This window comes from Sulfitobacter sp. EhC04 (assembly GCF_001650875.1).
Classification (GTDB): Bacteria; Pseudomonadota; Alphaproteobacteria; order Rhodobacterales; family Rhodobacteraceae; genus Sulfitobacter.
Genome location: NZ_LXYI01000019.1, coordinates 1 through 56,613 on the forward strand (window position 1 = coordinate 1; position 56,613 = coordinate 56,613).

Below are 56,613 nucleotides of genomic sequence, written 5' to 3' on the forward strand. Positions count from 1 at the left end.
GATGCGGCCCCCCCCTGCCCCTTGCCCCGCTGCGCCAGATCGGCGATAGCACGGTCAGCCTGCAGGGAGTGAGATGATGAAAATTGCCACCTTCAACATCAACGGCATCAAGGCCCGTGCCGAGGCCCTGCCCGCCTGGCTGGACGAGGCGCAGCCCGATGTGGTGCTTTTGCAAGAGATCAAGTCGGTTGATGAGACCTTTCCCCGCGAATTGTTCGAGGATCGCGGCTATAATGTCGAAACCCATGGCCAAAAGTCATTCAACGGGGTCGCGATCCTGTCAAAACACCCGCTGGAGGACGTGACCCGCGGGTTGCCCGGCGATACGGCGGACGAACAGGCCCGCTATATCGAGGCAACGGTTGTCGGTGATCACGCGGCACTGCGCCTCTGCGGGCTGTATCTGCCGAACGGGAACCCGGTGGAACTGGACGCAGGCGGCGCGCCGGTCGCGGGGGGCAAATTCGCCTATAAACTGGGCTGGATGGACCGGCTGCGCGCCCGCGCCGAATGCCTGCTGGCCGAGGAAACGCCCTTTCTGATGGCAGGCGATTACAACATCATCCCCCAGGCCGAGGATGCGGCCAAACCGGAAAGCTGGCGCGACGATGCGCTGTTCCGCCCCGAGTCGCGCGAAAAGTGGCGCAGGCTGGTGAACCTGGGCCTCACGGAAGCCTTCCGCGCCCGCACCCATGGCCCCGGCCACTACAGTTTCTGGGATTACCAGGCCGGCGCCTGGAACCGCAACAACGGCATCCGAATCGACCATTTCCTGCTGTCCCCTGCCTGCGCCGACATGTTGCGTGACTGCCAGATCGACCGCGACGTGCGCGGTCGGGACAAACCTTCGGACCACGTGCCGGTCTGGGTCAATCTGAACCTTTGAAGGGGTGTGGGGGGAAAGTTCCCTATCATCTTGATCTGACGGTGAAGGATGGTGGGTCGTGAGAGGCTCAAACGCCAGACATCTTCGGTTTTAACGAAGTGTCTATCCCAATCTGCATAGGTCGACCGGCAACTGGGAAGAACGTGCCCGCAGTTGGGACGACAACCCGGACGACTAGGTCTATTCAGCAAGGCCTTTGGTCCCTGGTTGCCCAGACTGATTTGTGCGGCGCAGGCCGGACATGAAGGTGAGTTCCGGATTCCGGATGCGGGACCAGTTCTGTGTCGATCTTACGCGCTGTCGCGGCGAAGGTCCGGATTGAGACCATAACACAATATACTGCGGCTTGAACCATTGTCAGCTTATAGACATAGTCGTGCCCATTTGGATCGGAGCGGATATTGGAACTTGCAGGCAGAATGACCCTTATCGGCATCCAGCTGCTGGGTTTGGTGATCTCCGTCCTGCTTGTCGCTGTTACCTTCTCAAACCCTGATCAAGTTGAAGAGCGCCTTCGACAGTTTGCTATTGAGGAAGTTGAACGCGCGGCGCAGGAGGTTTGGTCGAACCGAACAGTCGGACAGAGCGAAGGCAGTATGTCCGAGAAGCTCATGGCGCTTTCGGATCGCCTTGGGACGGATGCACAGGTTCTTGACGCACAGCGTAAAGAGGTTGTCCCCGCTATCCTCGCATTGGCAAAGTCAGAAACCTGCAACGAAAATTGCGAATTCTGGGTCCTGGCCTCTCAGCTCACAAACCTTGCCATGGTAGAGCGCGTTGCTCAAATCAGAGTTGGGCAAAGCACGTTCGGCGACCTCCTGGTAGAGCGCTACGAAACGTCCGTGCAAGGACTGTTGACCGATTTGCGCAGGTTTGGGCTCGTAAACGTTGTGGTCCTCTCTTTGATGCTCGGCCTGGTGGTGTTTCGAAACCACTTGAATTGGCGCTTCACGGCGTTTTCGGTCGCACTGACGGGTTACACCGCCTGGGCAGCCTATGGATATATTTACAATCAGAACTGGGCTCTTGCGATCCTCTTTCAGGATTGGGCATCGCCCGGATACCAAGCCGCGATGATTTTCTTTGCCCTCCTTTTCTTCGATTGGCTGTTCTTGCGCGGAAATGTCACCCAAGCGATCAGCAACTTTATCGCAAGCGCTTTATCGGGCTAGCCTCTGGACCCATTAATCTTACATGCTCAGTTTGACAGATTTTTTTGTAGACCAGGAGCATCTGCGCAAGAATTCCCTCTCGTGCATTGCTTCGCAATACCCTGCCGGGCAGTGGTGGTTCTATTTCAAGCAGATGTGACGCCTCTTCTCGGGACATTGCTGCGCAATGCCCTGCCGGGCGATGGGACTGCGGGAAAATCCGTCAAACCCGTCACGCCGAAGGCGTGCCAGCATAACACGGCGCTCCTTCGGAGCGACGGGCGGCGATTTCACTTCATTTCAACGTCTTGGGTCGTTTGCAAATAGAACCTACCACTGCCCGGCAGTGCATTTGCTTGGCAAATGTCACGAGAGGGGATTGGCTGCTCGCCCCAAACCCTTGAAATTGTGCGAAATCGCCGCTGAGCATATAAGATTAATGGGTCCAGAGCCTAGATCCGCACGGGCAAGATGCTCGGCGTGAAGTGATCTAAAGCCACAAGTTACATCAGTTTGGAAGCGGTCGTTGCCACATCCAAAGCGGTGCGCGTCGGTCGGGCCTGCAAGGGAAAGCGTCCCTATCATCTTGATCTGACGGTGAAGGATGGTGGGTCGTGAGAGGCTTGTACTCCCGACCCAGAGTGCCGCACAGCGGCGCGCGTCGGTTGGGCCTGCAAGGGAAAGCGTCCCTATCATCTTGATCTGACGGTGAAGGATGGTGGGTCGTGAGAGGCTCGAACTCCCGACATCTTCGGTGTAAACGAAGCGCTCTACCAACTGAGCTAACGACCCGGTCCGGCTCTCTTAGCGCAAGGCGGGGGGCGGCTTCAAGCCCCTAAAGTCAGTCGGGATTGCACCCCTTCTTCGACGAAAAATACAACGCCCTGCCCGCCGTCGATGGCGCGCAGATCGCGCTGGGGGCGGCCCGTCAGGATCAGGCGCAGCATCCGCGATGTAATACCGTGGGTCACCAGCACCGAAGGCCGTGTGACCTGCGCCAGAAAGGCGCTGCAACGGCTGTGCAGCGCTGCCAGCCCCTCGCCGCCCGGTGCCAGATCATAGAGGTCGAAACCATCCCGCGCGCCGGTCTGCGCGATCAGATTGGCGCGGGATTCCCCGGCCCAATCGCCCAGCCCGACTTCGGCCAGCGCAACTTCGGTCCGCAAGGGGCCCTGCATGGCTTGCATCACGATCCGGGCGGTCTGCACCGCGCGGCCCTGCGGGCTGCTGAGGATCTGGAAACCCGTCAGATCACGCGCGGCGAGGATCTGGCGCTGGGTCTCGGCCTGGGCCCTGCCCCGGTCGGTCAGATCAGCATGGAAATGGCCCTGCAACCGGCCCGCAACATTCCAGGTCGTCTCGCCATGGCGCAGGATATAGAGCGGCGGCATCATACCCGCTCCGGCATGTCCATCCGGGTTTCCACCCCGTTTTCAATCGCATAAACGCAACCCTGAAGGTTCGACAGACCGCCTGCTGCTGCCAGCGGCATCCCACGGGCCTCGGCCCGCAGCACCTGCCCCAGCAACCCATGCGCGACGATCACGCTGGGGCCATCGAGGCCGCGCATGAAGTCGCGGATGCGGGCGTGAAATGCTGTCAGCCCCTCGCCCCCCTCGGCGGCCTCGTAGATCTCCAGTGGCGTGGGGGACGTGGCGGCCCAATCGGGATGGCGGGCCATGATCTCGTCCCGCAGCATGCCTTGCCAGTCACCTGCGTGGATTTCCATCAGACGTGGATCGGTCTGGTATGGCGTCTGGCACAGCGCGATGTCTGCCGTCTGCCGCGCCCGCCCCAGCGGGGAGGCATAAAGAGCCGGTTTCAGCGCGAGGATCGGGGGCATCAGTTCCGCCTGCCGCCGGGCCTCTGCCAGCCCCTGATCGGTCAGCGGGGAATCGAGCTGACCTTGCAGCCTGTATTCTTTATTCCATTCCGTCTGGCCGTGCCGCAGGAACCAGATTTTCGGATAAGTCGTCACGTTATTGCCGCCTGCGTCGTTCCGTCGGGTGCCGACAGCCATATCCGGGGCGATGCCGGATGGAAATGCCAAATTCCAACGCAGGTGTGTCCGGCAACTGAGGTGGACCGGTCAGGCGCACACTGTCGGCGACGCCAGGTTGATCAATCACGTGCGGGCAAGCTGACCATGCGGAGATTGGAGCAGAGAGTGGCGGACGTCAGTTCTGAACCGGGTTTACCTATGGCTCAAGCCGGGTATCGCCCGACCTGGAGGGCGTTCCGATCCTGTGGGTGGTTGGAAACATCTCAACCGGCGGGCCGATCGTGAGGTGACAGAGGAAGCAAAATCGCCCTCCTGGGGGAGGCCGGGCGGGTGCTTTTGCACCGGCGTATCGAAAACTCTGCCCGCCACCCGGTCAGATCATACGAAACGCAGGAAAAATGGTGGGTGATAAGAGATTTGAACTCCTGACCCAGAGTGCCCGCAGGGCGCGCGTCGGTCAGGTTCTCAGGATAAACGCGGCCTATCCGCCTGAACTAAGGTAGAAAAATGGTGGGTGATAAGAGATTTGAACTCCTGACATCTTCGATGTGAACGAAGCGCTCTACCACTGAGCTAATCACCCTTGCCGCGCGAATTAGACAATCGCGCGGGTCGTTGCAAGAGGGGATGCGAAAAAGCTGTTATTCGGCAGCGTCGGGCATCGTGTCAGACGGGCCGGCCTGCGGCGGTGTGGGCTGGCGCACCTTGACCACCATCACGCGGCCATTCGGCAACTGCTTTTCACGGCGCACCTTGACCTTGCCAAAGGGCGGCAGGACCAGTTCGCGGTTGTCGGCCAGCGCTTCACCCAGCACGGAGAGCATGGTTTCGACAACGGGCTTGGCGTCTTTCTTCTTGATACCGGAGCGTTTCACGACCTGGTCGATCAGCTCTTTCTTGCGCATGACGGGGCCCAGGATCACCGACTGCGGTGCGTCCACGACGGTGGGCGTCGCTGCTGCGGCAGCGGCGGGTGCCTTGCCATCAATTGCGGTTACGGGGGCGGGAGTTGAGGATTTTGTTGCCACGGGGGTCTTTCTGGTCCGAGAGGACCGTGTTGATTTGGTTGCCATTATACTGCCTCGTAGGTTTTTTGTGTTTTCCGTTTTCTACCATACCCCATGTTGTGTGAATATCAAAATCAGGCCCATGCCCCCAGAATCCCGGCAACTGTGCCGATTTTGCGCGCATTTGGCTGAAAGCAGGCAAAAATGCCGATGCATCAGGTGGTTACGCCCCGTTTCCGCCGCGCGGATCACAGTGTTTCCTTGCCACGCAAGACGCAGGTCAGGCCATGGTTCACAGGCATGCGTCAGCCTGCGAATCCTGCGCGCAGGCAAAGAAAAAGCGCCCCGATGATGATCGGGGCGCTTTGGCGTTTCGAAAGGTGCAAACCTTAGGGTCAGGACCCTAATGCGCGGTGGCGCTGTCGCCGGACCCTTTTTGCGCGGCCAGCGTGGCAGCAGCAGCGGCGTCCTCGGCCTCCTGATCCCATTCGATGGGCTCAGGGACAGAGACCAGCGCGTGTTTCAGAACCTCTGACACATGGTTGACCGGGATGATGGTCAACCCTTCCTTGACGTTGTCAGGGATGTCCGGCAGGTCCTTTTCGTTTTCCTGCGGGATCAGGACCGTGGTGATGCCCCCCCGCAGCGCCGCAAGCAGCTTTTCCTTCAGCCCGCCGATGGGCATGGCGTTGCCGCGCAGCGACACTTCGCCGGTCATGGCGATGTCCTTGCGCACCGGGATCTGCGTCAGCACCGACACGATGGAGGTGACCATGGCCAGCCCCGCGCTTGGCCCGTCCTTGGGCGTGGCGCCGTCCGGGACGTGAACGTGGATGTCCAGCGTGTCGAACTTCGGCGGCTTCACCCCGATCCGGGGGCTGATCGACCGCACATAGCTGGAGGCCGCGTCGATGGATTCCTTCATCACATCGCCCAGTTTCCCGGTGGTCTTCATCCGCCCCTTGCCCGGCAGGCGCAGCGCTTCGATCTGCAGCAGTTCGCCCCCGACAGAGGTATAGGCAAGGCCGGTCACAACCCCGATCTGGTCCTCTTTCTCGGCCAGACCGTAGCGGTGTTTGCGCACGCCCAGGAAATCCTCAAGGTTGTCGCCGGTCACGGTGATGTTGTCGGCCTCCTTGCGGATGATCTTGGTCAGCGATTTGCGCGCAACCTTGGCGATCTCACGCTCAAGGTTCCGCACGCCCGCCTCGCGGGTGTAATAGCGGATCATGCCGGTCAGCGCGGAATCCTCGATCGAGAACTCCTTGGCCTTCAAACCGTGGTTCTTGATCTGCTTGGCCACCAGATGCTGCTTGGCAATCTCGCGCTTTTCGTCCTCGGTGTAGCCGGACAGCGGAATGATCTCCATCCGGTCCAGAAGCGGGCCCGGCATATTGTAGCTGTTGGACGTGGTCAGGAACATCACATTCGACAGGTCGTATTCGACCTCCAGATAGTGATCCACAAAGGTGGAGTTCTGTTCCGGGTCCAGCACCTCAAGCATCGCCGACGCCGGGTCACCCCGGAAATCCTGCCCCATCTTGTCGATTTCATCGAGCAGGATCAGCGGGTTGGTGGTTTTCGCCTTTTTCAGCGCCTGAATAATTTTGCCGGGCATGGAGCCGATATAGGTCCGGCGGTGGCCGCGGATCTCGCTCTCGTCCCGCACGCCGCCAAGGCTGATGCGGATGAACTCCCGGCCCGTCGCTTTCGCGACCGATTTGCCCAGGCTGGTCTTGCCCACGCCCGGCGGGCCGACAAGGCACATGATCGGGCCTTTCAGCTTGCTTGAGCGTTGCTGCACGGCCAGATATTCAACGATCCGCTCCTTGACCTTTTCAAGGCCATAGTGGTCGTCATCCAGCACCTTCTGCGCCTTGCCAAGGTCCTTTTTCACGCGGCTTTTCACGCCCCATGGAATCGACAGCATCCAGTCGAGGTAGTTGCGCACAACGGTGGCTTCGGCAGACATCGGGCTCATGTTCTTGAGCTTCTTGATCTCGGCGTCGGCCTTTTCGCGGGCTTCCTTGCTCAGCTTGGTGTCGGCAATCTTGGCTTCAAGCTCGGCCACTTCGTTCTTGCCGTCCTCGCCATCGCCCAGCTCCTGCTGGATCGCCTTCATCTGTTCGTTCAGATAATATTCGCGCTGGGTCCGCTCCATCTGCGATTTCACGCGGGTCTTGATCTTTTTCTCGACCTGCAGAACGGACATTTCGCCCTGCATCAGACCATAGACCTTTTCCAGCCGCTCCGAGACCGAAAGCGTCTCAAGCAGGTCCTGCTTCTGTTCCACTTCGATGCCCAGGTGCCCGGCGACCAGATCGGCCAGCCGCGCTGGTTCTGCCGACTCGCCCACGGCGGTCAGCGCCTCGTCGGGGACGTTTTTCTTGACCTTGGCATAGCGTTCGAATTCATCTGCCACGGTCTTGATCAGCGCCTGCGTGGTCGCGGCATCGCCCGGCATCTCTGTCAGATATTCGGCGCGTGCTTCAAAGAAGTTTTCGTTTTCAAGGTATTCGGTGATGCGCACCCGCGCCTGCCCCTCGACCAGCACCTTGACGGTGCCATCGGGCAATTTCAGCAGTTGCAGCACATTGGCCAGCACGCCCGCCTTGAAAATCCCCTTGCTATCGGGATCGTCCTCACCGGGGTCAATCTGGCTCGACAGCAGAATCTGCTTGTCGTCTGACATCACTTCTTCCAGGGCGCGCACTGACTTTTCGCGGCCGACAAACAGCGGCACAATCATATGCGGGAACACCACGATATCGCGCAGCGGCAACACCGGGTAAGAAGCGTTCAATGGCTCTAACATGCTCTTTTCCTTATATTAGCAAGACGAAAAGGCCCCTAACTAGGCAACCGCCGCCGTCTCCTGACATGGGGAGGATATGGACACCTGCCCCGCCTGTTTCAATCCCTTTGCGGGCTTTAGGTTATCATCGCCTGCCTGTCCGGTCATGGCAACCGGGGTTTTTACAGGAATTTGACGAAAAATTCACCTAAATGCCCCTGCCCGCGCAACAGGTGTCGCGCTGCGCGGGCATCATAGCGCAACCAACCGCGCGTTGCGTCGCGCGGCAAAGCATCGTTATTCAGCCGCCTCCGCGATGTATTCGGGATAATCGGTAAATCCCTCGCGACCGCCACCGTAATAGGTGCTCTGATCGCCCTGCGCGATGGGCAGGTCGCGTTCATACCGCGCCACCAGGTCGGGGTTGGCAATGAACGGGCGGCCGATGGCGATGAAATCCGCGTCACCGTCCTTGACGGCTTGCAGCGCCATCTCCCGGTCATAGCCGTTGTTGGCCATGTAGGGGCCATCAAACAGCTTGCGCAGCTTGTCGATGCTCTGGCCGTCTTGCAGGTCGCGCGACCCGCCCGTGGCCCCTTCGACCATGTGCAGATAGGCTAGGTCAAAGCGGTTCAGTTCCTTGATCACATATTCGAAGGTGTCCTGCGGATTGTCGTCACTGATCCCGTTGGCGGGCGAGAACGGCGACAGGCGCAGGCCGACGCGACCGGCGTCCCAGACCTTTGTGACGGCCTCCATGACCTCCAGCAGCAGCTTGGCGCGGTTCTCCACCGGCCCACCATAGGCATCGGTCCGGTGATTGCTGCCTGTCTTCAGGAACTGGTCCAGCAGATAGCCGTTGGCACCATGCACCTCGACCCCGTCAAAGCCCGCGTCCCTGGCCAGCTTTGCCGCATTGGCATAGTCGGCGACGATCCGGGGAACTTCCGCAAGCTCCAAGGCCCGCGGGTCCGAGGTGTTCTCGAACCCGTTCGCGGTGAAGGTCTTGACCCCGGCATTGATGGCAGAGGGGGCAACCGGCTGCTGGCCGTCTGGCTGCAACGAGGTATGGCTTATCCGGCCGACATGCCACAGCTGCACGACGATCTTGCCGCCCGCCTCGTGGACCGCATCCGTCACCCGGCGCCAGGCAGCGGCCTGTCCGGGGGTGTGGATGCCGGGGGTCTGGAGGTATCCCTTGCCCTCGGGGCTGATCTGGGTCGCCTCGGTGATGATGATCCCGGCCCCGGCGCGCTGGCGGTAGTAATCGACGTGCATGTCGCTGACTTTGCCGGTGTCATTGTCGGCACGGTTCCGGGTCAGCGGCGCCATCACAATCCGGTTGCTGGCCTCGATGGCCCCGGCCTTTGCGGGGGTGAAAAGAGGTTGTGTCATGGTGGGAGTCCTTGATGAAGCTGTGGTGTTGGGAATGACAGCTAATCCGCTGAAACGTCGCTGCAAGACCTTGAAATTGCCTGGGTGCGGTCCCAAGACGCCAGCAACGGCATATAAAAACAAGCGCGCGCAGCCCTTTTTCCAAAGGTGAATTCCCGTTTGTGCCGAAATGCCAAATGATCGGGCAGTTTGGAAACCCTTGGTCATCGCCGCCGCGACGTGGGGTCGGATCAACCTGGGGTCGGGAAAGGCAGGTCGCCGTCAAAGCGGGTCAATATCGCCCTGCGCACGGGTTGCGTGAAAATCGGCCTGCCACGCGGCAAAGCTGCCCGCCGCGATGGCCCCCCGCATACCCGCCATGATGTCCTGAAAATAATGCAGGTTATGCCAGGTCAGCAGCATCGAGGAGATGATCTCCTGGCTGCGGAATACATGGTGCAGATAGGCACGCGAATAGTTGCGGCAGGCCGGACAGGTGCAGTTTTCATCCAGCGGGCGCGGGTCGTCCGCGTGCCGCGCGTTCTTGATGTTCAGAACGCCGAGGCGGGTGAACACCTGCCCGGTGCGCCCCGACCGTGACGGCAGCACGCAATCCATCATGTCGATGCCGCGCGCGACCGCGCCCACGATGTCGTCAGGCTTTCCCACCCCCATCAGATACCGCGGCTTGTCTTCGGGCAACTGGCCGGCGGCATGGTCGAGACAGTCGAACATCGCCGCCTGCCCTTCGCCCACAGCCAGACCGCCCACTGCATATCCGTCAAACCCGATCTCGCGCAGGGCCTCGGCGCTTTGCTGGCGCAGGTCGCGTTCCAGCCCGCCCTGCTGGATGCCGAACAGCGCATGACCGGGCCGGTCGCCAAAGGCCTCCTTCGACCGTTTTGCCCAGCGCATCGACAGTTCCATGCTTTCGGCGATGCGGTCCCGCGACGCAGGCAAGGCCGGGCATTCATCGAAACACATCACGATGTCAGAGCCCAGCAGCGCCTGAATCTCCATCGACCGTTCCGGCGTGATCTCGTGCCGCGACCCGTCGATGTGGCTTTTGAAGGTCACCCCGCGCTCGGTCAGCTTGCGCAGGTCGGCAAGGCTCATCACCTGAAAGCCGCCTGAATCCGTCAGGATCGGCCCCGACCAGTTCATGAACCTGTGTAAACCGCCCAGGCGCGCCACCCGCTCTGCCGTGGGGCGCAGCATCAGATGATAGGTATTGCCCAACAGGATGTCGGCCCCGGTAGCGGCCACGCTTTCGGGCATCATCGCCTTGACGGTGGCTGCGGTGCCCACCGGCATGAAGGCGGGCGTGCGGATGTCGCCCCGCGTGGTGTGGATCACCCCGCTGCGCGCCTTGCCATCGGTGGCGGTCAGATCGAATGCAACTTTGTCTGTCTTGTTCATGGCCGTTCCTTGCCCCAAACTCGGGCCAACGCCAAGCCTGTTCTGAACAGCGCGCTGATTTCACCGCGCCGTCCCGACCCATGGGCGGTGCTGCAAAGAACGGAGCAACCATGGTTTTTCTTTTCTTGCTGGCACTTGGGCTGCCCTACCTGCTGGTCATCGCCGTGGTGCTTGTAGTGCGGTTGGGGGCCTTCGTGCTGCGGTTCGCGCAGGCGTTGCGCCCAAGGCCCGCACGGGTCGAGGAAGACGCCCCGCCCGCACCCGGTGCCATCGTGCTGCTGGTCCACGGCACTTTTGCACGCAGTGCGGCCTGGACCCTGCCGGGTTCGAAACTACGCCAGAGCATCACCGAAAGGGTGCAGACGCCCACCGCCTTTGTCCGGGTCAACTGGTCGGGGCGCAACACGCTGGCCGGGCGCCGCGCCGCCCTGAGCACATTGCGCGATGCCCTGGCCGCGTCGCAGCGCAGGCATCCCGATGTGCCGCATTTCATTGTCGCGCACAGCCATGGTGGCAACATTGCCCTGCAATGCCTGTCTCGCTGGCCGGATTTGCAGCACCGGTGCAGCCTGATCTGCCTGTCCACGCCCTTTCTGATCCCCCGGCCCCGCACCCCCGGTGCAACGATGGTCTGGATCAACTGGCTGTTGCCTTTCTTTGCCGTGATGTTCGCGGGGATCGCACTGACGAATGCCGGATGGCTGCCGGATCGGGATGCGACCGGCGTGGTGACATTCTGGGTCGCGGTTGCTGCGGCCTGGGTCATCGCGCGCCGGGGCCTGGCCATCGCGCGTCAGACGCTTGAGGATTACGTGCCGCCGCATTTGCCCGCCAAACGCCTGCTGGTACTGCGCACGCTGGCGGATGAAGCGTCATCAGGCATCGCGGCGGCCAACCTGCTGGGCAAGGCAACCCATGTCCTGCTGGGCTTTCCGATGTCGATCTTCGAGGCCGCCCATGCGAGGGCCGAGGTCTTCCGCCTGCGGTTCGAGGGCCTGAGCCGCTTTTTCCTCGCAGCGCTGGCGCTCTCGATCGCGGGCGGTTTCCATCTATATGAACAGGCCTCCACACTCGACCCCGGCTTGCTGGAAACCGCAACCTGGGCCTGTCTGGCCCTTGGGATCACCAGCTTTTTCGGTTGGGCCTTCCTGATCGGCGGAGCCGGTTTTGTGCTGGTGATCGCCACCGCACTTCTGGGCATTCTGACCGCGCCTTTCCTGCTGTTCATGTCGCTGTTGTCAATGGCAGCAGGCACCGAACTGGCATTGGCCGGATTCTACATCGAATTCACCGCCGAGAGCAGCCCGGTGGGCCGCTGGCAGGTCATCACCATCGACGACAGCCAGGATGACTGCGGCACGGCACAGGGATTGCAGCACAGCCTGACCTATCAAAGCGCTGCGGCGCTCAGGCACATGACCGGCTGGATGCAGCAGCGCCTGACGGCCGGGAACACGCGCCAAAGCGATTGAAAAGCTGCGTATTCCGCCTGAGCCCGCGACATGCTATCACAGCACAGCATCACCGCTCTGAAAGGACCACTTGTGGACATCGAAAACCTCATCGTGGGACTGCTGGAAAACAACCTGGCATTCCTGTTGCTGGCCGCACTTGTCGTCATCGTCATCTTCAAGGCGGTCAAGATCGTTCCGCAATCCGAACAGCATGTGGTCGAACGCTTTGGCAGATTGCGCAAGGTGATGGGACCGGGCATCAACATGATCGTGCCCTTCATCGACCGGATCGCGCACCGGGTGTCGATCCTGGAACGTCAGCTTCCCACCGCCAGCCAGGACGCGATCACCCGCGACAACGTGCTGACGCAGGTGGATACCTCCGTCTTCTACCGCATCACCGAACCGGAAAAGACCGTCTATCGCATCCGTGACGTGGACAGCGCGATTTCCACCACAGTGGCAGGGATCGTGCGGGCCGAGATCGGCAAGATGGACCTGGACGAGGTGCAGGCAAACCGGTCCTCCCTGATCACCACCATCAAGGCCAATGTCGAGGATGCGGTGGACAACTGGGGGATCGAGGTGACACGGGCCGAGATTCTGGACGTGAACCTCGATACAGCCACCCGCGCCGCGATGATGCAGCAGCTCAACGCCGAGCGTGCCCGCCGCGCCCAGGTGACCGAGGCCGAGGGCAAGAAACGCGCCGTTGAACTGGCCGCCGACGCCGAGCTTTACGCGTCAGAACAAACCGCCAAGGCGCGCCGCGTGCTGGCCGAGGCCGAAGCCTATGCCACGCAGGTTGTGGCAGAGGCGATCAACGAGAACGGGCTGGAAGCGGCGCAATACCAGATTGCCCTGAAACAGGTGGAGGCGCTGAACGGCATGGGGTCCGGTCAGGGCAACCAGACGATCATCGTCCCGGCAGAGGCGCTGGCCGCCTTTGGCGATGCCTTCAAACTGCTGAAAGGGCGCGGCTGATGGCGGCCTATCTGACACTCTGGTGGGTCTGGATCTGCATCGCGCTGGCGCTTGGCGTGCTTGAACTGCTGGCACCGGGATTCATCTTTCTGGGCTTTGCCCTGGGGGCGCTGGCGATGGCGGGCCTTGTGCTGATCCTGCCGGCCATCGGCATTCCTGCCCTGCTCGCGCTCTTTGCGATCCTGTCTTTGCTGGGCTGGATCATCCTGCGCTTTGCCTTTCGCAGCCAGTCCAGCGGTGCGCGGATCGTCACCCGCGACATCAACGAAAACTGAAGCCAGACTTGACCGGGCGGAACGCGGGCTAGTTCCCAAACGATGATTCTGCTCGTTTTCAAACCCTTTCTGCGGCCCCTTGCCGCCGCGCTGGCTGTGATGCTGGTCTGCCTTGCCCCCGCCGCGATGGCGCAGGAGCCGTGGTTTGAACAGGACAGCCTGAACGCGGGCATGTCCTCTGCGCCCGCCACGCTGGACCGCGCCACGCCGATGGCCGCGCTGGAGACCTTCCTATACCTCGCGGACCATGGCCATTTCAGCGCCGCCGCGCATCTGCTGGACCTGTCGGATGTGGCACCGGGCGACCAGCAGTTTGTCGGCACGGAACGGGCGCGGATGCTGTCGGTGATCCTGGAACGCAAGGTGGTGATCCCCTGGTCCTCGCTCGAAGACCGGCCCGACGGCTGGCTGTCCGGCAGTGCAGAGGACAATGACACCGGCAGGGTGCGCCGCTCGATCCTGATCGACCGGATGGAACGGGGCGGCCATCTGGTGCCCTTGCGGCTGAACCGGATCAAAGCCGCCGACAGTGACGAACCTGTCTGGGTGTTCTCACGGCAAAGCGTGGACAACATCCCGGCACTCTACGCGCTTTACGGGCCGACCGATCTGGAACTGGCGCTGCCGGACTGGCTGCGCGCCCCGGCGTTCTGGGGCATGTTCCTGTGGGAGGTCCTGTTCCTGCCGCTTGTGGTTCTGGGGGCGTTGATCCTGGCCACCCTGGCCTACCGGATGCTGCGACGGCTGGGCGACACCGCGCAGCGGCGCGCCGCGCGGTTCCTCGCAAGGTCGCTGAAATGGCCTGCCGCCATCACGATCTTTGCCGCCACCATCGGCACCGCCACCAGCCGGGTGCTGGTGGTGACGGGGATCATCGACGCCGTGGTGTCGCCATTGGTGCTGATCTCATATGTGGTGGCGATCACCCTGGCGGTGGTGCTGGTGATCGACGAGGTTTTCGACCGCATCAGCGTGTCCACCGCGACAGAACTGGCCGACCCGCAGAATGCCCATCTGCGCGCCGTGGCGACAACCATTTCCGCCGCGCGCAAGTTTGTCATCGTCATCGCAACCCTCGCCGCCTCGGGCGTCGTGCTCAGTTCGATCACCGCCTATGGCACGCTTGGCATCTCGCTGCTGGCCTCTGCCGGGGCGCTGACCATCGTGCTGGGCTTTGCCGCGCGCGAGGTGCTCGGCAATATCCTGGCCTCGGTCCAGATCGCGCTGAACCGCTCGGCCCGGATTGGCGATCAGCTGTTGTTCGAGGGGCATTTCTGCACGGTGGAGCGGATTGATTTCACCTATGTCCAGTTGATGATCTGGAACGGCACGCGGTTGATCGTGCCGGTCAGCACCTTTGTGTCTGACCCGTTTGAGAACTGGTCGATCGAAGAGCCCGAGATGGTCCGCCCCATCGAACTGACCCTGGCCCATGGTGTCGATGTGGAGCGGTTGCGGCAGGTGTTCCTTGATCTGCTGAGCTATGAAGACCCCGCTGACGTGTCCCCGATGGACCGCGCCAAAGTCAATGTGACCGGCCAGGATGCCATCGGCATCAAGGTCCGTTTCGAACTTCCCACGGCCAACCCGGCGACATTCTGGGATGTGGAGTGCCGGGTGCGCGAGGCCCTGCTGGCCGAGGCCGCGCGCATCGAGCGCGAGACCGGCGCACGGATTTTTCCGATCCTGCCACATGACGCAACACCAGCTTGAAGCCGCCCGGCCAAGCCGATAGGCAGGTTGTTCAGCAAGAGGGACAGACCAATGAACGAACTGACTTTCGGATGGGAAGAATGGGTCTCCTTGCCCGATCTGGGCCTGCCCGCCATCAAGGCCAAGGTCGACACCGGCGCGCGCACCTCTGCCCTGCATGCCCATGACATCGAGACTTTCGGATCTGCCGCCAAACCCAAGGTCCGCTTTAACGTACATCCGATTCCGGGGCGCGAGGACATCTCCATCACCTGCTCGGCCCCGCTGATCGACCGGCGCGAGGTCACCTCCTCGAACGGCGAAAGCGAACAGCGGCTTGTGATCGCCTCGACGCTGGAGGTCGGCGGCCAAAGCTGGCCCATCGAAATCACCCTGACAAACCGTGCCGGCATGACCAGCCGCATGTTGCTGGGCCGTCAGGCGCTGGGGGATCACATCATCATTTCCGCCACCGAGCGGCGCCTGCAACCGGACCTCAGCTATGATGTCTATCATTCCGCCAGGGTGCGCCATGCCGCCCCGGTTCGGGCCCTGCGCATCGCGGTGCTCAGCCGGGAAGACAATTATTCCACCCGCCGTCTGGTCGAGGCCGGAGAGGCGCGCGGGCATACTGTCGAGGTGATCGACACCACGCGCTGCTATATGGCGATCAATTCGCTGGCCCCCGAGGTGCATTATGACGGCAAACGCCTGCCCCGCTATGACGCGGTGATCCCGCGCATCGGGGCCTCTGTCACGCCCTATGGCTGCGCGGTGATCCGCCAGTTCGAAACCATCGGCACCTATTGCGTGAACGGGTCGGCGGGCATTCTGGCCAGCCGCGACAAACTGCACGCCCATCAGGTGCTTGCGGGCAAGAAGATCGGCATGCCCACCACCGCCTTTGCGGCCTCGCCCAAGGACACCAGCAACCTGATGGCACTGGTCGGCACCGCGCCGCTGATCGTGAAACTGCTGGAATCGACCCAGGGCAAGGGCGTGGTGCTGGCCGAGACAAAGAAAGCCGCCGAATCCGTGATTGATGCCTTCCGGGGCCTCAAGGCCAACTTTCTGGTGCAGGATTTCGTGAAAGAGGCGGCGGGCGAGGATATCCGCTGTCTGGTGGTCGCGGGCAAGGTTGTCGCGGCGATGAAACGCACCGGGGCGGAGGGGGATTTCAGGTCCAACCTGCACCGCGGCGGCTCGGCCAAGGTTGTGCGCATCTCGAAAGAGGAGCGCGACACCGCCGTGCGCGCCGCCCGTGCCTTTGGCCTGGGCAAGGCGGGCGTCGACCTGCTGCGTTCTGAGAGCGGGCCAAAGGTGCTGGAGGTCAATTCCTCCCCCGGATTCGAAGGCATCGAAAAGGCCACCGGCAAGGACATCGTCGGCAAGGTCTATGACGAGATCGAAGCGCGGGTAAAACCGCAACCGGTGCGGCGGCGGAAGGGGTGATTTGGGGGGAACGGCCCGAAGCGGACACGCGCAGCAGGCGCAGCCAATGGCAGCGATGGGGCCAAAGTGACATGAGGCGTCGGCCGGGTATCGCCCGACCTGGAGGGCGTTCCAAACCTATGAGTGGTAGGGAACATCTCAGCCCGCAGGCCGGTCATGGCTTGGAGGAGGCTGCAAAATCGCCCTCCGGGGGGAGGTCGGGCGATGCCCGGCTGACGCCGGGCGGGGGCGCTTGGGGCTATGCACCGCGCCAATGGAACGGCAGCAAAGCCCCCATACCCGACCTCTCTGCAAACCACTGCAAACTTCCGCAACCCCGCCCATCATGTTACCCCCCACTGGACGTCGCGCCCCGCTATCCCTATATAAACAGTCAGGAACCAGAGCAGAGGCCGACATGACCGACAATACCCAACCGCTCGAAGGCACACCGCTGATTGCGCCCTCCAGCACCGATCACCCGCTCTACGATCAGGTGGTCGAGGCCTGTCGCACGGTTTATGACCCTGAAATCCCAGTGAATATCTACGAGTTGGGCCTGATCTACACCATTGACATCGACCCCGAAAACGCCGTGGACATCAAGATGTCGCTGACCGCCCCCGGTTGCCCTGTCGCGGGCGAAATGCCCGGCTGGGTCGCCGATGCGGTGGAACCGCTGCCCGGTGTGAAACAGGTCAATGTGGAACTGGTCTGGGAGCCGCCCTGGGGCATGGACATGATGTCGGACGAGGCGCGGCTCGAACTGGGCTTCATGTAGCCGAAATACAAGAGGCAGGTGTCGTGAAACCGTCACCCACCTGTCATCTGCGCTTCGTCATACCGTTACAGGCTGCCGTCAGAACAGACGCGACGACATCCTGAATTTACGGAGCTTTCATGCGCAGTCTTGCGGCCCTCGCGGCCTTTTCCCTCATCCCCCTCGCCGCTTGGGCCGAGGATCATCTGGGTGCCAATGGTTATGGCTATGGCCCCCGCCCGGCCTTCCTGATCTCCCGACTTGCCGAAGGCGATCTCAAGTCCCGGCTGACCTCCTGCCTGGGCCAGCAGGCCGAACCGACGCTGTTTTCCATCGGCCACCGGGGCGCGCCGATGATGTTCCCCGAACATACCGTGCAATCCAATGTCGCTGCCGCCGGGATGGGCGCGGGCATTCTGGAATGCGACGTGACCTTTACCGCCGATCACGAATTGGTCTGTCGTCACGCGCAGAACGACCTGCACACCACCACCAACATCCTGACCACCGATCTTGCGGCCAAATGCACCACGGGTTTCACCCCCGCCACGGCGGACACGCCCGCCAGCGCCGAATGCCGCACATCCGACCTGACCCTGGCGGAATTCCGCAGCCTTGCCCCCAAGATGGATAGCGCCGACACTTCCGCCACGACTCCCGAAGCCTATCAGGGCGGCGTCGCAGGCTGGCGCACCGACCTTTATACCGCTGGCAGCCAGACCATGACCCACGCCGAGTCGATTGCACTCTTCGCCTCGCTGGGTGCCCGGTTCACCCCCGAACTGAAATCCCCCGCTGTCGAAATGCCGCACGAGGGTTTCACTCAGGCAGATTACGCCCAGAAGATGATCGACGACTACAAGGCCGCAGGTGTTCCCGCGTCCGACGTCTGGGCGCAGTCGTTCAATCTGGATGACGTGATTTACTGGATCGCGAACGAGCCTGCGTTCGGCGCGCAGGCGGTCTATCTTGTCGAATGGTCCGACGGCTTCGACGAACAGAACCCCGACAGCTGGAGTCAGGATTTTGCCGGGTTGAAGGCCGCAGGCGTCAATTACATCGGTGCCTCGCTCAACATGTTGCTGACCAATGCGGATGGCACATTGGCGGCATCGGATTATGCCAGGTCCGCGCGTGAGGCCGGGATCACCCTGATCGCATGGACACTGGAACGCTCCGGGCCGCTGGCATCGGGCGGCGGCTGGTACTTCCGGTCGGTGAACGACATCATCACCGATGACAGCGATTACCTCGTCGCGCTCGACGTGCTTGCTCAGGACGTCAAGGTTGCGGGCGTCTTCTCCGACTGGCCTGCAACCGTCACCTTCTACGCCAACTGCATGGGTCTGTAGTCCCCCCGTCCACACGGGACCCGCGCAGCAGGCCGCCTCCCTTCCCCGGAGGCGGCCATTTTGCTGCAATGCGGAGCGATTTGACGTCAACCGCTTGAGAATACCGCCCAAGGCCCTTATCTTCACCGTAACAGGAGAAAACACCCATGTTCGGCATTCCCGGAAAACAAGCTGTCACCATGACGCCCAGGGCGTCCGCCCAGATTTCCAAGCTGATGGCATCGGCAGGCCACGCGGGCCTGCGCATCGGCATCAAGAAGGGCGGCTGCGCGGGCATGGAATATACCATGGAATACGTCGATTTCGCCGACCCCAATGACGAGGTGGTGGAACAGGACGGCGCGCGCGTGATGATCGCGCCGATGGCGCAGATGTTCCTGTTCGGCACGCAGATCGACTATGAAACCACGCTTCTGGAAAGCGGGTTCAAGTTTTCCAACCCCAATGTGACCGAAGCCTGCGGCTGCGGCGAATCCATCAAGTTCGACGAATCCCTCGGCGCGAAGTGAGCCTGTCACGGGCCGATATCGACTTTGCCAGTGACCTGTTTTCAGACATTCCAGACCTTTCGACCCGCCGCATGTTCGGCGGGCTGGGCATCTATTGCGGCGATACGATTTTTGGGCTGATGCTGTCGGACGGTCGCCTGATGCTCAAGGCACAGGGCGATTTCGCGCAGCGTCTGGCCGGGGATGGGGCCGAACAATGGACCTATACCCGCAAGAACGGTGCCAGCGCCGCCATGCCCTACTGGACCCTGCCAGAGGCCGCGATGGAGGATCCCGAGCAGGCGCTGGCACTTGCCCGCGACGCAATTGACGCGCTGCGTTAGGCTCACCCCTTGGCGAGGTGCAGATAGGTCTCGTTATAGCGTTTCGACAGGTGATCACCTGCGCTGATCATCCGGTCCGACCCCGGCGGGGCCACATTGGTTTCCCGCGCAGGGTTAAAGAACAGCGGCACGGAGATGCGCTCAGACGTGCTGCCGATGACCCGGTGCGGAGTCGCGATGACCTTGCCATCACTCCAGAACTGCAACATCTCGCCAAAGTTGATGACAAAAGCCCCAGGTGCCGCCGTGACCGGTATCCAGCCGCCGCCACGCTTGCGCACCTCCAGCCCCGGCGTGCCGTCGGTGGCCAGCAGCGTCAGGCAGCCATAGTCGGTATGGGTGGCGATGCCGAAATCCTTGGCGCTGGCCGATGCGGGTCTTTGCGGATAGTAATTGCCGCGCAGCAGCGCCATCGGCGCGTCAAAGGCTGCATCAAAGGCGTCACGCCGCTGGCCGATCGCCTCTGCCACGCCGCGCAGCACTTCCAGACCCACGGCGCAGGCGGCAGTGTAATAGCCTTCAATCGTCTGGCGAAAATCATTGGGTGTGTTGGGCCAGACGTTGGGCGCATAAAAGGGATCTTCGAGGCGCGGATCGCCGGGGGGCAGTGTCACGCCGCAGTCAAAGACCTGTTTGTAATCCGGGTTGGCGTCGGGATCGACCCGCTCTGCCCCCGACCGGCCCCAACCCCGGTTTGACCCGGTGGCGGCCATGTCAACGGCGGCTTTCTCCTCCTCCGGCAGTTGAAAGAAGGCGCGGTAGGTTTCGATCACATGGCTGACTTGGGCCCTGGGCAGCGCGGTGTTGTACACGGTGGCAAAACCCACATCCGTGGCCGCCACCTGCATCGCGTCAAGCGCGGCCGGATCGCTGGCGCGCAGCGCCTGAAGGTCGATGCGGGGAATCACCCCCGATGTGTCAGCGTGCTCATTCATCGGGCAAGCCTAGCCCCGGTCGCACCAGCAGCAAAGCCTTTCGTTGCCGCCCCGGTTGTCGGCTGGTAAGTCTGTTCAAAAATCAGGAGAATTTCATGCGCCCCAAGATCGCCGCCGGAAACTGGAAGATGAACGGCACGCAATCCGCCCTCGACGAACTCGATGCTCTGGCCGGGATGCTGCCGGGCGGCAGCACCCAGGTGGTGATCTGCCCGCCCGCGCCTCTGCTGATCCCCGCCGTTGCGCGCGCAGGCGGCATCGCCATCGGCGCACAGGATTGCCATGCGGCGGAAAAAGGCGCGCATACAGGGGATATTTCAGCCGCCATGGTGGCGGATAGCGGCGCGACACACGTGATCCTTGGCCATTCCGAACGCCGGGTGGACCATGGGGAGAGCGACGCAGATGTCAGCGCCAAGGTCGATGCCGCCTGGGCCGCGGGGCTGACCGCGATCCTCTGTCTGGGTGAAAGCGAAGCGGACCGCGTGGCGGGGCGCACGCTGGATGTGATCGGCGCGCAGCTGGCAGGCTCCCTGCCCGACGCCGCCCGCACTGAAAACACCGTTGTCGCCTACGAACCCATTTGGGCCATCGGCACCGGCAAGGTGCCCACGCTGGAACAGATCATCGAGGTGCATGATTTCCTGCGCGCCGCGCTGATCGATCGCTTCGGCGCAGAGATGGGCGATGCGATCCCGCTGCTCTACGGCGGCTCGGTCAAGGCCGACAATGCGGCCACCATCTTTGAGGCGGAGAATGTCGATGGCGCGCTGGTCGGCGGTGCCAGTCTCAAGGCCAGCGACTTCGCCCCAATCGTCGCGGCCCTTGCAGTATCCTGAGCTTCTTTATGCCCAAAATACTCTGAATGAATGGTCGCAAAGGGCGGCGCACCGACGGGGTGCGCCGCCCGATTGTCATTTCGTGATGATCTCCGGCCCCATCATCATTGTCGGCAACCAGGTCGAGATGATCGGGATATAGGTCACCATGATCAGGAAGACGAAGAGCACGGCGGTGAAGGGCAGCGCGGCCCTGACCACCTTCATCATCGGCATGTTCGCCACCCCCGAGGTCACAAAGAGGTTGAGCCCCACAGGTGGCGTGATCATCCCGATCTCCATGTTCACCACCATGATGATGCCAAGGTGAATGGGGTCGATGCCCAGCTCGATGGCAATCGGGAACACCAGCGGTGCCACGATGACCAAGAGGCCCGAGGGCTCCATGAACTGGCCCCCGATCAGCAGGATCACGTTGACAATGATCAGGAACATGATCGGCCCAAAACCCGCATCCAGCATGATCGCGGAAATCCGCTGCGGGATCTGTTCGTCTGTCAGCACATGTTTCAGGATCAGCGCGTTGGCGATGATGAACATCAGCGTCACCGTCAGCTTGCCCGCCTCGAACAGCGTGTGGCGGGTGTCAGGGTGCCAGAACACGCTGAAGATCGCCATCGGCTTGCGCAGTAGCGACAGGTTGCGGCCCTCGCCCTCCATATGCAGTGGCCCCATGTCGCGATAGACAAAACTGGCAATCAGGAAGGCATAGACCGCAGCCACCGCAGCCGCCTCTGTCGGGGTGAAGATCCCGCCATAGATGCCGCCCAGGATGATCACGATCAGGAACAGGCCCCAGCCCGCCTCCCGGCCCGAGGACCAGACTTCGCCCCAGCCGCGCCATTCACCCTGCGGCAGCTTGCGCACCTTGGCCATGATGTAGATCGTCACCATCAGCATGGTGCCGGCCATCAGACCCGGAATCACACCGGCCAGGAACATCCGGCCCACGGAAACATCCGTGGCGCTGGCATAGACCACCATCACGATAGAGGGCGGGATCAGAATGCCCAGGGTGCCCGCGTTGGCGATCACACCTGCGGCGAAATCCTTGGTATAGCCAACCTGCCGCATCCCCGCGATCACGATGGAGCCGATGGCAACCACCGTCGCGGGCGAAGAGCCGCTGAGGGCCGCGAAAAGCATACAGGCAAAGACACCCGCAATCGCCAGACCTCCCGGCAGGTGTCCCACCAGGGCGATGGAGAAACGGATGATCCGCTTGGCCACGCCGCCGGTCGACATGAAGCTTGAGGCAAGAATGAAAAACGGGATCGCCAGCAGGGTATAGTGACCGGCCATCGCCTGAAACAACGTCTGCGCAATCGAGGCGAGCGATGTGTCAGACAGCACCAGCAGGAACAGGATCGACGACATGCCGAGCGAGACCGCAATCGGCACCCCGATCAGCATCAGCCCCACGACCATCGCGAATAGAATTGCTACTTCCATGGGATCAACGCTCCGCGTTCATGTGTTTGACGTCCTCGATGGCGTCTTCGGCCTCGTGGCTGACGATCAGGCTGTCGGCCCTGCCACGCAGCAGGTGGATGAAAGCCTGGATGAACCGGAACAGCAGCAGCGCCATGCCGATGGGCAGGATCGCGTAAGGGATGAAACGGGGCAGCTTGTCATAGCTCTCGCCCTCGTTCATCACCGGCTCGATAAAGCGCAGCCAGTCGGGCATGGGCAGGTCGACAACCTCGTACCAGGCCTGATCGCGGCTGTTGGCAAAACCGGTCGGGAACCAGCGCCCGGTGGTGGCATCGAGGCCCGCGAAAGGGGCCCAGTAATCCCAGGCACCTTTCAGCAGAAACGCGGCATAGACGATACAGACAACGCCCGCGACCAGCGCCAGCACCCGGCGCAGCGGCTTGTCGAACAGGTTGATCACCGCATCCACACCCAGATGCGCCGTGACCTTGACCGCATAGCTGACACCCAGCAGGACCAGCCAGGCAAAGAGGAAGGTCACCGCCTCCAGCCCCCAGATCAGGCCCGTGTTGAACCCGTAGCGCAGGACCACGTTGATGAATGTGATGATTGTCATGAGCCCGAGGATCACGGCAATCGCCGTTTCCTCGAACTCGTGCACGAAACGCCCCAGCCCCGTGCGTGCTTCGTAATGCGATGCCATCGCCCAGCCCCTCCCGAGAAATGCAGGTAATGGGTGGCCGACCCCAAGGTCAGGAACCGGCCACCCGCAAGCTACGAAAAGCTTAGTGCTTTTCGTTGATCGCCTGTGCGGCGTCGATGTTTTCCTGGCCCACGTCCGCGACGAATTCCTCCCAGACGGGCTTCATCGCGTTGACCCAGGCTTCGCGCTGCTCTGCGTCCAGCGTGCGAATCTCGGCACCGGCATCCAGGATCGCCTGGCGCGCTTCTGCGTCCACTTCCGCCACGGCGGCGTTCCGCTCGGCGGTCACTTCGTCCACGATGGTGGCAAGCTGGCTGCGCACGTCCTCGGGCAGGCTGTCCCACCAGTCGGTGGACACAACGACCATGTAATCCAGAACGCCGTGGTTGGTTTCGGTCGAACCGTCCTGCACCTCAAAGAACTTCTGGCCATAGATGTTGGACCAGGTGTTTTCCTGACCGTCGACAACGCCGGTTTGCAGCGCGCCGTAAACTTCGGAGAAGGCCATCGGCTGCGGGCTGACGCCAATCGCTTCCATCTGCGCCTTGATCACTTCTGACGGCTGCACGCGGAACTTGAGGCCCGCAGCATCGCTGGGCAGCAACAGCGGCTTGTTCGCCGACATCTGCTTCATCCCGTTGTGCCAGAACCCCAGCCCCAGCAGGCCACGGCGCGTCATGGATTCCTTCATCGCGGCACCGGCTTCGGAGTTCTGGAACTCGTCCACGGCCTCGATGTTCTTGAAGACGAACGGCAGGTCGAACAGGCGGAAAACCTTGGTGAACTGTTCGAACTTCGACAGCGAAGGCGCGCCCATCTGGACATCGCCCTGAAGCATCGCTTCCAGCAGTTTGTCGTCGTCATAAAGCGTGGAGTTCGGGAACACTTCGACGCAGGCCTTGCCGTCCATCTCGTCATTGACGCGCTGCTCAAGCAGCGAGGCGGCGATGCCCTTGGGATGCTTGTCGGTGTTGGTGACATGGCTGAACTTGATGACGATCTCGCCGTCATCACAGGCAGCGGCGACGGCGCCTGCGCTGACGGACAGTGTCAGGGCGACGGCAGTGGCGGTGAAAAACTTCATAGGTGTCTCCTCCCAGAGATTTGGAATCAAATCGTCGCACCTTTTCGGCGCGCTGAGGCAAGGAGCCATATTTTCGCATGTCATCACAAGTGCGTGTGATCCGCGCTGGGCTCGTTCATCTAAATCGTTATATTACAGATATTTGACAGCCTCTCCTGATCCACGCATTTACCACCGCCACGAGGGATGTGCGATTTCCCGCACAGGCCCAACCCGCATTTGTGCGAAAATCCGCACATGTCTCAGGCGCGAAAATCCTCGGGGCGGATGCCGTAGCGGGTCAACTTGTCGTAAAAGGTCTTGCGCGGCAGCTTGAGCGCCTCTGCGGCGGCAGAGGCCTGCCCCCCCGACCGACGCAGCGCTGCCTCCAGCAGGGATTGTTCGACCCGCGCCATCTGTTCGGCCAGCCCCAGCGAGGCATCCGGGGCAATATCGTCGTTCAGCCCCAGCACAAAACGCATCGCCACCGACATCAGCGCCCGCGCATTGCCCGGCCAGTCGCGGCGCATCAGCGATGCCACCACATCAGGCGTGACTTCGGGTGCGCGCAGCCCGGCCTGCTCTGCCGCCTGATCGACGTAGCGCCGGAACATCACCGGAATGTCCTCCGGCCGTTCCGCCAGGCTTGGGATGCGCACGCTCAACCCTTCCAACCGCCAATAAAGTTCGGCGTTGAAACGGCCCGCCTCGACCTCGGCGGGCAGATCACGGGTATTGCCCGCGATCAACCGCACCGGGTTCTGGGTGTCCGCCGCCTCGCTCAGGATCAATTGCACCTGCCGGGGCAGTTGCGCGATCTCGTCCAGGAACAGGCTGCCGCCATCCGCCTCCTTCAGGGCATCCGGCAGGGTTTCAGGCGTCAGGCCCGAGGCCGCCTGTTTGACAAAGGGTGCCTTGGAGCGTGCGGAACTCAGGTGCAGCACCTCTGCGATCTTGGAAATGCCGGTGCCGGGCGCGCCGCTGATCAGCGCATCCCCTTCCGCCTGTGCCACCAGCCGCACCCGCTTGCGCAGCCCTTCCGAAAGGTCCGAAGTGCCAAAGATCATCCGCGCCGCCGGATCGCCGGTTTCCACCAGATCGCGCAGGCGGCGGTTGTCCAGCACCAGCGCGCGGGTCTTCAGCGCGCGTTCCAGCACCGCCAGCAGATCGGCAGGCGCGCAGGGCTTTTCCAGAAATCCGAAGGCACCCTGCCCCATGGCGGCAACCGCCATCGGAATATCGCCTTCGCCGGTCAGCAGGATCACCGGCAGGTCCGGGTCCTGCGCACGCGCATAATCCAGCAGATGAAAGCCGTCCCGCCCCGGCATCCGGATGTCCGACAGGATCACCCCGTCAAAAGACCGGGTAATCCGGTCCTTGGCGGCCACAAATGACCCCGCCGTCAGCGCGGTGATCTGCGCCAGCTCAAGGGTCTGGGCCAGCGCCTCGCGCACAGCGGCATCGTCATCGACCAGCAGGACCTTGCCCATCATGCCGCCACCGCGTCCTTTGCATGTCGTTCAAGTGTCACGGTAAAAAGCGCCCCGCCCGCATAGTTGCTGCCCCTGATCTGCCCGCCAAAGCTTTGCACGATGCCATAGCTGATCGACAGGCCCAAACCCATCCCCGCTGAGGGCCCCTGCGATTTGGTGGTGTAGAAAGGATCGAACACCTTGTCCGGCATCTCGATCCCCGGTCCGGTGTCGCGAAAGCTGACAGTGACCGCCTCGCCTTCGACCACTTCGATTTCAAGTCTCTTTTCGGGCCGGGTTTCAGACGCCTCCGCCATCGCATCCACCGCGTTGGTGATCAGATTGACAAACACCTGCCCCAGCCGCACCTCGCCGCCCCGCACCCAGGTCGGCGCTTGCAGCGGCTCATATATCAGCCGGACCCCCGCATCCGCCACATGGGCGCGTGTCAGGTCCAGCGCGCTTTCCAGCGCTTTGCGCAGATCGACACCATCGTCGGTCTGCTGGTCCTGCCGGGCAAAGGCGCGCAGGTTCTGGATGATCCGCGCCATCCGCTGCGCCAGTTCGGAGATCCGGGTCAGGTTCTCTGCCGCCCGCTCCGGCGTGCCGCGGCGCATGAACTGCACCCCGTTCTCGGCAAAGGACCGGATCGCCATCAGCGGCTGGTTCAACTCGTGACTGATCCCGGCCGACATCTGCCCCAGCGCGCTCAGCTTGCCCGCCTGCACCAGCTCATCCTGCGCCCGGCGCAGGGCGGCCTGCGCCTCTTCGCGCTCTGCCGCCTCTGCCAGCAGCTTCGCATTGGTGTCGCGCAGGGCATGGGTGCGCGCGGCCACGCGGTCCTCCAGCCGGGCATTGGCGCTGGCCAGCGTGCGCCGCCGCTCCGCCGCCAGAAACAGCAATGACCCGAAGGCCAGACAAAGCGCAGCCACCGCCCCGGCCTGTGCTGCCGCAAGCCTGCGCGCGGGCGCGGTATCCAGCAGCACCTCGCCGGTCAGGCCGATCACCGGCAAACCCTGGGTCAGATGCAGCGCGGACCGGGGCAGATAGGGCCCCCAGTCCAGCCGCCAGATTTCATGCCCGCCCACAAGACGGGCCTCGAAGGGCGGCGCGGGCCCCACCGGCGGCACCAGCCCGGATGACTCCCCTGGCCTGCGCCAGAACAGCAGCTCCGACCGGTTCGCGATCAGGACCTCGCCGGTGCTGTCGGTGAAAAACGCCGCCGGGTTGCTGCCGCGCCAGTTGTAGTCGATCCCGTTCAGGTCGGTCACCACAACAACCGCGCCCAGCACGCGCCCCGGCGTGGCGAAAACCGGTGCCGCATGAAAATAGGCACGCGCCGACAGCGGCATCGCCTCGCCATGCCCCCATCCCAGCGCCCCCCGCAGCGCCCGCCGTACAAAGGGCTGACCGGCCAGCTCCATCGGCGCGTCCAACCCCAGCGCCGAGGCGCGCAGATGCCCCGCCGCGTCGATCACCAGCACATCCAGCGCCGCCGTCTTGTCCGCGACCTCCAGCAGCAGATCGCCCAGATCCTGCCCATCGCCCTCCAACAGCACCGCCCGTACTGCCGGATGATTCCCCATCAGCACCGCCAGATCCCGGTAGCGCTGCAACTGGCCCACCAGCCGGTCCCCGGCAAGGGCAAGGTCCGCGCGCCCACGTTCTGCCAGCAGGTCCAGACCCTGTTCATGGAAATACCGCCAGACACCGCCCGACAGCGCCGCCACAACCGCCAGGAAGGCCAACATCACCGCCGCTCTTTGCCGTATTCCGCTTATCATGGGGCCAGATTGCACAAGCGCCCTTGCCTTGACCAGAGCCGCTCGGGCATCTGATCGGGATGAAGCACCTCTCACAATCCCCGCTTGACCCTGAATTCATCCAGAACCCCTATGCCGTCTACGACGCGGCGCGCGGGCGCGGGCCGGTGCTCTATTGGGAGGACTACGGCATGCTGGCCGCCTTTGACGCGGCCACCGTCACCGCGCTGTTGCGCGACCGCAGGCTGGGTCGGCAGAACCCGGAACCGGCCCCGGTCCCCGATCATCTGATCCAGTGGCACAGGGTCGATGCCCATTCCATGCTGGAACTGGAACCGCCCCGGCACACGCGGCTCAGGGGCCATGTGCTGCGCGCCTTCACATCGCGCCGGATCGCGAACCTGCAACCGGACATCGAACAGATCATGCAGGAATTGCTCGCCGCCCTACCCGCCAAAGGGCCCATCGACCTGATCCCCCAGGTCTGCACGCAACTGCCGGTGCGCATCATCGCGCGGCTGCTGGGGGTGCCCGAAGACAACTGGCCCGACCTGCTGCGCTGGTCCAATACCATGGTGGCAATGTATATGGCCGGCCGCACCCGCGCCGTTGAGGACGCCGCCGAAGCCGCAACAGGCGAATTCGTCAGCTACCTCACAGAATACATCGACCGCCGTCGTGGCGATCCGGGCAATGACCTGATCTCGGAACTGATCGCCGCCGAAAGCGCGGGCGAGAGCCTGAGCACGCAAGAACTGATCGCCACCTGCATCCTGCTGCTGAACGCGGGCCATGAGGCAACGGTGCACGCCATGGGCAACGCGGTGAAATGCCTGCTGGAACACCAGACCGATCCACTGGCCCTGGCCCCGCACAACATCGCCGCCACGGTCGAGGAACTGCTGCGATACGATCCGCCCCTGCATATGTTCACCCGCTACGCCTATGCCGATATCGAGCTGGGCGATGTGACGCTGAAGAAAGGCGATGAAATCGCGCTGATCCTGGGCGCGGCGGGCCACGATCCCGACATCCACGTCGCCCCCGACCTTTTCAACCCGCAACGCCCCGGCAGGCCCCATGCGGCCTTTGGCGGCGGGTTGCATTTCTGCGTCGGCGCGCCGCTGGCCCGGCTGGAATTGCAAATCGCCCTGCCCGCGCTTTTTGCCCATCTGCCCGAGATGACCCTGACCGAAACACCGCGCTATGCCGCCACCTACCATTTCCACAGGCTCGAACGTCTGCTGATCAACCCGTGAGTCGGTCCGGGGTCAAGGAGGCCGCAGGCCCCGCGCAGCGGCTTGTCCTTGAGGCCGGAGCGACTCGCCCAACCCTTGATAAAGGTCGTTCAGGACGCACTGCGCCCTGAACACCGTCTCAGCATCCATAACCACAGATCCGCAAACGCCCCCGCCACCGCGAGGGGCTCAGCCCCGCAACATGCACCTATAGAATCGCGTCGCGGCGCAGCCGCGTCCGGCAGATCACGTCACAGCGGCAGGGCCACGGTCGATTTGATCTCTTCCATCGACAGCAGCGCGGTGACGTTATGCACCCGCACTTCGGAAATCAGCGCCTGATAGAACGCGTCATAGGCCCGCGCGTTTTTCACCCGCACCTTCAGGATATAGTCGATATCCCCCGCCAGCCGGTGCGCCTCCTGCACCTCGGGGCGGTCGCGCAGCGCCTTGAGAAAGGCCGCCTGCCATTCCGCCTCATGCTCGGAGGTGCGGATCAGGACAAAGAAACAGGCCTCGAACCCCAGCGCCTCCGCATCCAGGATCACGGTCTGCTGGCCGATGATCCCGGCCTCGCGCATCTTGCGGATGCGATTCCACACAGGCGTCTTGGAAGAGCCCACCGCCTTGGCAATATCATCCAGCGATTGCGCCGCATCGCGTTGCAACTGGCCAAGAATTTTCCGATCTGTCTCATCTATCCGAACAGACATCCTGCGATCTTCCCTTTCATCAAACCATTGTTCCATCAGGCGCGGAAATCAGAACACTATTCCTTATCTGCGCAGGCATATGGCCCAATACAGGGAATATTTCCTATATAGAGAGGTAAGTCAACGCATCACACCAACCGCAGCAAGGGGCAAACCATGGACCATTTTCCCATCTTCCTCGCCACCGAGGGCCAGCGCATCGCGCTGTCGGGCGGCGGTGATGCGGCGCTGGCCAAGCTGCGGCTGCTGCTCAAGACCCGCGCCCATCTCCATGTCTACGCCGCGACCCCCGCGCCCGAGATTGTAACCTGGGCCGAGGCAGGCAAGCTGACCCTGCACCGCCGCGCGTTTGCGGTTGGCGATGCGCGGGACACAAGGCTGTTCTATGCCGCCGATGAGGACGCAGTCAAAGACGCCCGCACCGCCGCCATCGCCCGCGCCGAGGGGGCGCTGGTCAACATCGTGGACAATCTTGCCGACAGCGCCTTCATCACCCCCGCCATCGTGGACCGTGACCCGGTGACCGTGGCCATCGGCACCGAGGGGGCCGCCCCGGTGCTGGCCCGCGCCATCAAGGCCGATCTGGAAGAACGCCTGCCCGTCACGCTGGGCAATCTGGCGCGGATCGGCAAGGGGTTCCGCAAGATGGCCGATGCCCTGCCCTTTGGCCGCGCACGCCGCGATTTCTGGCGGGATTACTATTTCAACACCGGCCCCCGCGCCATCACCGCAGGCGAGGACCAGGTCGAGGACAGCCTCAACACCCTGCTGGACGATCACCTGACCCGCGCCGCCCGCGCGGGCCATGTCGCCTTTGTCGGCGGCGGACCGGGCGATCCGGAACTGCTGACCCTCAAGGCCCGCCGCGCATTGGACGAGGCAGACGTGGTGGTCTACGACCGGCTGATTTCACCTCAGATCCTCGAACTGGCCCGCCGGGAAGCGGTGATGATCGACGTCGGCAAGGAAGGCTTCGGCCCCTCCACCAGCCAGGACACCATCAACGCCCTGCTGGTCGAACACGCGAAATCGGGCGCTCAGGTCGTGCGGCTGAAATCCGGTGACGCCACCGTCTTTGGCCGCCTGGACGAGGAAATCGACGCCATCGACGCCCATGGCATCACCTGGCACATCGTGCCGGGCATCACCTCGGCCTCTGCCGCCGTGGCCACCATCGGGCAAAGCCTGACACGCCGCGGGCGCAATGCCTCTGTCCGGTTCCTGACCGGCCACGACATGAAGGGATTCGCGGATCACGACTGGGCCGCACTTGCCCGCCCGAACGAGGTCGCCGCGATCTACATGGGCAAGAAGTCCGCCCGTTTCGTGCAGGGCCGCCTGATCATGCATGGCGCAGACCGCGCCACGCCTGTCACCGTCATCGAAAACGCCTCCCGCCCCGAACAGCGGGTGCTGGCAACCACGCTGGACCGGATGGCCACGGACATCACAGAGGCGCAGATGACCGGCCCCGCGCTGACCTTTTACGGACTTGCCCCGCGCGCCGCCGCGCAAGCCGCCACCGACATGCCGATCGAGGAGATGGCCTGATGCCCAAACCCTTCACCCCCAAAGTGGTCACAGCCAACGCCCTGCTTGAAGGCGATGTGATCTATATGACCACCAGCGGCTGGACCCGTGACCTGGCGCAGGCCGAAGTGCTGACCGACGAGGCCGACGCCGACCTGCGCCTGATCGAGGCTCAGTCGCAGCCGGGCAGCATCGTCGGCGCCTATCTGGCCGATGTCACCGTGCAGGACGGCGTGCCGCACCCCACCCACTTCCGCGAGGATTTCCGCGCCACCGGGCCTTCGAACTATGCCCATGGCAAGCAGGAAACCGTGAAACAGGAGCGTTTCTGATGTACCATTATACCGACTTCGACGCCGATTTCCTGACCGAGCGCAACGCCCAGTTCCGCGCCCAGGTCGAGCGCCGCATCGACGGCAGCCTGACCGAGGATGAATTCAAGCCACTGCGCCTGATGAACGGGCTTTACCTGCAATTGCATGCCTACATGCTGCGGGTCGCGATCCCCTATGGCACGCTGAATTCCCGCCAGATGGACCAGCTCGCCATGATCGCCGAGAAGTGGGACAAGGGCTATGGCCATTTCACCACCCGCCAGAACATCCAGTACAACTGGCCTGAACTGCGCGATGTGCCCGATATGCTGGACGCGCTGGCGGCGGTGAACATGCACGCCATCCAGACCAGCGGGAACACCATCCGCAATGTGACCGCCGACCATTTCGCCGGTGCCGCCGCGGATGAGGTCGCAGACCCGCGCCCGGTGGCCGAACTGATCCGCCAGTGGTCCACCGACCACCCGGAATTCCAGTTCCTGCCGCGCAAGTTCAAGGTTGCCGTGACCGGGGCGCAAGCCGACCGCGCGGTGATCAAGGCGCATGACATCGGGTTGCGCATCGTCGAACGCGACGGTGTGATCGGCTATGAGGTCATTGTGGGCGGGGGCCTCGGCCGCACGCCGATGATCGGCAAGGTGCTCTATGACTTTGTGGCAGAAGAAGACCTGCTGCCCACGCTGGAGGCGATTGTCAGCGTCTACAACCTGCTGGGCCGCCGCGACAACAAATACAAGGCCCGCATCAAGATCACCGTGCACGAGAACGGGATCGAGGATATCCGCGCCCGCGTCGATGCGCGTTATGCGCTGATCCGTCCGCAGTTCACCGGGGTGGACCAGCAGATGCTGGCCCGGATCAAGGCCGACTTTGCCGCGCCGCAGTTCCGCCGCGCGGATGATGCGACCTATCGCGCTGCCTACCAGAACGACCCGCTGTTCCGCAGCTGGGCCGATACCAACCTGGCCGCGCACCGCGTCGAAGGCTATGCCATTGTCTCGATCAGCCTTAAAGCGCATGGCAAGACACCCGGCGATGCCTCTGCCCGGCAGATGCGCCTGATGGCGGCACTGGCGAAACGCTATGGCCATGACGAATTGCGCATCAGCCACGAGCAGAACGTGATCCTGCCGCATGTGCATAAATCCGACCTGCCCTCGGTCTTTGCCGCGCTGCGCGCCGAGGGGCTGGGCACCGCCAACATCGGGCTGATCAGTGATATCATCGCCTGCCCCGGCATGGATTACTGCGCGCTGGCCACCGCGCGTTCGATCCCCATCGCGCAGGAGATCGCCACCCGCTTTGACGAGCTGAAGCTGGAGCACGAGGTCGGACCGCTCAAGATCAAGATTTCGGGCTGCATCAACGCCTGCGGTCACCACCATGTCGGCCATATCGGCATCCTGGGGCTGGACCGCGCAGGCGTGGAAAACTACCAGATCACCCTGGGCGGTGACGGCACCGAGGATGCAACCATCGGCACACGGGCAGGCCCCGGTTTCTCCGCCGATGAGATCATCCCGGCTGTCGAACGGCTGGTGCTGGCCTATCTCGACCTGCGCGACGAACCTGCAGAGACCTTCCTGCAAACCTATCGCCGTCTGGGGATGGCCCCGTTCAAGGCGGCCCTCTACCCCGAGGCAGAAAGCAAGGACCGGGCAGATGCCGCTTGATCGACACCAATTGGCCGCTTCGGGCAGCGCGGCGCGGGATCAACTGCCCGTGCAATCGGTGCAGGACCGGGTAACGGCGCTGAATGATGAACTGCGCCACCACAGCGCCACGGATGTGCTGCGCCGCGCGGTAGAAGAGATCCCGCATCTCGCGCTGGTCTCAAGCTTTGGGGCGGAATCGGTGGTGCTGCTGCATCTCGCCTCCATGGTGAACCGCGACCTGCCGGTGGTGTTCATCGACACCGAACTGCTGTTCACTGAAACGCTGGTCTATCAGCAGGAGTTGACCGAACGTCTGGGCCTGCGCAATGTCACGATCCTGCGCTCGGGCAACATCCGCGCGGTGGACCCGGACAACACGCTGCACCAGCGCGATACCGACGCCTGCTGCAACCTGCGCAAGACCGTGCCGCTGCAAACCGCCCTGCGCGGTTTCGATGGCTGGATTTCGGGCCGCAAACGGTTCCAGTCGGGCACCCGCGCCGCGCTGGAGCATTTCGAGCTGGAGCAGCGCGGCAATGGCGTGCCGGACCGGATCAAGGTGAACCCGCTGGCCTATTGGGACCCTGCCGATGTGCAGACCTATATGACCGAGAACCGTTTGCCCCGCCATCCGCTGGTGGCGCAAGGATACCCCTCCATCGGCTGCGCGCCGTGCACATCGCCGGTGAAGCCGGGTGAAGATCCCCGTGCAGGCCGTTGGAGAGACAGCGAAAAAGACGAATGCGGCATTCATTTTGTCGATGGCAAGATGGTGCGAACCGGAGGCAAGACATGACCCAATTGATCAATGACAGCGGCTTTGTGGCCGACGACTGGACTGGCGGCTTTTGCGCCACCTGCGCGGCCAACGACTGTGTGGCGCTTGATCTGCCCTCCGATGCCGACCCCGAAGCGGTCGATCTGGCGGGGCTCAAGGTCATCCGGGTGGATTTCCCCTCCTCCGCAGACGGGCGCGGCTTTACCATCGCGCGCGCCCTGCGCCTGCGCGGCTTCACCGGGCGGCTGCGGGCCAAGGGGCATGTGATCGCTGACCAATACGCAATGGCCCGCCGGGCGGGTTTTGACGAGGTCGAAGTCCATGACGAGATCGCCGCACGGCAACCGCAAGAGCAATGGCAGTTCCGCGCCAATTGGCAGGCACACAACTATCAGTCGCGCCTGCGCGGCTGAACGGTGCCCAAGGCAAAGATTGCCCTGACCCCAATCATCTTCTAAGAAGGGAACGCAAGCAATCGCTTGTGTACATGTGATTATGACCGAGCAAACCCCCGTGAACCAGACCACAGCCCAGCCCGCCCTGCCTGACGCGCAGACCGTGACATCGGTAAAGCACTGGACAGACAAGCTTTTCTCTTTCCGCGTCTCCCGCCCCGCTTCGCTGCGGTTCCGGTCGGGTGAATTTGTGATGATCGGCCTGATGGGCGATCCGCACCCCGAGACCGGCAAGCAGAAGCCGCTGCTGCGGGCCTATTCCATCGCCTCGCCCGCCTGGGATGACGAATTGGAGTTCTATTCGATCAAGGTGCAGGACGGCCCGCTGACCAGCAAACTGCAGCACATCCAGCCCGGCGACCATATCATCCTGCGCCCCAAACCCGTGGGCACTTTGGTGCATGACGCGCTCTTGCCGGGCAAACGCCTGTGGCTTTTCGCCACCGGCACCGGCTTTGCCCCCTTTGCGTCCCTGCTGCGCGAGCCGGAAACCTATGAGAAATTCGACGAAGTGGTGATGATGCACACCTGCCGCGACGTGGCAGAGCTGGAGTACAGCCGCCAGTTGATCGCTGATCTGAAGTCCGACGAGATCATGCAGGAACTGATCGGCACCGACAATCTGGCCAAGATCCGCTATTATCCCACCACAACACGTGAACAAAGCCCCAAGATGGGCCGCATCACGACCCTGTTGCAGGATGGAACCGTCTTTGCCGACCTCGGGATCGACGGGATCAACAAGGAAACCGACCGTGGCATGGTCTGCGGCAGCCTTGATTTCAACAAGGACATGATGAAAACGCTTGAGAGCTTTGGCCTTGAGGAAGGTGCAAATTCGGACCCCAAGCATTTCGTGGTCGAAAAGGCCTTTGTCGGTTAGGCTCAGGCCCCATTAAGCCTGCTTCTGAAATGAAAAAACCGCGCCCTGTTCACCAGGGCGCGGTTTCTTTTGTGCCGTTAGAACCCGGTCAGAGGTTCAGCGCCTCGCGGATTTTTTCCAAAGCCACTTTCAGCAGTTCCGGATTGTCCTGCGCCGCTTTCAGACCTGCGGTGAGGGTGGTCTTTTGCAGGGTGCCCAGATCGGACGCCTCGACCATCTCGCTGACCTTGTCGAGGTCGAAGCCTTCCACTGTCAGCAGTTCATCCACCATTGACGGCTCAACGCCCTCGACGCCAGCGGCAGCCTCTGCTTCCGCGGTTTCGCCGGTTGTGGCATCGGCTGTTGCTTCTGCCGCGTCGGTGGTTGCCTCTGCTGCGGTTTCCGCTGTCTGCTCTGTGCTGTCGGCAGCGGCCTCTGCGGCTTGCTCCGTTGTCTCGGCCGCGCTATCTGCGGCGTCGGCTGTTGCGTCCGCAGCATCTTCGGCTGCTTCGGCTGTGTCTGCGGTGGTATCCGCAACCGCATCGGCAGTGTCGGAAGCCGCTTCAGCGGTTGCCTCGGCAGTGTCAGAAGCCGCGTCTGCGGTTGCATCGGCAGCGTCAGAGGCCGCGTCGGCGGTAGCATCCGCCGCATCGGCAGCGGTGTCGCCCGCCGCATCCGCCGCATCGGTTGCCGCTTCGGTTGTGGCCGTCACGGCGTCCGAGGTCGCCTCGGCGGCATCGCTGGCCGCGTTCTCGACTGCCTCAACAGCCCCTTCGGTCGCATCCGCAATCGCTTCACCGGCGGCACTCGCGGCGTCTGCGGTCGCATCAACGGCATCGCTTACCGCGCCCTGCACCGCGTCAGCGGCCTCACCAGCGGTTTCGGAAGCATTGTCCAGCGCTTCGGGCGCATTGACCGTTTCGGAGGCCTCGCTTGCCGCTTCGGAGGCGTCATTGGCCAGTTCAGATGGTGACTTGCCAGAGTACAGCATGTAGCCGCCGACGGCGACAAGTGCCGCGACAATGATCCAGATCAGGTTTTTCATATTCATTCCCTCTTTGACAGCGCCGGGGCCAATACCAGCCCTGCACACCTTGTCGGCCCAAATGCGGAACAACCCCGATACATTCAAGGGGAAATTGGCGCGAAAGACGTCCATTGCCCCAATTTACCGGCTTGAAGAAGGCGGTTGCCGCGTCTACCTTGCAACTTCGAAAATACAGCAACAACCAAAGGATGACCACCATCGCTCGCAGACCTCATAACGCGCCACCGCAACGTGATACCGGACCGCGCGTCAACGAAAACATACGTTCCCCGGAAATCCGCCTGATCGGCGCAGATGGCGAAAACGTCGGCGTTGTGACGCCCGCCCGCGCCATGGATATGGCCGAAGAGGCCGGGCTGGACCTGGTCGAGATTTCGCCCAATGCCAACCCGCCGGTCTGCAAGATCATGGATTTTGGCAAGTTCAAGTACGAACAGCAAAAGCGCGAATCCGAAGCCCGCAAGAAACAGAAAATCATCGAGATCAAAGAGGTCAAGTTCCGTCCCAACACGGATACCAACGACTATGATGTCAAGATGCGCAATGTCTTCAAGTTTCTTGAGAACGGCGACAAGGTCAAGATCACCCTGCGTTTCCGGGGCCGCGAGATGGCGCACCAGAACCTCGGCCGCGAGTTGCTGGAACGGGTGGCAGAGGACACCAAGGAGCATGGCAAGGTCGAGAACTTCCCCAAGATGGAAGGCCGCCAGATGGTCATGCTGATCGGGCCCCTGCCTAACAAGGCATGAGTTCGGCACAACGTCGCAACAAAGAGCGGCCTTCTGACGCGCCCGGCAAAGCCGGACTCTGAGAAGGCCGCCAGATGGTCATGCTGATCGGGCCCCGGCCCAACAAGGCCTGAGCTCGGCACATCGTCGCAACAAAGAGCGGCCTTCTGACGCGCCCGGCAAAGCCGGACTCTGAGAAGGCCGCCAGATGGTCATGCTGATCGGGCCCCTGCCCAACAAGGCATGAGTTCGGCACATCGTCGCAACAAAGAGCGGCCCCTGCCCGCCAAACAGGCCTTCAGCCCCGACCGAAACGAAAAACCCCCGCAAACGCATTGCGGGGGTTTCTTATTGTCGGTCAGAAATTCTGTGACTGGCTCAGCGCAGCAACCCGGTGATGTTGCGCACCACTGCGCGGCGGTTGGACGGTTCCGCAACAAGCGTCGCGACCTTGAGGTCGGATTCGCCATAGCCCTGGGTCACGAGGTTTTGCGCGGGCACGTTGAAGTACTCCGTCAGCGCCAGGGCCACGGTTTCGGCCCGACGGTCTGACAGGGCCAGGTTATAGGTGGCACTGCCGACAGCATCGGTATGCCCTTCAACGAGGATCACGGTACGGGGGTCCTGTGCAATCTGTTCGCGCAGGGCTGTCCCGATCCGTGCCAGGCTTTGGGCCTGTTCCGGCCGGATCGCGGCTGAACCTGTTTCGAACCGCACGGCATCAAGCTCCAGTTGCGGCGCCAATGCGCGCACCTGCCGGATGTCACGGACCTGACGCAGAGAGAACGTGCGGTTGGTGTCTGCCGCCAACTCGCGTTGCAGCGCCGCACGCAGGGCCTCTTCGTTCTGGTTGCTCACCACTTCAACCTGCTGCTGCCGGTTCACTTGCGGCAGTTCGTTCACCACGACCTGCTGTTCTTCCACAAGGTCATCGAACAACACCACCTGATTGCCATTCTTATCCACGGACACCCGGCGCAATACAGCGCCGTCGCGGGCACGAATGGTGATGATCTGCGAACCGTCCGGCTTGGTCACGATGCTGCGGCTGGACCCGTCGTCGAATGTCTGGGTCCGCACTTCGTCACCGGCCTGGCGGATCAGCGCATCTTCGTCCTTCAACACGCGCAGGTCACCATTGGGGTTTTCGACCACAACCCGGTCCCCCGACCGGCTGACCACCTTGTCACCGTTCTTGAGCACGGAGCCCACGACAACGGCGCCAAGACCCAAAAGCAGCGCTTTCTCGAATTTGCTCAATCCGCTGTCGTTGCTGGCGGCGGCAGCCGGTTGATCTCCGGTCACGGCGGTCTGGAATTCCTCGTCGGAGGACCGCACGTTTTCCTCGGTGATCTCTTCGGTCACGACCTCGGCATTGCTGCTTTCCGTCTCCGCCGCAGCAGCGGCGGCGGCAATGGCCTGACGTTCGGCTTCGCGGTCGGCGGCGCGTTGGGCTTCAAGCTCGGCGGCCTGACGATCCGCTTCTGCCTGCGCTTCGGCGGAAAGCGCGGCCTCTGCTTCGGAAGTCGCCTGTGCATCAGCAGCAGCCTGTGCATCAGCAGCAGCCTGTGCATCAGCGGCAGCCTGGGCGTCGGCGGCAGCTTGTGCGTCTGCGGCAGCCTGATCTTGCTCGGCCTGAGTTTGTGCAGCAGCTGCGCTTTCCGCGGCCTGCGCCTCGGCTGCGGCCTCATCCTGCGCGGCCTGCGCCTCGGCAGCAGCCTGGCTTTCCTCTTCCTGCGCGGCAGCCGCCGCAGCAGCCTGCTCATCGGCAGCAGCTTGTGCATCCGCCGCCGCTTGTGCATCAGCCGCAGCCTGGGCATCCGCAGCAGCTTGTGCATCAGCAGCGGCCTGATCCTGCGCGGCTTGGGCATCGGCAGCAGCCTGGCTTTCCGCTTCCTGCGCCGCAGCGGCCGCAGCAGCCTGCTCTTCAGCAGCAGCTTGAGCATCAGCGGCGGCTTGAGCATCAGCGGCGGCTTGCGCCTCGGCCTCGGACTGGGCCTGTTGCTCTTCATTCGCCCCCTGGGACCGCTCTGTCGCAGCGGGGTCCTCTTTCATGGCTCGCCGTACAACCAATTCCTCAGCGGACTTCACAGCCTGATCGTCAAACATGCAGGGAAAGGTGACTTCCCCGCCGGTCAGATCACAGGCCGGGGTTTCGCTCTGTGCAAAAGCGCCGCTCGGCAGGGCCAGAAGCAGGCTCATGCTCAGCGATGTGGTGGATTTGAATAGCGTCTTCATTTGTTGTTCCTCACATTGTTCCGAACGCCGTTCGGGCAGCGCTTGTGAGATAACGTCTGGTGATGATTACGGTTCCCCCGACGCGCCACCGGATACGCAAAAATCCGCGCACCCCTGCGGATGCGCGGATTTCAGTTCAGGCAATGGCCCGTATTCAGGCGATGGCGGCAACCGCCCGTTTGGTCATCACGCCGACCAGATGGGCGCGATATTCGGCAGTGCCGTGCAGATCGCTGATCATGTCGCCTTCGGCCTTCAGCCCCGCCACCGCATCGGCAGAGAAATTGGCCGAAAGCGCCTCCTCGGCCTCGGTCCAGCGGAACACACCGTCATTGGAGGCACCCGTCACCGCCACGCGCACCCCGTCGCTGAACTTTGCGACAAAGACTGCAACCAGCGGAAACCGCGAGGCAGGCTGGATGAATTTTTCGTAATGCGACGCCTGCGGGATCGGGAATTTCACTTCCGTGACAATCTCGCCCTCTTCCAGCGCGGTGGTGAACATGCCGAGGAAATAGTCATCCGCCGCAATCTCGCGGCTGTTGGTGACAATGGTGGCCCCGGACCCAAGGGCCGCCGCCGGATAGCAGGCAGAGGGGTCGTTGTTGGCCAGCGAGCCGCCGATGGTGCCCCGGTTGCGCACCGCCGGGTCGCCGATCCGTGCGGCCACGGACGCAAGCCCCGGATAATGCGCCGCCGCCTCTGCCGCCACCGCGCTATGGGTGGTTCCGCCCCCGATACAGAGCCTGCCGTCGTCGGACATGCAGACGCCCTTCATTTCCTCGATGCCTGTCAGGGACACCAGCACCGAAGGGGCGGCCAGCCGCGCCTTCAGTGTTGGAATCAGGGTCTGCCCCCCCGAAATCGGCTGGGCTTCTTCCTTGCTCATCGCCTGCACCGCATCGGCAATGCTGGTGGGGCGTTCGACGTCGAAATTATACATCTTCTTTCCTTTCGAACCCGGCACCGCCTGCGCTGTTTCGCGGGGTGCCTGCTTCTTTATGCCAAAAATAGCGCTGGAGGGTCCGGGGGGCAACGCCCCCCGATTCCGCCCGTCTCACCCTTATCCCTGCATCGCGGCCCAGACGCGCGAGGGCGTCACGGGCATGTCGATATGGGCCACGTCCTTGCCGCCGGAACGCATCGCGTCCAGCACCGCGTTGACCACAGCCGGAGGCGATCCGATGGCCCCCGCCTCGCCGCAGCCCTTCACCCCAAGAGGGTTGTGCGTACAGGGCGTCTGGCAGGAATGGTCCACGTCATAGAACGGCACATCGCTGGCCCGTGGCATCGCGTAGTCCATGTAGGACGCGCTCAGCAACTGGCCGTCGCTGTCATAGGTGCAGTTCTCCATCAGCGCCTGGCCGATCCCCTGCGCCAGCCCGCCATGGACCTGGCCGGAGACGATCATCGGGTTGATGATATTGCCGAAATCATCCGCAGCCGAGAACCGCTCGATGGTGACCTGTCCGGTTTCCGGGTCCAGTTCCACCTCGCAGGCATAGGCACCCGACGGGTAGGTAAAGTTCGACGGATCGTAGAATGCCGTCTCTTCCAGCCCCGGCTCGATGTCTTCCAGCGGGTAGTTGTGCGGCACATAGGCCGCCAGCGTCACATCGCCCCAGGCCACGGACTTGTCGGTGCCCGCCACGCTGAACGCGCCGTCCTTCAGCTCGATATCGCTTTCCGAGGCTTCCAGCAGGTGCGAGGCGATCTTCTTGGCCTTGGCGATGATCTTTTCCGTCGCCCGGACCATGGCCGATCCGCCCACCGCGATGGAGCGGGAACCGTAGGTGCCCATGCCCATCGGTGTGCGCGCGGTGTCGCCATGCACGATCTCGACCATGGAAGCGTCGATGCCGATCATTTCCGCAATCACCTGGGGAAAGGCGGTCTCATGCCCTTGCCCGTGGCTGTGGCTGCCGGTCATCACAACCAGCCCGCCGGTGGCGTTGACCCGCACCGTGGCGCTTTCATAAAGGCCCGCTCGCGCGCCAAGTTGCCCCACAAGGTTCGACGGCGCGATGCCGCAGGCCTCGATATAGCAGTTCACGCCAAAGCCGCGCAGTTTGCCCTTGGCCTCGCTCTCCTTGCGGCGTGCCGCAAAACCCGCGAGGTCCGACATCTCTTCGAGCTTGTCCATCGTGGCCACGTAATCGCCGGTGTCATATTCCACCGCCACCGGGGTGGCATAGGGGAATTCGGTGATGAAGTTCTGACGCCGCAGCTTGATCGGGTCGACGCCCAGCTCATGCGCCGCCTTGTCCACCAGACGTTCAAGCTGATAGGTCGCCTCGGGCCGTCCGGCCCCGCGATAGGCGTCAACCGGCACGGTATTGGTGAACACCGCCTTCACGTTCACATAGATCAGCGGAGTCTTGTAGTTGCCCGCCATCAGGATTCCGTGCAGCCATGTCGGCACCGAGGGGGCGAAGGTCGACAGATAGGCGCCCATATTGGCATAGGTATCGGTGCGGATCGCCTTGAAGTTGTTCTCGGCATCCAGCGCCAGTTCGATCTTGGTCACATGGTCGCGGCCATGGGCATCCGACATGAAGGCCTCCGACCGGCTGGAGGTCCATTTCACCGGACGGTTGCAGGCCTTGGCGGCAAAGGTGCAGAACGCTTCTTCCTGGTAGTGGAAGATCTTGGTGCCGAAACCGCCGCCCACATCAGGGGCCACGACGCGCAGCTTGTGCTCTGGAATGCCCAGCACAAAGGCCCCCATCAACAGCCGGATCACATGCGGGTTCTGAGAGGTGGTATACAGCGTATGTTCGCCGTCAGAGCGGTTGTAATCACCCACCGCCACGCGCGGCTCCATCGGGTTGGCCACCAGACGGTTGTTGACCAGTTCAAGGGTGGTCACATGCGCCGCCTCTTCAAAGGCCTTGTTCACCGCATCCTTGTTTTCCTCGACGAACCCCCAGTCATAGCAAAGGTTCGAGGTCAGGTCGTCATGCACCTTGGTGGCGCCGTCCTTGACCGCATCCTTCATGTTGATGACGGCGGGCAGTTCCTCGATGTCCAGCACGATCGCCTCGGCGGCATCACGGGCCTGACCAAGGGTTTCGGCCACAACGGCGGCGATCGGTTCACCCACATGCCGCACCTTGCCCTGTGCCAGCACCGGATGGCCCGGTTCCTGCATCGGCTGGCCGTGTTTGTCGGTGACCTGCCAGCCGCAGGGAATGCTGCCGACGCCCTCAAAGTCCTTGCCGGTGAAAATCTTTACAACCCCGTCCATGCCTTCGGCCGCCGAGGTGTCGACATTCGTCAGCTTGCCATGCGCCACGTCCGAGCGCAGGAAAAAGACATATGCCTGTCCCCGCAGGTTGATATCGTCGGTGTATCGTCCGTTCCCTGTCAGAAACCGGACGTCCTCGCGCCGCTTCGTGCTGGCACCAATTCCGCCGTCTTTAGGCATCTTCATTCCTCCCGAATGTGTTGGGTGGCCCCCACCCTACATCTCCTCCTGCAGGGTGGGTCCGACCCCACGCGTTGATGTGCTTATTCTGCTGCGATCGCGCTGACGTCCTGGCCGGATGCGGCCATGATCGCCTTGACGATGTTGTGATAGCCCGTGCACCGGCAGATGTTGCCGTCAAGGTAATGGCGCACCTCGGCTTCCGTCGGCTTCGGGTTATCCTTGAGCAGTGCCGCCGCAGACATCACCATGCCGGGGGTGCAGAAACCGCACTGAAGCCCGTGGTGGTCCTGAAACGCCTGCTGGATAACATTCAGCGATCCATCCGCATTGGCCTGCCCCTCGATCGTGTCGACAGTGGCACCGTCCGCCTCGATGGCCAGCATGGTGCAGGCCTTGACCGCCTGCCCGTTCACATGGACCACACAGGCCCCGCACTGGCTGGTGTCGCAACCGACATGTGTGCCGGTCAGGCCCTGATCATCGCGCAGGAATTGTGCCAACAGCGTGCGGCCCTCCACGTCGCCGGACGCGGTTTTGCCGTTCACGGTCATTTTGACCTGTGTCATGTAATCCTCCCATTTGTGACCTTGTTTGAGCATGAGTTAAACACGCACAGCATTCATTGAGAATAGATAAAAACAGATATCACGGGATATTGGACTAAAGTACCAAGGGCGCGCAGCCGCTCACGTCCTGCGGCCCCGGCGCGGCTGCGGACGGGTCGGAATTTCCTTGAGCAGCCCGCCCACCCCCATGCCCGCAATATCGGCAGAGCTGACCGGAACGCCGCAGATCACCCGTGCCAGCACCCAGTCGGCCCCATTCAACGCGGGCGCGCGCGCGCAGCCCGGCAGCCCGATCACCGGGCGGTCGTTCAGCGCCCCCAGGAACAGCAGGTTACCCGGATCGACCGGCATGCCGAAGCGGGTCACCTCTCCACCGGCCTCGCGCAGTGCGGCGGGTGCCACGTCTTCACTGTCAGAGGTGGCAGAGCCGGTCAGGATCAGCACGAGGTCCGACGTCGCCGCCGCCAGCGCCTCTGCCAGCGCGGCACGGCGGTGGGGCACCAGTTGCACCAACTCCAATGTCACCCCCAGCGCCTCCAGCCTGCCGGCAATGGCGTCGCGGCCCTTGTCCCCGACGCCGCCGGGGATCTCTGTGACGATCAATGTGGCGGTCTTCAATACCGGCTGGCGCAGGGTGATTGCACCGGCGCTGGCGACCGCTGCGCAGGCCTGCGCCAGGTCACCCTCCGGCACCGCGTAGGAGATGATCTTGACCGTTGCCACCATGCCCCCGTCGCGCATCTGCTGCCAGCGCGGCACGGTGGCGATGGTGATCATCGGATGCACCGCGTTCACCGCCTCAAGTGCCGCCACGTCCAGTTCCACTACCCCCGGCCCCTCGGCCAGCAGATTGACCCGGCCCGTAAACGGGCGCGTCTGTTTCAGCCCCTTGCCCTGCCCCAGCACAGCGCTGGCCAGCCGTTCCGCCGCCAGATCCTCGCCCAGGTCATCAGGCCCCAGGCGCGCCACGATCACCTCTGCAATGCCGGTGTCCGCCAAGGCCGTCACATCCGCGCCCGACAGCACGCGGCCCTTGCGCAACCGCCCGTCCTGTGTCGGCACGGAATGGGCCAGCACGGCCCCCTCGGCCCGATCAAGGGGGACCGGGCCAAACTTCACGACTGCCTCAGCGTCTGGATCATCTCGGCCAGGATCGCCACCGCGATCTCTGCCGGGCCCGCGGCCCCGATGTTCAGCCCGATGGGGCCGTGAATGCGGCCGATCTCATGTTCGGCAAATCCCGCCTCTGCCAGCCGCGCCACCCGCGCGCCATGGGTCCGGGTGCTGCCAAGCGCCCCGATGTAGAAAGCCTTTGAGCGCAGCGCGCAGGTGATTGCGGGATCGTCCAGCTTGGGGTCATGGGTCAGCAGCACCACCGCGCAGCGGGCATCCAGCCCGATCGCCTCCAGCGCCGCATCGGGCCAATCGTTGATCACCCGCGCATCCGGAAAGCGCGCCTGCGCGCCAAAGGCCTCGCGCGGGTCCACCACCACGGGGTCAAACCCCGTGCTGCGCGCCATGCCGACCAGATGCTGCGCGATATGCACCCCGCCCACCACGATCAGCCGCAGCGGCGGATTGTGAATGGCGATAAAGGTCTTGCCATCCTCTTCGACGCCGGAACGGTCCTTGCGGAACCTGTCGCCGTGGCCGTCAAACGCCAACCGGCGCGCGCTGCCGTCCAGCGCCACCTCATAGGCCACGGCACGGCGCGCGGCACGGGCCGCGACCATATCGCGCAACATCGCCTCGGGCATGCCAGGCTCGCCCACCGGTTCGACCAGTATGCGAATGTTGCCGCCACAAGCCAGCCCCACGGCAAAGGCATCGCCATCGCTGACGCCGTATTCCAGCACGCGGCTGCCGCCCTGTTCCAGCGCCTCAAGCGCCTCGATCACCACCGCGCCCTCGACACAACCGCCGGAAACAGACCCCTCCATCCGGCCATCCCCCGCCACGACCAGTTGCGCGCCCACCCGGCGCGGGGCGGAGCCCCAGGTCTCGATCACCGTGGCAAGGGCCACACGCTGGCCCGCCTCGATCCACGCCAGGGCCTGTTCCGGTACTGTCTGCGCTGCCATGCTGCCTGTCCTTCTTGCCGCCGGACCAGTGGTCCAATGCCGTCTACCCCGGAATGTAGTGCGCGGGGCAGCCGCGCTCAATCAGATAAGAACACCCTTGACCGCGCATAGGTCCACCGCGACCATGGTCACAGATGGGTCAAACCGCAGCAGGTGGCTTGCACTGGACCGCTGCGGCAACTACATCTGTCGCGTCGACACAATAACCGGAGACCTGCCATGCCGATGCAAGCCAGTGAGATCGAAGATCTGATCCGCGCGGCCTTCCCAGATGCCCATATCGTGGTCGAGGGGAACGACGGCGTCCATATGGCAGCGATGGTCGAAGACGCCTCTTTCAAGGGGATGAACCGGGTGCAACAGCAACGCGCGGTCTATGCCGCGCTAAAGGGCAAGATGGACGGGGCGAATGGCGAATTGCACGCCCTGGCGCTGACCACGCGCGCGCCCGCCTGAACAGGATTTATCGAGGATGAAAACGATGAGCGATGTAACAACGCAGATCAAGGACACCATCACCTCAAACGATGTGGTGCTCTTCATGAAAGGCACCAAGGAGATGCCGCAATGCGGGTTCTCTTCCCGTGTGGCCGGGGTCCTGAATTACATGGGCGTGACCTATTCGGACGTGAATGTGCTGGCAGACCAGAATATCCGCCAGGGCATCAAGGATTTTTCGGACTGGCCAACCGTCCCGCAACTTTACGTCAAGGGCGAGTTCGTCGGCGGATGCGACATCATCACCGAGATGACGCTGTCAGGCGAGCTGGACACGCTGTTCGAGGAAAACGGCGTGACCTATGACAAGGACGCTGCCGACAAGATCCGCGAAGCGAACGGCTAAGACCCGGTCACTGCCGGAAACACCTGCGCGGCTGTTCGCCGGCCACGCAGGTTCTTGTCCTTTGCAGGTCTGTATCTTTCAGGTCGTATTACGGAACTGCACCCGTCTGGCCACGTCCTGACTGACCGCCGCCCGGCAAACATTGCGCGCCAGTCGATCCGTCCGCACAGGTCGGTGGAGGCGTACAGGGTTGTGCACCGGCCACATCGGTACAGGGTTGGCCGCCACCCCCGGAATCATACTTGCCCGTAAACACGGGTTCGGCATAGACGACAGCCGGTTCGCGCTGTGCGGCACATGCGCTGAGGGTAAGGCCACAAATCGTTACAATTAGGCTCTTCTGGAATAGCGTCACAGGATTGGCTCCTTTGCTGAATTTTCGGGCGCAGGCGCGACCGGCCTGAAACAGTTAGCCCAGATCAATTCAGAAAAATAGCTTTCTGATGGACCTGCCCATTTTCGGCATCGCATCTTCCCCGACCGCCGTCGCCTTGCCATGGGGGGACAGTGGCAAATGCGTCAATTGCGCTCGCAGGCCTCCAGCAGGGTCTTTTCCGATCCATCTGTGCCGTCATGCCAGAGCAGCAACGCGGTATCGTCCTTGGTCCACCAGACATAATGCGAACCGTCTGACGGATAGCCATAGCGCGCACCCGAGGCGCTTTGCTCCAACTGGAGGTTGTACATTCCGCCCTCGACCTGGATCACGGCGATCCCCGGCCCGGTTTCGTCATTGACGTAGACCACCGGCACCTCGACGCCACGCTCGCAGGTATAGCGCATCGCCTGCACCTGCATCTCTGCTTGTGCAATTGCGGGCAGCACAAACGCCGCGAGGCACGCCGCACGGCGGACCAGGGCGCGGCTGATCACGCGGTCTTCTCCTCGACCTCGGCGGCCAACGCCTCTGCCCTTGCGGCCAGTTCGGCCAGCGTGTCCCTGACCGATTGCGGCACCACCGGCACCTCGACGCGCTCCGGCTCGATCTTGACGTTGCGCAGCCCGGCCAGTTCGGCCTCGCGCTCTGCCAGTTCGGCCTTCACCTCGGCAATGCGGTCCTCGACGCTGGCGGTCTTGTCCGCCAGCAGCAAGCCCGCCATCAGCAGCATCCGCGCCTCGGGCATCCGCCCGACCTGATCGGAGAGCACCTGGGCCTCGTCATCCAGCATCTTGGCGGCCGAATGCAGATAGCTTTCCTCGCCCTCCTGGCAGGCGACTTCGAACTGGCGTCCGCCGATTGTGATCCGTACCTCTGGCATCAGGCGTCCTCCTCTGCTTCGTTCGTGTCGGCACTGTCACCTGCGCTGTCCAGCAAGGGACCAAGGGCCGCAAGGATGGCGCTGCTTTCGGCCACATCGGCGGCGCGGGCCGCGCGCAGCCCTTCAAGTTCGGCCAGCATCGCCTTGTTGATCAGATGCGCATCTCCCACCCCTTCGGCGTTGGCCTCCTGCAAGGCGGCGCAGGCATCGGTCAACTGCGCATTGGCACGGCGGACGCGCTGCAATTCGATATCAAGCTGGGCCATCCGGGCCTGCGATTCCTCAACCTGGGTGCGCAGCGTCGCGGTCTCTGACTCCGCGCGGGTTTTCAGGATGCGCACACGCTCGGACAATTGCGCGTTTGCCGTGCGCTCATCCTCCAGCGCCTGGACCATCTCGGGGTCCGGCCCGGCAGCGCCTTTGTCCAACCCTTCAAGACCAGCCGCGACCCGGTCCATGGCCGCAGTGATGCGGCGTTGCAGTTCATCTATGTCACTCATTCCCCGGTTCCCTCACGTCTGTCTGTCACCGACCGTCACAATCCCCCACATATATCGGGCGAATCGCCTCTGTGCAGGGGTTTTTATTATCCTAACCAAAGGATCAGACAAATGCGCCCCCCTTTCAGATCAGCAACTTGACCGGCGAAGTTGATCCGCAGGACACGCGCGCGTGCCTGTTGCGCTTGAACTTTGCCCCTTGACTGGTATGCACTGGCGCAACCCTGAAGCGCTATAAGGAAGCCTCCCTTGGATCTTGACGCCCTTGCCAAAGCACACCCGGACCATTGGTCCAAAGCCACCGCCATCCGCGCCCTGGCCCTGGATGCGGTCGCCGCCGCGAACTCCGGCCACTCCGGCATGCCCATGGGCATGGCCGATGTCGCCACCGTATTGTTTGAAAAGCACCTGAAATTCGACGCTGCCAACCCGCTGTGGCCGGACCGGGACCGGTTCATCCTCTCCGCCGGTCACGGCTCGATGCTGATCTATGCGCTGCTGCATCTGGTAGGCGACACGCAATTCCCCATCGAAGAGCTGAAGAATTTCCGCCAGATGGGCGCGCGCACCGCCGGGCACCCCGAGAATTTCCTTGCCGATGCGATCGAGACCACCACCGGTCCGCTGGGTCAGGGTATCGCCAACTCGGTCGGCTTTGCCATGGCCGAAGAGATCCAGCGCGCCACCTATGGCCGCAAGATCGTCGATCACCACACCTATGTCATTGCGGGCGACGGTTGCCTGATGGAAGGCATCAGCCAGGAGGCGATCACCCTTGCCGGGCGCCACAAGCTGAGCAAGCTGATCGTGCTCTGGGACAACAACAACATCACCATCGACGGACCTGTCAGCCTGTCCGACCGTACTGACCAGATTGGCCGTTTCACCGCCGCCGGCTGGCATTGCATCGAAATCGACGGCCACAACCCCGATGAAATCGACGCGGCCCTGACCGAGGCGCGCAAATCCGACAAGCCCACGATGATCGCCTGCAAGACCCATATCGCCCTGGGCCACGCGGCGCAGGACACATCGAAAGGCCATGGCGCATTGACCGACGCGGGCCAGTTGGCGGATGCCAAGGCCGCTTATGGCTGGTCCTACGGGCCATTCGAAATTCCGGCGGATGTGAAATCCGCCTGGGAAGCGATTGGCAAGCGCGGCGCGGATGAACGCCGCACCTGGGAGGAACGCTTTGACGCGATGTCGCGCAGCAAACGCGAAACTTTCAACCGCGCCCTTGCGCTGGACCCGCCCAAGAAACTGAGCGCAACGATCAAGGCCTTCAAAAAGCAGACATCGGAAGCCGCGCCCAAGCTGGCCACCCGCGCCTCTTCGGAGAAAGTGCTGGAAGTGCTGAACCCGATCATGCCGGAAACCGTGGGCGGCTCTGCCGATCTGACCGGGTCGAACAACACCAAGACCGGCGATCTGGGTGTCTTTGACGTAGATAACCGCGCCGGGCGCTATGTCTATTGGGGTATCCGCGAACACGGCATGGCGGCGGCGATGAACGGCATGGCCCTGCACGGCGGTGTGCGCCCCTATGGCGGCACCTTCATGTGTTTCACCGACTACGCCCGCCCCGCCATGCGTCTGGCAGCACTGATGCAGATCCCGACAGTCTTTGTCATGACCCATGATTCCATCGGTCTGGGCGAAGACGGGCCGACCCACCAGCCGGTCGAACATCTGGCGATCAGCCGCGCGACCCCCAACACCTATGTCTTCCGCCCCGCCGACACGGTGGAGACGGCAGAGGCCTGGGAAATCGCGCTGACATCCAGGAATACCCCATCGGTGCTGTCGCTGACCCGTCAGGGCCTGCCGACCGTGCGCAAGGACCACAAGAACAACAACATGGTCGAAAAAGGCGCCTATGTGCTGGCCGAGGCCGAAGGCAAGCGTCAGGTGATCCTGATCGCCAGCGGCTCGGAGGTGAGCGTGGCGCTTGAGGCGCGCGCGCTGTTGCAGGCCGAAGATATCGGCGTTCGCGTGGTCTCCATGCCCTGTATGGAACTCTTTGCCGCGCAGGATGACGCCTATCGCAAACGCATCCTGCCCGGTGGTGCTGTCCGTGTCGGCATCGAGGCCGGTGTGCGCCAGGGCTGGGACCAGTGGTTGCTGGGCGAGCGCGGCAAGTTCGGCAAGGCCGATTTTGTCGGCATGGACCGTTTCGGTGCCTCCGCCCCGGCGGAGGAATTGTTCGAGAAATTCGGCATCACCGCGCAGAACGTGGCGGACAAGGCCAAGGCGCTGCTTTGAGCCTGAGGTAGACGGAAAAGAAACCGGCCCATCCGCCAGCCCTCTGGGGTAGATGGTGGATTGGGCCGGACGACGACCAACTGAACCAGGATGCCTGGCGGACAGGGCCTGCGGACAACCATCTTCCGCCACCCGCGCGAGACGGCGTTGGAATAGCCTGTCGCGGATGTTATGCGCAGGCCATGAAATTCACTGCACTCTCGGGCAGCGCGCGAAGCCTGTCGACAAATACGGCGATGTTGCGGGCCGTGGCCGCCATCACCCAACCGGACCACGCAATCAGTGTTTTCGACAAGATCGGTGACCTGCCGGTGTTCTCGCCGGATCTGGAAGGCGGCCCCCTGCCCGAAGCGGTTCGCGATTTTGTCACGCAGGTCGGGGGCTGCGACGGGCTGATCCTCTCAAGCCCCGAATATGTCAGGGCGATTCCCGGCGGGTTGAAAAACGCCATAGACTGGCTGGTGTCGCGTGACGAGATCATCGACAAGCCCATCGTTCTGATGCATGCCTCGCATCGGGGGGACGACATGCTGGCTCAGATCCGCCTTGTGTTGTCGACGGTGAGCACGCGGTTCTGCGAAGACCTGTTCCTGCGGTTCGAGCTTATGAACAAATCTCAGTCCGAGATTGAAAGCCATCTGAGCCTGCCTGCGCACAGCCGGGCCATCGCTGGTTTCGTCGGAGAGTTCGCGGCCTTCTGCCGCCGGTAGAGGCCGATCGCCAATATTTCCCGCCGGAATGGCCAGTGCCTGCCGGTTTCACAGGAACGACTGGCCGGGCGTTTGTGGATCAGACGGCGGACCCGCACACCGCAGAGGCCCCCTGCACCCGATCAGACCGTCTGTCTGCCGAAGGGCAGCGCGCGCCACAGCGGCGTGACCAGCTTTTCGCCCACCGGGATCAGCAACAGGCCCAGCAACAGGCCGAAAACACCATCCATCGCCGCCTTCGCCGCCCATTCCGTGGCGCCCTCGATCCCCGCCGGAACCAAATGCGCGACCGCAACAGCCGCGTCATGAATCCAGTGGCCCAGCGTGCCGAACCCCAGTTCCTCAAGCCCGTGAATGATGATCGACCCGCCAACCCAAAGCATCGCGGCGGTGCCGACAATGGTCAGCAACCGCAGGAACCCCGGCATCCCCTTCACCAGCAGCCGCCCTATCGCGCGGGTCACGGACAGACGGCCCCGCCTGGCCATGGCAAGGCCCAGGTCGTCCATCTTCACGATCAGGCCCACCGCGCCGTAGACGGCGACCGTGATCATGATGGCGACCACCGCCAGCGTCGCGGCCTCCATCCAGAAATTGCTGGGCGGGATGGCTGCAAGGGCAATGGTCATGATCTCTGCCGACAGGATGAAATCGGTCTTGATCGCGCCTTGCGCCTTCTGCTCTTCCAGATGCGCGGGGTCCTCCACCACGGCCTCCTTGCCGGGATAATCCTCGTGCCCGGCAGACAGGCCCACCGCATGGGCAACCTTCTCGGCCCCCTCAAAACACAGATAGGCCCCGCCCAGCATCAGCAGCGGCGAGATCGCCCAGGGCGCGAAATTCGACAGGGCCAGACCGGCAGGCAGCAGAAACACCAGCTTGTTGCGCAGCGACCCCTTGGTGATGCGCCAGACCACCGGCAATTCGCGCGCGGCCTCGAAGCCATGAAGGTACTTCGGCGTGACCGCCGCGTCGTCGATCACCGCACCTGCTGCCTTGCTGCCCGCCTTGGCCGCCTGCCCGATCACGTCATCGACAGAGGCCGCCGCCACCTTGGCGATGGCTGCCACGTCGTCCAGCAATGCAATCAATCCGCTCATCTTGCGCCCCTTGTTGTTCTGGCTCAAATAGCCTGCCCGCACCGCGTGGCAAATGCAAAGCTGCCATGCCTTTACCGCTAACATAAAGGTTTATCGCTAACATGCAGAAAACACGGGCGTTTGCCCCTTTCGCATCCGCAGCACAGCCCGCTATAGAACGCCCAACGCTGCACCCAAAGGATGACCCAATGACCATCAAAGTCGGTATCAACGGATTTGGCCGGATCGGCCGCTGCACCCTGAGCCATATCGCCGCCAGCGGGCGCGACGACATCGAAGTGGTCAAGATCAACGCAACCGGGCCGCTGGAAACCGCAGCACATCTGCTGAAATACGACTCTGTCCATGGCCGTTTCCCCGGCGAGATCACCATCGACGACGGCTATCTGAACCTGGGCCAGAACGATATCGAGGTCATGTCGACCTACAACCTTGAAGAACTGGACTGGCACGGCTGCGACGTGGTGCTGGAATGTACCGGCAAATTCAACGACGGCAACAAGGCCAATGTGCACCTGGAACAGGGTGCGAAACGGGTCCTGCTGTCGGCGCCGGGCAAGAACGTGGACAAGACCATTGTCTATGGCGTCAATCACGACACGCTGGTCAAAACCGACCGGATGATCTCCAACGGGTCCTGCACCACCAATTGCCTCGCGCCGATGGCAAAGGTCATGCATGACGCGGTGGGCATCGAAAGCGGGCTGATGACCACCATCCACAGCTATACCGGCGACCAGCCGACGCTGGACCGCCGCCACAAGGATCTGTACCGCGCGCGGGCCGCTGCCATGGCGCTGATCCCCACCTCCACCGGTGCCGCCAAGGCCCTGGGCGAGGTGCTGCCGGCGCTCAAGGGCAAGCTGGACGGCACCGCGATGCGGGTGCCGACGCCAAACGTCTCGGCTGTCGATCTGACCTTTCAGGCCAGCCGCGACGTCACGGTCGAAGAGATCAACCTGGCCGCCAAGACTGCCGCCGACGGCGCGATGAAGCGGGTGCTGGGCTATGATCCGGAGCAGAAAGTCTCCATCGACTTCAACCACACCGAGGAAAGCTGCATTTTCGCCCCCGACCAGACCATCGTGGTTGCAGGCCGGACCGTGCGCGTTCTGGGCTGGTACGACAACGAATGGGCGTTTTCGGTGCGGATGGCGGATGTCGCCGTGGCGATGGGCGAACTGGGCTGACGCTTGCGCGGGCGGCGCGGGGCTGTCATATCGTTCAGACCTGATGCACAAAGGCAGACGCGCCCCGTGACCAACCGTATCGCCATCTTCCTCGGCCTGTTCCTGATCGCGGCCCTCATCATGGACGTGATGTGGTTCGGCAACGAGCACCTGATCTACCTGGGCAAAAAGCTGTTCGAACTGATCGAATGGATCGCCTTCTGGCGCTGACGCCGGACTTTGCAAAGCACTGGCGTGGGTTTTGCAAACGCCACCCTGCGCCGCTTCCCCCAGGATATTGTATCGGTACTTGTTTCTGCCCCTGTCCCCGTTGACTCGGCCCCGCGAGGGCGCAATCTAGGGGCGTATCTGAATATGATCAAAAGGTGTCGTGATGACAATCAGGCTGGGGATCAACGGGTTCGGCCGCATCGGGCGCAGCGTGTTGCGCAGCCTGATGGCCCAGGCACCAGGGCAGTTCGAAGTGGTGGCGATCAACGACCTGGCCCCGCTGGAAACGGCTGCGCATCTGTTCGAATTCGATTCCGTGCATGGCATCTATCCCGGCACCGTAACCCTGGGCGATGGCACCATGGATCTGGGCCGAGGCCCGATCCGTGTCACCGCCGAGCCCCGGCCGGAGCGGCTGAACTGGCAGGACGTGGACATCGCGCTGGAATGTACCGGCCATATGACCGACCCGGTTCATGCCGAGGCGCATCTGCGCAACGGCGCGGGACGTGTGCTGATTTCCGGCCCGGCCAAGGGCGAGGCAAAGACGATTGTCTACGGCATCAACCATGACAGCCTGACCGCCGCGGACGCGGTGGTGTCGAACGGGTCCTGCACCACCAATTGCCTGGTGCCGATGGTGCATGTCCTTGATCAGGCCTTTGGCATCCGGCACGGCATGATGACCACGGTGCATTGCTATACCAACTCGCAAAACCTGACCGATGCCGCGCATGAGGACCTTTACCGCGCGCGCGCCGGGGCGCTGTCGATGGTGCCGACCTCGACCAGCGCGTCACGGACGCTGGACCATGTGCTGCCGCATCTGGCCGGGCGGATCACCAGCCATGCGATCCGGGTGCCGACGCCGGACGTCTCCTGCTGCGATCTGGTGGTGACGCTGGACCGGCCCACCACGACAGAGGCGGTCAACGACGCCTTTCGCGCAGCGGCGGCGGGGCCGCTCAAGGGCGTGGTCGGGGTGACCGACCGCAAACTGGTCTCCACCGATTTCAGAGGCAATCCGCATTCCGCCGTCTTTGCCACCGACCAGACGCGGATACAGGACGGCACCCTGCTGCGGGTGCTGGCCTGGTATGACAATGAATGGGCGTTTTCCAACCGGATGCTGGACACGGCAGCGGTACTTCATGCCGCGAGGTAGCTGCCACAAGTTTGCGCAAACTGCGACAAGCATCTGATCTATATATTTGAAACAGTTGCGCCATCCCAGTGGGTTATCATACGGTCGCAAGAAGAACAGCAGCGAGTTTGATACCGGCAAAAGTGATATTGGAGAAATACCTTGGCAAAATGTAACATCTGTGGCTCCGCCCGGTGGCGGGATGAAAAGGCGAAAACAGCATTTATGTGCGCAGAGTGTCATTCACGGGACAGAACACGTGTCATGAGGATGTTTCTTGGACAAGCCGCAATCACATCAGAAACAAGAATCCTCCATATCGCGCCCGAAAAGGGTCTTGCCAACTATCTTTCGGCCATTTCAGACAATTACATGGCAGCAGATATCGAAACCACGCGTTACAAACATATTGTCAATCACAACGAGCGCGTCGACAAGATACACTTTGTCGATCTTTGCGACAGAAGCACGCTTGAAAAGTTCGGTGACGTCGACCTGATTATTCACTCGCATGTGATGGAGCATGTTCCGTGTAATGTCGGATCTGTATTATTAAACCTCCACAACATGTTGCGTCCCGGCGGCATGCAGATTTTTGCCTTTCCGATCAAGAATTCGCCGGGATACGCCGAGTATCTGGGGCCCATGACAGCCGCAGAAGCGGAAGAGCGGTTTGGTCAATTCGATCATGTTCGCCAGTTTTCGTCCAAGGATCTTGATCGGACTTTGGGGTCCTTCTTTGTTCTCCCCAAGAAATACGATCTGTTGGACGACTTCACGAAAGAGGAACTGGAGGATGCCAACGTGCGCCCAAAGTGCTGGAAAGGCTTCACAGGAAATACCGTTTTCAGGATGAAGAAAGAAGACTGCCTGTTCTAGTGCGGATACCGGTCAAGGCGTGATGTCACGATAATCCCAGGCGGCCTGCCCTCAGGCAGGTTGTAGGAACGGTGTCATCGCCAGCCGGATGTAGCCTCAGCCAAAGCGTTCCAACAGTTTGGCATTCACGCTGGGAGTCACGAATTTGCTGACATCCCCGTCCAGGCGGGCGATTTCCTTGACCAGTTTGCTGGCAATCGCCTGATGCTGCGCCTCGGCCATCAGGAACACGGTCTCGATGCTGTCATCAAGCTGCCGGTTCATGCCGACCATCTGGTATTCGTATTCAAAATCCGCCACCGCGCGCAGGCCCCGGATGATGATCTGCGCGCCGACGTCACGCGCGCAGTTGATCAGCAGGTTCTCAAAGGGATGCACCGCAATCTCGACCCCGGTTTGCCGGGCCAGATCGGCGCATTCGTCCTCGATCATCTGCACCCTTTCGGCCAGATCGAACAGTGGTCCCTTGTCGCCATTGATGGCCACGCCGATCACCAGCTTGTCCACCAGCGTCGTCGCCCGGCGAATGATATCAATATGGCCCAGAGTGATGGGGTCAAAGGTGCCGGGGTAAAGGCCAATGCGCATGGGACTTCCTAGATCTGGTCGTTTGTCGCGCGCAAGCAATCATGTGCGCGCGAAAGGCGCAAGCGCTAGTGCCCCATAATCATGCCTTCAAGGGCATCTTTCTCCATCGAGAGTTCGGACAGGCGCGCCTTGACCACGTCACCCAGCGAGATCAGACCCACGAGCACGCCGTCATCCAGCACCGGCATGTGGCGGAACCTGCCATGTGTCATCTGCTGCAGGATCGCATCGGCGCGGTCGTCGCGGCTGCAGGTCACCAGCTTGGTTGTCATCAGCTTGTCCACGGTCATGGTCAGGCAACCCGCGCCCTGACGGCCCAGTTCGCGCACGATGTCACGCTCTGACAGGATGCCGATCGGGGTCTTGCCGTCCTTGGAGATCACCAATGTGCCGATCCGCTTCTCCGACAACATCCTTGCCGCGTCGGAAATCAGCATGGTTGGCGCGGAGGTCACCACCGCATCATCCGATTTCGACCTGAGAATTTGTGACACCAGCATGGCGTTCCTCCTATATTGACGCACCCCGTAAGGCCAGCGTCACCAGAAAGCGCATAGCTGTCAAGCTTTTGCCTCCAGCCGCGCCAGTTCTGAGCGGATCGCGGTGCCAAAGAGGTCGGCAAAGCGGCTCAACCGACGGTTGGAC

General features: G+C 62.6%; 55 protein-coding genes and 2 tRNA genes (1 of these 57 only partly in view). 28 read left to right on the forward strand and 29 right to left on the reverse strand.

What is annotated here, in order from left to right; translation table 11 throughout:
- The first annotated feature begins 76 nt into the window (after positions 1-76).
- Together xth and A8B82_RS09725 are read left to right on the forward strand one after the other, a co-directional pair.
- A complete protein-coding gene (gene xth, locus A8B82_RS09720; protein ID WP_067291559.1) occupies positions 77-886 on the forward strand; it encodes an exodeoxyribonuclease III in 810 nt (269 codons plus the stop codon).
- A gap of 419 nt (positions 887-1,305) precedes the next feature.
- The gene (locus A8B82_RS09725) at positions 1,306-2,058 is read left to right on the forward strand and encodes a hypothetical protein (protein ID WP_067291426.1); all 753 of its coding nucleotides are present in this window, start codon (positions 1,306-1,308) and stop codon (positions 2,056-2,058) included.
- 695 nt (positions 2,059-2,753) lie between these two features.
- Here A8B82_RS09725 and A8B82_RS09730 read toward each other — a convergent pair.
- The 8 genes from A8B82_RS09730 to tgt form a co-directional block, all read right to left on the reverse strand.
- A tRNA-Val gene (locus A8B82_RS09730) sits at positions 2,754-2,829 on the reverse strand.
- Between the two features lie 35 nt (positions 2,830-2,864).
- Complete coding sequence (locus A8B82_RS09735) at positions 2,865-3,431, reverse strand: histidine phosphatase family protein (protein WP_067291429.1); 567 nt, start codon at positions 3,429-3,431, stop codon at positions 2,865-2,867.
- Positions 3,428-4,015, reverse strand: a complete 588-nt coding sequence (locus A8B82_RS09740; RefSeq protein WP_201120777.1) for a histidine phosphatase family protein — start codon at positions 4,013-4,015, stop codon at positions 3,428-3,430. The genes A8B82_RS09735 and A8B82_RS09740 overlap by 4 nt, the downstream gene beginning before the upstream one ends.
- Positions 4,016-4,547: 532 nt before the next feature.
- Positions 4,548-4,622: transfer RNA gene (locus A8B82_RS09745), tRNA-Val, on the reverse strand.
- Positions 4,623-4,680: 58 nt separating this feature from the next.
- Entirely contained in the window at positions 4,681-5,067 is a 387-nt protein-coding gene (locus tag A8B82_RS23940) for an HU family DNA-binding protein (protein WP_235604657.1), read from the reverse strand.
- Positions 5,068-5,449: 382 nt separating this feature from the next.
- Positions 5,450-7,861, reverse strand: a complete 2,412-nt coding sequence (gene lon, locus A8B82_RS09755; RefSeq protein ID WP_067291435.1) for an endopeptidase La — start codon at positions 7,859-7,861, stop codon at positions 5,450-5,452.
- A 276-nt stretch (positions 7,862-8,137) separates the two neighbouring features.
- Positions 8,138-9,235 (reverse strand): alkene reductase, encoded by a 1,098-nt coding sequence (locus tag A8B82_RS09760; RefSeq protein WP_067291438.1) that lies wholly within the window; start codon positions 9,233-9,235, stop codon positions 8,138-8,140.
- A 261-nt stretch (positions 9,236-9,496) separates the two neighbouring features.
- Positions 9,497-10,633, reverse strand: coding sequence for a tRNA guanosine(34) transglycosylase Tgt (gene tgt / locus A8B82_RS09765; protein ID WP_067291441.1), 1,137 nt, complete (start codon positions 10,631-10,633; stop codon positions 9,497-9,499).
- A gap of 110 nt (positions 10,634-10,743) precedes the next feature.
- Here tgt and A8B82_RS09770 point away from each other — a divergent pair, with 110 nt between their 5' ends.
- The 9 genes from A8B82_RS09770 (at position 10,744) to A8B82_RS09810 (ending at position 19,413) form a co-directional block, all read left to right on the forward strand.
- A complete protein-coding gene (locus A8B82_RS09770) occupies positions 10,744-12,105 on the forward strand; it encodes a serine aminopeptidase domain-containing protein (RefSeq protein ID WP_067291443.1) in 1,362 nt (453 codons plus the stop codon).
- Positions 12,106-12,183: 78 nt separating this feature from the next.
- Positions 12,184-13,071 carry an SPFH domain-containing protein gene (locus tag A8B82_RS09775; protein ID WP_443069336.1) on the forward strand — a complete coding sequence of 296 codons (888 nt, stop codon included), beginning with the start codon at positions 12,184-12,186 and terminating at the stop codon, positions 13,069-13,071.
- Positions 13,071-13,346 carry an NfeD family protein gene (locus tag A8B82_RS09780; RefSeq protein WP_067291448.1) on the forward strand — a complete coding sequence of 92 codons (276 nt, stop codon included), beginning with the start codon at positions 13,071-13,073 and terminating at the stop codon, positions 13,344-13,346. Before A8B82_RS09775 ends, A8B82_RS09780 begins: the two co-directional genes overlap by 1 nt.
- Before the next feature lie 42 nt (positions 13,347-13,388).
- Positions 13,389-15,059, forward strand: coding sequence for a mechanosensitive ion channel family protein (locus tag A8B82_RS09785; RefSeq protein WP_067291451.1), 1,671 nt, complete (start codon positions 13,389-13,391; stop codon positions 15,057-15,059).
- Positions 15,060-15,110: 51 nt separating this feature from the next.
- Entirely contained in the window at positions 15,111-16,490 is a 1,380-nt protein-coding gene (gene rimK / locus A8B82_RS09790; protein WP_067291454.1) for a 30S ribosomal protein S6--L-glutamate ligase, read from the forward strand.
- Between the two features lie 397 nt (positions 16,491-16,887).
- Complete coding sequence (locus tag A8B82_RS09795; protein WP_067291456.1) at positions 16,888-17,250, forward strand: SUF system Fe-S cluster assembly protein; 363 nt, start codon at positions 16,888-16,890, stop codon at positions 17,248-17,250.
- 119 nt (positions 17,251-17,369) lie between these two features.
- The gene (locus A8B82_RS09800) at positions 17,370-18,581 is read left to right on the forward strand and encodes a glycerophosphodiester phosphodiesterase family protein (RefSeq protein WP_067291459.1); all 1,212 of its coding nucleotides are present in this window, start codon (positions 17,370-17,372) and stop codon (positions 18,579-18,581) included.
- Between the two features lie 146 nt (positions 18,582-18,727).
- On the forward strand, positions 18,728-19,090 hold the full coding sequence (locus A8B82_RS09805; protein ID WP_067291461.1) for a HesB/IscA family protein: 363 nt from the start codon (positions 18,728-18,730) through the stop codon (positions 19,088-19,090).
- Positions 19,087-19,413, forward strand: coding sequence for a TfoX/Sxy family protein (locus tag A8B82_RS09810; RefSeq protein WP_067291463.1), 327 nt, complete (start codon positions 19,087-19,089; stop codon positions 19,411-19,413). Before A8B82_RS09805 ends, A8B82_RS09810 begins: the two co-directional genes overlap by 4 nt.
- 2 nt (positions 19,414-19,415) lie before the next feature.
- Here the strand turns inward: A8B82_RS09810 and A8B82_RS09815 are convergent, their stop codons facing one another.
- Positions 19,416-20,348: an isopenicillin N synthase family dioxygenase gene (locus tag A8B82_RS09815; RefSeq protein WP_235604658.1), complete on the reverse strand. Its 933-nt coding sequence runs from the start codon at positions 20,346-20,348 to the stop codon at positions 19,416-19,418.
- A 95-nt stretch (positions 20,349-20,443) separates the two neighbouring features.
- Here A8B82_RS09815 and tpiA point away from each other — a divergent pair, with 95 nt between their 5' ends.
- The gene (gene tpiA / locus A8B82_RS09820; protein ID WP_067291465.1) at positions 20,444-21,187 is read left to right on the forward strand and encodes a triose-phosphate isomerase; all 744 of its coding nucleotides are present in this window, start codon (positions 20,444-20,446) and stop codon (positions 21,185-21,187) included.
- 75 nt (positions 21,188-21,262) lie between these two features.
- Here tpiA and A8B82_RS09825 read toward each other — a convergent pair whose 3' ends face one another.
- The 5 genes from A8B82_RS09825 to A8B82_RS09845 form a co-directional block, all read right to left on the reverse strand.
- Positions 21,263-22,639, reverse strand: coding sequence for a TRAP transporter large permease (locus tag A8B82_RS09825; RefSeq protein ID WP_067291467.1), 1,377 nt, complete (start codon positions 22,637-22,639; stop codon positions 21,263-21,265).
- A gap of 4 nt (positions 22,640-22,643) precedes the next feature.
- Positions 22,644-23,324, reverse strand: a complete 681-nt coding sequence (locus A8B82_RS09830) for a TRAP transporter small permease (RefSeq protein WP_067291469.1) — start codon at positions 23,322-23,324, stop codon at positions 22,644-22,646.
- 82 nt (positions 23,325-23,406) lie between these two features.
- Positions 23,407-24,408, reverse strand: a complete 1,002-nt coding sequence (locus A8B82_RS09835; RefSeq protein WP_067291472.1) for a DctP family TRAP transporter solute-binding subunit — start codon at positions 24,406-24,408, stop codon at positions 23,407-23,409.
- Between the two features lie 242 nt (positions 24,409-24,650).
- Positions 24,651-25,880: a sigma-54-dependent transcriptional regulator gene (locus tag A8B82_RS09840; protein ID WP_067291474.1), complete on the reverse strand. Its 1,230-nt coding sequence runs from the start codon at positions 25,878-25,880 to the stop codon at positions 24,651-24,653.
- Positions 25,877-27,610, reverse strand: a complete 1,734-nt coding sequence (locus A8B82_RS09845; protein ID WP_235604659.1) for a sensor histidine kinase — start codon at positions 27,608-27,610, stop codon at positions 25,877-25,879. The genes A8B82_RS09840 and A8B82_RS09845 overlap by 4 nt, the downstream gene beginning before the upstream one ends.
- Before the next feature lie 92 nt (positions 27,611-27,702).
- On the opposite strand from A8B82_RS09845, the gene A8B82_RS09850 reads away from it, so the two are divergent.
- Entirely contained in the window at positions 27,703-28,881 is a 1,179-nt protein-coding gene (locus A8B82_RS09850) for a cytochrome P450 (RefSeq protein ID WP_067291477.1), read from the forward strand.
- 230 nt (positions 28,882-29,111) lie between these two features.
- Here A8B82_RS09850 and A8B82_RS09855 read toward each other — a convergent pair whose 3' ends face one another.
- A complete protein-coding gene (locus A8B82_RS09855) occupies positions 29,112-29,573 on the reverse strand; it encodes an Lrp/AsnC family transcriptional regulator (protein ID WP_067291566.1) in 462 nt (153 codons plus the stop codon).
- A 156-nt stretch (positions 29,574-29,729) separates the two neighbouring features.
- Between A8B82_RS09855 and cysG the strand changes: the two genes are divergently transcribed.
- The 6 genes from cysG (at position 29,730) to A8B82_RS09885 (ending at position 35,209) form a co-directional block, all read left to right on the forward strand.
- Positions 29,730-31,124, forward strand: a complete 1,395-nt coding sequence (gene cysG / locus A8B82_RS09860) for a siroheme synthase CysG (RefSeq protein ID WP_067291479.1) — start codon at positions 29,730-29,732, stop codon at positions 31,122-31,124.
- Positions 31,124-31,435: a DUF2849 domain-containing protein gene (locus A8B82_RS09865; protein WP_067291482.1), complete on the forward strand. Its 312-nt coding sequence runs from the start codon at positions 31,124-31,126 to the stop codon at positions 31,433-31,435. Before cysG ends, A8B82_RS09865 begins: the two co-directional genes overlap by 1 nt.
- Positions 31,435-33,111 (forward strand): nitrite/sulfite reductase, encoded by a 1,677-nt coding sequence (locus tag A8B82_RS09870; RefSeq protein ID WP_067291484.1) that lies wholly within the window; start codon positions 31,435-31,437, stop codon positions 33,109-33,111. The genes A8B82_RS09865 and A8B82_RS09870 overlap by 1 nt, the downstream gene beginning before the upstream one ends.
- Positions 33,101-33,889, forward strand: a complete 789-nt coding sequence (locus A8B82_RS09875; protein ID WP_067291487.1) for a phosphoadenylyl-sulfate reductase — start codon at positions 33,101-33,103, stop codon at positions 33,887-33,889. The genes A8B82_RS09870 and A8B82_RS09875 overlap by 11 nt, the downstream gene beginning before the upstream one ends.
- Positions 33,886-34,284, forward strand: a complete 399-nt coding sequence (locus tag A8B82_RS09880; RefSeq protein WP_067291489.1) for a DUF934 domain-containing protein — start codon at positions 33,886-33,888, stop codon at positions 34,282-34,284. Before A8B82_RS09875 ends, A8B82_RS09880 begins: the two co-directional genes overlap by 4 nt.
- An 82-nt stretch (positions 34,285-34,366) precedes the next feature.
- Positions 34,367-35,209, forward strand: a complete 843-nt coding sequence (locus A8B82_RS09885; protein ID WP_067291492.1) for a ferredoxin--NADP reductase — start codon at positions 34,367-34,369, stop codon at positions 35,207-35,209.
- An 88-nt stretch (positions 35,210-35,297) separates the two neighbouring features.
- Here A8B82_RS09885 and A8B82_RS09890 read toward each other — a convergent pair whose 3' ends face one another.
- Positions 35,298-36,233 (reverse strand): hypothetical protein, encoded by a 936-nt coding sequence (locus A8B82_RS09890; RefSeq protein WP_067291495.1) that lies wholly within the window; start codon positions 36,231-36,233, stop codon positions 35,298-35,300.
- 191 nt (positions 36,234-36,424) lie between these two features.
- Here A8B82_RS09890 and infC point away from each other — a divergent pair, with 191 nt between their 5' ends.
- A complete protein-coding gene (gene infC, locus A8B82_RS09895) occupies positions 36,425-36,985 on the forward strand; it encodes a translation initiation factor IF-3 (RefSeq protein WP_067291497.1) in 561 nt (186 codons plus the stop codon).
- 357 nt (positions 36,986-37,342) lie between these two features.
- Here infC and A8B82_RS09900 read toward each other — a convergent pair whose 3' ends face one another.
- The 6 genes from A8B82_RS09900 to A8B82_RS09925 all read right to left on the reverse strand — a co-directional run bounded on the left by A8B82_RS09900 (position 37,343) and on the right by A8B82_RS09925 (position 45,279).
- Positions 37,343-39,202, reverse strand: a complete 1,860-nt coding sequence (locus tag A8B82_RS09900; RefSeq protein WP_067291500.1) for an OmpA family protein — start codon at positions 39,200-39,202, stop codon at positions 37,343-37,345.
- Positions 39,203-39,356: 154 nt separating this feature from the next.
- Positions 39,357-40,145: an FAD binding domain-containing protein gene (locus A8B82_RS09905; RefSeq protein WP_067291503.1), complete on the reverse strand. Its 789-nt coding sequence runs from the start codon at positions 40,143-40,145 to the stop codon at positions 39,357-39,359.
- Between the two features lie 120 nt (positions 40,146-40,265).
- Positions 40,266-42,629: a xanthine dehydrogenase family protein molybdopterin-binding subunit gene (locus A8B82_RS09910; protein ID WP_067291504.1), complete on the reverse strand. Its 2,364-nt coding sequence runs from the start codon at positions 42,627-42,629 to the stop codon at positions 40,266-40,268.
- Positions 42,630-42,712: 83 nt separating this feature from the next.
- Complete coding sequence (locus A8B82_RS09915; protein WP_067291568.1) at positions 42,713-43,198, reverse strand: (2Fe-2S)-binding protein; 486 nt, start codon at positions 43,196-43,198, stop codon at positions 42,713-42,715.
- A gap of 120 nt (positions 43,199-43,318) precedes the next feature.
- The gene (locus tag A8B82_RS09920; protein ID WP_067291507.1) at positions 43,319-44,317 is read right to left on the reverse strand and encodes a molybdopterin-binding protein; all 999 of its coding nucleotides are present in this window, start codon (positions 44,315-44,317) and stop codon (positions 43,319-43,321) included.
- The gene (locus A8B82_RS09925) at positions 44,314-45,279 is read right to left on the reverse strand and encodes an XdhC family protein (protein WP_067291509.1); all 966 of its coding nucleotides are present in this window, start codon (positions 45,277-45,279) and stop codon (positions 44,314-44,316) included. The genes A8B82_RS09920 and A8B82_RS09925 overlap by 4 nt, the downstream gene beginning before the upstream one ends.
- Before the next feature lie 219 nt (positions 45,280-45,498).
- Between A8B82_RS09925 and A8B82_RS09930 the strand changes: the two genes are divergently transcribed.
- Positions 45,499-45,735 carry a BolA/IbaG family iron-sulfur metabolism protein gene (locus A8B82_RS09930; RefSeq protein ID WP_067291512.1) on the forward strand — a complete coding sequence of 79 codons (237 nt, stop codon included), beginning with the start codon at positions 45,499-45,501 and terminating at the stop codon, positions 45,733-45,735.
- Positions 45,736-45,760: 25 nt separating this feature from the next.
- On the forward strand, positions 45,761-46,123 hold the full coding sequence (grxD, locus tag A8B82_RS09935) for a Grx4 family monothiol glutaredoxin (protein ID WP_067291570.1): 363 nt from the start codon (positions 45,761-45,763) through the stop codon (positions 46,121-46,123).
- 519 nt (positions 46,124-46,642) lie between these two features.
- Here grxD and A8B82_RS09940 read toward each other — a convergent pair.
- The 3 genes from A8B82_RS09940 to A8B82_RS09950 are packed head-to-tail and all read right to left on the reverse strand — an operon-like array spanning position 46,643 to position 47,882.
- Positions 46,643-46,996 (reverse strand): MliC family protein, encoded by a 354-nt coding sequence (locus A8B82_RS09940; RefSeq protein WP_235604660.1) that lies wholly within the window; start codon positions 46,994-46,996, stop codon positions 46,643-46,645.
- Positions 46,993-47,382, reverse strand: a complete 390-nt coding sequence (locus tag A8B82_RS09945; RefSeq protein WP_067291514.1) for a cell division protein ZapA — start codon at positions 47,380-47,382, stop codon at positions 46,993-46,995. The genes A8B82_RS09940 and A8B82_RS09945 overlap by 4 nt, the downstream gene beginning before the upstream one ends.
- The gene (locus A8B82_RS09950; RefSeq protein ID WP_067291518.1) at positions 47,382-47,882 is read right to left on the reverse strand and encodes a hypothetical protein; all 501 of its coding nucleotides are present in this window, start codon (positions 47,880-47,882) and stop codon (positions 47,382-47,384) included. The genes A8B82_RS09945 and A8B82_RS09950 overlap by 1 nt, the downstream gene beginning before the upstream one ends.
- 249 nt (positions 47,883-48,131) lie before the next feature.
- Here A8B82_RS09950 and tkt point away from each other — a divergent pair, with 249 nt between their 5' ends.
- Both tkt and A8B82_RS09960 read left to right on the forward strand, forming a co-directional pair.
- Entirely contained in the window at positions 48,132-50,147 is a 2,016-nt protein-coding gene (gene tkt / locus A8B82_RS09955) for a transketolase (protein WP_067291519.1), read from the forward strand.
- Between the two features lie 182 nt (positions 50,148-50,329).
- Positions 50,330-50,857, forward strand: coding sequence for an NADPH-dependent FMN reductase (locus A8B82_RS09960; RefSeq protein WP_067291522.1), 528 nt, complete (start codon positions 50,330-50,332; stop codon positions 50,855-50,857).
- Positions 50,858-50,979: 122 nt separating this feature from the next.
- On the opposite strand, the gene A8B82_RS09965 is transcribed toward A8B82_RS09960, so the two are convergent.
- Complete coding sequence (locus A8B82_RS09965) at positions 50,980-51,957, reverse strand: DUF808 domain-containing protein (RefSeq protein WP_067291523.1); 978 nt, start codon at positions 51,955-51,957, stop codon at positions 50,980-50,982.
- Positions 51,958-52,145: 188 nt separating this feature from the next.
- Here A8B82_RS09965 and gap (A8B82_RS09970) point away from each other — a divergent pair, with 188 nt between their 5' ends.
- The 4 genes from gap (A8B82_RS09970) (at position 52,146) to A8B82_RS09980 (ending at position 55,380) form a co-directional block, all read left to right on the forward strand.
- Positions 52,146-53,147 (forward strand): type I glyceraldehyde-3-phosphate dehydrogenase, encoded by a 1,002-nt coding sequence (gene gap / locus A8B82_RS09970; RefSeq protein WP_067291526.1) that lies wholly within the window; start codon positions 52,146-52,148, stop codon positions 53,145-53,147.
- A 66-nt stretch (positions 53,148-53,213) separates the two neighbouring features.
- Entirely contained in the window at positions 53,214-53,357 is a 144-nt protein-coding gene (locus A8B82_RS24325) for a hypothetical protein (protein ID WP_162841709.1), read from the forward strand.
- Between the two features lie 163 nt (positions 53,358-53,520).
- Positions 53,521-54,522, forward strand: a complete 1,002-nt coding sequence (gene gap, locus A8B82_RS09975; RefSeq protein WP_067291528.1) for a type I glyceraldehyde-3-phosphate dehydrogenase — start codon at positions 53,521-53,523, stop codon at positions 54,520-54,522.
- A gap of 243 nt (positions 54,523-54,765) precedes the next feature.
- Entirely contained in the window at positions 54,766-55,380 is a 615-nt protein-coding gene (locus A8B82_RS09980; protein WP_067291530.1) for a hypothetical protein, read from the forward strand.
- 96 nt (positions 55,381-55,476) lie between these two features.
- Here the strand turns inward: A8B82_RS09980 and coaD are convergent, their stop codons facing one another.
- The 3 genes from coaD to A8B82_RS09995 form a co-directional block, all read right to left on the reverse strand.
- Complete coding sequence (gene coaD, locus A8B82_RS09985; RefSeq protein WP_067291537.1) at positions 55,477-55,968, reverse strand: pantetheine-phosphate adenylyltransferase; 492 nt, start codon at positions 55,966-55,968, stop codon at positions 55,477-55,479.
- Between the two features lie 65 nt (positions 55,969-56,033).
- Positions 56,034-56,468: a CBS domain-containing protein gene (locus tag A8B82_RS09990; protein WP_067291540.1), complete on the reverse strand. Its 435-nt coding sequence runs from the start codon at positions 56,466-56,468 to the stop codon at positions 56,034-56,036.
- Positions 56,469-56,528: 60 nt separating this feature from the next.
- Positions 56,529-56,613: the 3' portion of a LysR family transcriptional regulator gene (locus A8B82_RS09995; protein WP_067291543.1), read on the reverse strand. 809 nt of this gene lie beyond the right edge of the window; 85 of the gene's 894 nt are visible here — the last part of the coding sequence; the start codon falls outside the window, past its right edge; its stop codon occupies positions 56,529-56,531.

Excerpts from the sequence above, each read along its gene's own strand:
- xth (WP_067291559.1), top strand. The coding sequence starts at position 77 with ATGAAAATTGCCACCTTCAACATCAACGGCATCAAGGCCCGTGCCGAG.
- A8B82_RS09725 (WP_067291426.1), top strand. The coding sequence starts at position 1,306 with ATGACCCTTATCGGCATCCAGCTGCTGGGTTTGGTGATCTCCGTCCTG.
- A8B82_RS09735 (WP_067291429.1), bottom strand. The coding sequence starts at position 3,431 with ATGATGCCGCCGCTCTATATCCTGCGCCATGGCGAGACGACCTGGAAT.
- lon (WP_067291435.1), bottom strand. The coding sequence starts at position 7,861 with ATGTTAGAGCCATTGAACGCTTCTTACCCGGTGTTGCCGCTGCGCGAT.
- A8B82_RS09760 (WP_067291438.1), bottom strand. The coding sequence starts at position 9,235 with ATGACACAACCTCTTTTCACCCCCGCAAAGGCCGGGGCCATCGAGGCC.
- tgt (WP_067291441.1), bottom strand. The coding sequence starts at position 10,633 with ATGAACAAGACAGACAAAGTTGCATTCGATCTGACCGCCACCGATGGC.
- A8B82_RS09770 (WP_067291443.1), top strand. The coding sequence starts at position 10,744 with ATGGTTTTTCTTTTCTTGCTGGCACTTGGGCTGCCCTACCTGCTGGTC.
- A8B82_RS09780 (WP_067291448.1), top strand. The coding sequence starts at position 13,071 with ATGGCGGCCTATCTGACACTCTGGTGGGTCTGGATCTGCATCGCGCTG.
- A8B82_RS09785 (WP_067291451.1), top strand. The coding sequence starts at position 13,389 with ATGATTCTGCTCGTTTTCAAACCCTTTCTGCGGCCCCTTGCCGCCGCG.
- rimK (WP_067291454.1), top strand. The coding sequence starts at position 15,111 with ATGAACGAACTGACTTTCGGATGGGAAGAATGGGTCTCCTTGCCCGAT.
- A8B82_RS09795 (WP_067291456.1), top strand. The coding sequence starts at position 16,888 with ATGACCGACAATACCCAACCGCTCGAAGGCACACCGCTGATTGCGCCC.
- A8B82_RS09800 (WP_067291459.1), top strand. The coding sequence starts at position 17,370 with ATGCGCAGTCTTGCGGCCCTCGCGGCCTTTTCCCTCATCCCCCTCGCC.
- A8B82_RS09805 (WP_067291461.1), top strand. The coding sequence starts at position 18,728 with ATGTTCGGCATTCCCGGAAAACAAGCTGTCACCATGACGCCCAGGGCG.
- A8B82_RS09815 (WP_235604658.1), bottom strand. The coding sequence starts at position 20,348 with ATGAATGAGCACGCTGACACATCGGGGGTGATTCCCCGCATCGACCTT.
- tpiA (WP_067291465.1), top strand. The coding sequence starts at position 20,444 with ATGCGCCCCAAGATCGCCGCCGGAAACTGGAAGATGAACGGCACGCAA.
- A8B82_RS09825 (WP_067291467.1), bottom strand. The coding sequence starts at position 22,639 with ATGGAAGTAGCAATTCTATTCGCGATGGTCGTGGGGCTGATGCTGATC.
- A8B82_RS09830 (WP_067291469.1), bottom strand. The coding sequence starts at position 23,324 with ATGGCATCGCATTACGAAGCACGCACGGGGCTGGGGCGTTTCGTGCAC.
- A8B82_RS09835 (WP_067291472.1), bottom strand. The coding sequence starts at position 24,408 with ATGAAGTTTTTCACCGCCACTGCCGTCGCCCTGACACTGTCCGTCAGC.
- A8B82_RS09840 (WP_067291474.1), bottom strand. The coding sequence starts at position 25,880 with ATGATGGGCAAGGTCCTGCTGGTCGATGACGATGCCGCTGTGCGCGAG.
- A8B82_RS09845 (WP_235604659.1), bottom strand. The coding sequence starts at position 27,610 with ATGTTGGCCTTCCTGGCGGTTGTGGCGGCGCTGTCGGGCGGTGTCTGG.
- A8B82_RS09850 (WP_067291477.1), top strand. The coding sequence starts at position 27,703 with ATGAAGCACCTCTCACAATCCCCGCTTGACCCTGAATTCATCCAGAAC.
- A8B82_RS09855 (WP_067291566.1), bottom strand. The coding sequence starts at position 29,573 with ATGTCTGTTCGGATAGATGAGACAGATCGGAAAATTCTTGGCCAGTTG.
- cysG (WP_067291479.1), top strand. The coding sequence starts at position 29,730 with ATGGACCATTTTCCCATCTTCCTCGCCACCGAGGGCCAGCGCATCGCG.
- A8B82_RS09865 (WP_067291482.1), top strand. The coding sequence starts at position 31,124 with ATGCCCAAACCCTTCACCCCCAAAGTGGTCACAGCCAACGCCCTGCTT.
- A8B82_RS09870 (WP_067291484.1), top strand. The coding sequence starts at position 31,435 with ATGTACCATTATACCGACTTCGACGCCGATTTCCTGACCGAGCGCAAC.
- A8B82_RS09875 (WP_067291487.1), top strand. The coding sequence starts at position 33,101 with ATGCCGCTTGATCGACACCAATTGGCCGCTTCGGGCAGCGCGGCGCGG.
- A8B82_RS09880 (WP_067291489.1), top strand. The coding sequence starts at position 33,886 with ATGACCCAATTGATCAATGACAGCGGCTTTGTGGCCGACGACTGGACT.
- A8B82_RS09885 (WP_067291492.1), top strand. The coding sequence starts at position 34,367 with ATGACCGAGCAAACCCCCGTGAACCAGACCACAGCCCAGCCCGCCCTG.
- A8B82_RS09890 (WP_067291495.1), bottom strand. The coding sequence starts at position 36,233 with ATGAAAAACCTGATCTGGATCATTGTCGCGGCACTTGTCGCCGTCGGC.
- infC (WP_067291497.1), top strand. The coding sequence starts at position 36,425 with ATGACCACCATCGCTCGCAGACCTCATAACGCGCCACCGCAACGTGAT.
- A8B82_RS09900 (WP_067291500.1), bottom strand. The coding sequence starts at position 39,202 with ATGAAGACGCTATTCAAATCCACCACATCGCTGAGCATGAGCCTGCTT.
- A8B82_RS09905 (WP_067291503.1), bottom strand. The coding sequence starts at position 40,145 with ATGTATAATTTCGACGTCGAACGCCCCACCAGCATTGCCGATGCGGTG.
- A8B82_RS09910 (WP_067291504.1), bottom strand. The coding sequence starts at position 42,629 with ATGCCTAAAGACGGCGGAATTGGTGCCAGCACGAAGCGGCGCGAGGAC.
- A8B82_RS09915 (WP_067291568.1), bottom strand. The coding sequence starts at position 43,198 with ATGACACAGGTCAAAATGACCGTGAACGGCAAAACCGCGTCCGGCGAC.
- A8B82_RS09925 (WP_067291509.1), bottom strand. The coding sequence starts at position 45,279 with ATGGCAGCGCAGACAGTACCGGAACAGGCCCTGGCGTGGATCGAGGCG.
- A8B82_RS09930 (WP_067291512.1), top strand. The coding sequence starts at position 45,499 with ATGCCGATGCAAGCCAGTGAGATCGAAGATCTGATCCGCGCGGCCTTC.
- grxD (WP_067291570.1), top strand. The coding sequence starts at position 45,761 with ATGAGCGATGTAACAACGCAGATCAAGGACACCATCACCTCAAACGAT.
- A8B82_RS09945 (WP_067291514.1), bottom strand. The coding sequence starts at position 47,382 with ATGCCAGAGGTACGGATCACAATCGGCGGACGCCAGTTCGAAGTCGCC.
- A8B82_RS09950 (WP_067291518.1), bottom strand. The coding sequence starts at position 47,882 with ATGAGTGACATAGATGAACTGCAACGCCGCATCACTGCGGCCATGGAC.
- A8B82_RS09960 (WP_067291522.1), top strand. The coding sequence starts at position 50,330 with ATGAAATTCACTGCACTCTCGGGCAGCGCGCGAAGCCTGTCGACAAAT.
- A8B82_RS09965 (WP_067291523.1), bottom strand. The coding sequence starts at position 51,957 with ATGAGCGGATTGATTGCATTGCTGGACGACGTGGCAGCCATCGCCAAG.
- gap (WP_067291526.1), top strand. The coding sequence starts at position 52,146 with ATGACCATCAAAGTCGGTATCAACGGATTTGGCCGGATCGGCCGCTGC.
- gap (WP_067291528.1), top strand. The coding sequence starts at position 53,521 with ATGACAATCAGGCTGGGGATCAACGGGTTCGGCCGCATCGGGCGCAGC.
- A8B82_RS09980 (WP_067291530.1), top strand. The coding sequence starts at position 54,766 with ATGAGGATGTTTCTTGGACAAGCCGCAATCACATCAGAAACAAGAATC.
- coaD (WP_067291537.1), bottom strand. The coding sequence starts at position 55,968 with ATGCGCATTGGCCTTTACCCCGGCACCTTTGACCCCATCACTCTGGGC.
- A8B82_RS09990 (WP_067291540.1), bottom strand. The coding sequence starts at position 56,468 with ATGCTGGTGTCACAAATTCTCAGGTCGAAATCGGATGATGCGGTGGTG.